The organism is Duganella sp. Root1480D1 (assembly GCF_001427305.1).
Lineage (GTDB): Bacteria > Pseudomonadota > Gammaproteobacteria > Burkholderiales > Burkholderiaceae_D > Rugamonas.
The window spans coordinates 400,149-456,340 of sequence record NZ_LMFZ01000023.1 but is presented as its reverse complement, the minus strand read 5'-3'; the positions used below and the strand labels follow the sequence as shown (position 1 = coordinate 456,340).

At 63.3% G+C, this 56,192-nt stretch carries 53 protein-coding genes and 1 tRNA gene (2 of these 54 cut by a window edge); 30 read left to right on the top strand and 24 right to left on the bottom strand.

The features are described 5' to 3' along the window. Nucleotides 1-1,314, top strand: partial view of an MBL fold metallo-hydrolase RNA specificity domain-containing protein gene (locus tag ASD58_RS20170; RefSeq protein WP_057262989.1) — the 3' portion only. Its footprint begins 51 nt before the window's first position; the window shows 1,314 of its 1,365 coding nt (coding positions 52-1,365); its start codon lies beyond the left edge, outside the window; its stop codon occupies nucleotides 1,312-1,314. A gap of 8 nt (nucleotides 1,315-1,322) precedes the next feature. Then, a complete protein-coding gene (locus ASD58_RS20165) occupies nucleotides 1,323-2,345 on the top strand; it encodes a sensor domain-containing diguanylate cyclase (RefSeq protein ID WP_057262988.1) in 1,023 nt (340 codons plus the stop codon). A gap of 3 nt (nucleotides 2,346-2,348) precedes the next feature. On the opposite strand, the gene ASD58_RS20160 is transcribed toward ASD58_RS20165, so the two are convergent. Genes ASD58_RS20160 through mrtJ form a run of 7 tightly spaced genes read right to left on the bottom strand, consistent with a single transcriptional unit; the run spans nucleotide 2,349 to nucleotide 10,160 of the window. After that, complete coding sequence (locus ASD58_RS20160) at nucleotides 2,349-3,095, bottom strand: carbonic anhydrase (protein WP_057262987.1); 747 nt, start codon at nucleotides 3,093-3,095, stop codon at nucleotides 2,349-2,351. Then, on the bottom strand, nucleotides 3,092-4,954 hold the full coding sequence (gene dsbD, locus ASD58_RS20155; protein WP_082565552.1) for a protein-disulfide reductase DsbD: 1,863 nt from the start codon (nucleotides 4,952-4,954) through the stop codon (nucleotides 3,092-3,094). The genes ASD58_RS20160 and dsbD overlap by 4 nt, the downstream gene beginning before the upstream one ends. 2 nt (nucleotides 4,955-4,956) lie before the next feature. Further along, nucleotides 4,957-5,844, bottom strand: coding sequence for an FAD:protein FMN transferase (locus tag ASD58_RS20150; RefSeq protein WP_229210035.1), 888 nt, complete (start codon nucleotides 5,842-5,844; stop codon nucleotides 4,957-4,959). Further along, on the bottom strand, nucleotides 5,841-6,986 hold the full coding sequence (locus ASD58_RS20145; protein WP_057262985.1) for a DUF3570 domain-containing protein: 1,146 nt from the start codon (nucleotides 6,984-6,986) through the stop codon (nucleotides 5,841-5,843). The genes ASD58_RS20150 and ASD58_RS20145 overlap by 4 nt, the downstream gene beginning before the upstream one ends. Nucleotides 6,987-6,997: 11 nt before the next feature. Further along, complete coding sequence (locus tag ASD58_RS20140; protein WP_057262984.1) at nucleotides 6,998-7,216, bottom strand: DUF4266 domain-containing protein; 219 nt, start codon at nucleotides 7,214-7,216, stop codon at nucleotides 6,998-7,000. After that, the gene (locus tag ASD58_RS20130; protein ID WP_082565550.1) at nucleotides 7,213-9,798 is read right to left on the bottom strand and encodes a choice-of-anchor D domain-containing protein; all 2,586 of its coding nucleotides are present in this window, start codon (nucleotides 9,796-9,798) and stop codon (nucleotides 7,213-7,215) included. The genes ASD58_RS20140 and ASD58_RS20130 overlap by 4 nt, the downstream gene beginning before the upstream one ends. Nucleotides 9,799-9,824: 26 nt before the next feature. Next, the gene (gene mrtJ, locus ASD58_RS20125; RefSeq protein WP_057262983.1) at nucleotides 9,825-10,160 is read right to left on the bottom strand and encodes a JDVT-CTERM system glutamic-type intramembrane protease; all 336 of its coding nucleotides are present in this window, start codon (nucleotides 10,158-10,160) and stop codon (nucleotides 9,825-9,827) included. 171 nt (nucleotides 10,161-10,331) lie between these two features. Between mrtJ and ASD58_RS20120 the strand changes: the two genes are divergently transcribed. From ASD58_RS20120 to ASD58_RS20095, 6 genes are all read left to right on the top strand, one after another. Beyond that, complete coding sequence (locus tag ASD58_RS20120; protein WP_229210034.1) at nucleotides 10,332-10,883, top strand: RNA polymerase sigma factor; 552 nt, start codon at nucleotides 10,332-10,334, stop codon at nucleotides 10,881-10,883. Then, complete coding sequence (locus tag ASD58_RS20115) at nucleotides 10,880-11,560, top strand: zf-HC2 domain-containing protein (RefSeq protein WP_057262981.1); 681 nt, start codon at nucleotides 10,880-10,882, stop codon at nucleotides 11,558-11,560. The genes ASD58_RS20120 and ASD58_RS20115 overlap by 4 nt, the downstream gene beginning before the upstream one ends. Nucleotides 11,561-11,568: 8 nt before the next feature. After that, nucleotides 11,569-12,843, top strand: coding sequence for a S8 family serine peptidase (locus ASD58_RS20110; protein ID WP_229210033.1), 1,275 nt, complete (start codon nucleotides 11,569-11,571; stop codon nucleotides 12,841-12,843). Further along, entirely contained in the window at nucleotides 12,801-13,526 is a 726-nt protein-coding gene (locus ASD58_RS20105; RefSeq protein ID WP_162253040.1) for a TorF family putative porin, read from the top strand. The genes ASD58_RS20110 and ASD58_RS20105 overlap by 43 nt, the downstream gene beginning before the upstream one ends. 62 nt (nucleotides 13,527-13,588) lie before the next feature. After that, on the top strand, nucleotides 13,589-15,088 hold the full coding sequence (locus ASD58_RS20100; protein WP_057262979.1) for a thymidine phosphorylase family protein: 1,500 nt from the start codon (nucleotides 13,589-13,591) through the stop codon (nucleotides 15,086-15,088). Beyond that, entirely contained in the window at nucleotides 15,085-15,669 is a 585-nt protein-coding gene (locus tag ASD58_RS20095) for an NAD(P)H-dependent oxidoreductase (RefSeq protein WP_057262978.1), read from the top strand. Before ASD58_RS20100 ends, ASD58_RS20095 begins: the two co-directional genes overlap by 4 nt. Nucleotides 15,670-15,671: 2 nt before the next feature. Here the strand turns inward: ASD58_RS20095 and ASD58_RS20090 are convergent, their stop codons facing one another. Then, entirely contained in the window at nucleotides 15,672-16,415 is a 744-nt protein-coding gene (locus ASD58_RS20090; RefSeq protein ID WP_057262977.1) for an ABC transporter substrate-binding protein, read from the bottom strand. A gap of 44 nt (nucleotides 16,416-16,459) precedes the next feature. On the opposite strand from ASD58_RS20090, the gene ASD58_RS20085 reads away from it, so the two are divergent. Continuing rightward, nucleotides 16,460-17,950 (top strand): AMP nucleosidase, encoded by a 1,491-nt coding sequence (locus tag ASD58_RS20085; protein ID WP_057262976.1) that lies wholly within the window; start codon nucleotides 16,460-16,462, stop codon nucleotides 17,948-17,950. 4 nt (nucleotides 17,951-17,954) lie between these two features. On the opposite strand, the gene ASD58_RS20080 is transcribed toward ASD58_RS20085, so the two are convergent. From ASD58_RS20080 to ASD58_RS32645, 3 genes are read right to left on the bottom strand one after another with little or no spacing between them, the layout of a single operon-like run. Then, on the bottom strand, nucleotides 17,955-18,497 hold the full coding sequence (locus tag ASD58_RS20080; RefSeq protein WP_057262975.1) for a CPBP family intramembrane glutamic endopeptidase: 543 nt from the start codon (nucleotides 18,495-18,497) through the stop codon (nucleotides 17,955-17,957). A gap of 8 nt (nucleotides 18,498-18,505) precedes the next feature. Beyond that, nucleotides 18,506-19,726, bottom strand: coding sequence for a murein L,D-transpeptidase family protein (locus ASD58_RS20075; protein WP_229210032.1), 1,221 nt, complete (start codon nucleotides 19,724-19,726; stop codon nucleotides 18,506-18,508). A 5-nt stretch (nucleotides 19,727-19,731) separates the two neighbouring features. After that, nucleotides 19,732-20,916 (bottom strand): tetratricopeptide repeat protein, encoded by a 1,185-nt coding sequence (locus ASD58_RS32645; protein ID WP_057262973.1) that lies wholly within the window; start codon nucleotides 20,914-20,916, stop codon nucleotides 19,732-19,734. 70 nt (nucleotides 20,917-20,986) lie between these two features. Between ASD58_RS32645 and ASD58_RS20065 the strand changes: the two genes are divergently transcribed. From ASD58_RS20065 to ASD58_RS20035, 7 genes are all read left to right on the top strand, one after another. After that, on the top strand, nucleotides 20,987-21,745 hold the full coding sequence (locus ASD58_RS20065) for a hypothetical protein (RefSeq protein ID WP_082565548.1): 759 nt from the start codon (nucleotides 20,987-20,989) through the stop codon (nucleotides 21,743-21,745). Between the two features lie 68 nt (nucleotides 21,746-21,813). Next, nucleotides 21,814-23,115, top strand: a complete 1,302-nt coding sequence (locus tag ASD58_RS20060) for a DUF3422 family protein (RefSeq protein ID WP_057262971.1) — start codon at nucleotides 21,814-21,816, stop codon at nucleotides 23,113-23,115. Next, on the top strand, nucleotides 23,112-24,251 hold the full coding sequence (locus ASD58_RS20055) for an esterase-like activity of phytase family protein (protein ID WP_057262970.1): 1,140 nt from the start codon (nucleotides 23,112-23,114) through the stop codon (nucleotides 24,249-24,251). The genes ASD58_RS20060 and ASD58_RS20055 overlap by 4 nt, the downstream gene beginning before the upstream one ends. A 99-nt stretch (nucleotides 24,252-24,350) precedes the next feature. After that, nucleotides 24,351-24,962, top strand: coding sequence for a glutathione S-transferase family protein (locus ASD58_RS20050; protein ID WP_057262969.1), 612 nt, complete (start codon nucleotides 24,351-24,353; stop codon nucleotides 24,960-24,962). Next, nucleotides 24,959-25,837 carry a pyridoxamine 5'-phosphate oxidase family protein gene (locus ASD58_RS20045; RefSeq protein WP_082565547.1) on the top strand — a complete coding sequence of 293 codons (879 nt, stop codon included), beginning with the start codon at nucleotides 24,959-24,961 and terminating at the stop codon, nucleotides 25,835-25,837. The genes ASD58_RS20050 and ASD58_RS20045 overlap by 4 nt, the downstream gene beginning before the upstream one ends. A gap of 106 nt (nucleotides 25,838-25,943) precedes the next feature. Beyond that, entirely contained in the window at nucleotides 25,944-29,108 is a 3,165-nt protein-coding gene (locus ASD58_RS20040; RefSeq protein ID WP_057262967.1) for an EAL domain-containing protein, read from the top strand. 168 nt (nucleotides 29,109-29,276) lie between these two features. Beyond that, nucleotides 29,277-31,664 carry a penicillin acylase family protein gene (locus ASD58_RS20035; protein ID WP_057262966.1) on the top strand — a complete coding sequence of 796 codons (2,388 nt, stop codon included), beginning with the start codon at nucleotides 29,277-29,279 and terminating at the stop codon, nucleotides 31,662-31,664. Here ASD58_RS20035 and ASD58_RS20030 read toward each other — a convergent pair. Further along, nucleotides 31,654-32,544, bottom strand: coding sequence for a dienelactone hydrolase family protein (locus ASD58_RS20030; RefSeq protein WP_057262965.1), 891 nt, complete (start codon nucleotides 32,542-32,544; stop codon nucleotides 31,654-31,656). The two genes, ASD58_RS20035 and ASD58_RS20030, sit on opposite strands and share 11 nt — an antisense overlap. A 100-nt stretch (nucleotides 32,545-32,644) precedes the next feature. Between ASD58_RS20030 and ASD58_RS20025 the strand changes: the two genes are divergently transcribed. After that, nucleotides 32,645-33,574, top strand: coding sequence for a sensor domain-containing diguanylate cyclase (locus ASD58_RS20025; RefSeq protein WP_200951636.1), 930 nt, complete (start codon nucleotides 32,645-32,647; stop codon nucleotides 33,572-33,574). A gap of 142 nt (nucleotides 33,575-33,716) precedes the next feature. On the opposite strand, the gene ASD58_RS20020 is transcribed toward ASD58_RS20025, so the two are convergent. The 3 genes from ASD58_RS20020 to ASD58_RS20010 all read right to left on the bottom strand — a co-directional run bounded on the left by ASD58_RS20020 (nucleotide 33,717) and on the right by ASD58_RS20010 (nucleotide 37,968). After that, entirely contained in the window at nucleotides 33,717-34,805 is a 1,089-nt protein-coding gene (locus ASD58_RS20020) for a T6SS immunity protein Tli4 family protein (RefSeq protein WP_057262963.1), read from the bottom strand. Next, entirely contained in the window at nucleotides 34,792-36,483 is a 1,692-nt protein-coding gene (locus ASD58_RS20015) for a triacylglycerol lipase (protein WP_057262962.1), read from the bottom strand. The genes ASD58_RS20020 and ASD58_RS20015 overlap by 14 nt, the downstream gene beginning before the upstream one ends. A gap of 318 nt (nucleotides 36,484-36,801) precedes the next feature. Next, nucleotides 36,802-37,968, bottom strand: coding sequence for an acyltransferase family protein (locus ASD58_RS20010; protein WP_156401380.1), 1,167 nt, complete (start codon nucleotides 37,966-37,968; stop codon nucleotides 36,802-36,804). A gap of 178 nt (nucleotides 37,969-38,146) precedes the next feature. On the opposite strand from ASD58_RS20010, the gene ASD58_RS20005 reads away from it, so the two are divergent. Next, nucleotides 38,147-39,763 (top strand): sigma-70 family RNA polymerase sigma factor, encoded by a 1,617-nt coding sequence (locus ASD58_RS20005; RefSeq protein WP_057262960.1) that lies wholly within the window; start codon nucleotides 38,147-38,149, stop codon nucleotides 39,761-39,763. Here the strand turns inward: ASD58_RS20005 and ASD58_RS30665 are convergent. Continuing rightward, the gene (locus tag ASD58_RS30665; protein ID WP_082565545.1) at nucleotides 39,710-40,732 is read right to left on the bottom strand and encodes a metallophosphoesterase; all 1,023 of its coding nucleotides are present in this window, start codon (nucleotides 40,730-40,732) and stop codon (nucleotides 39,710-39,712) included. The two genes, ASD58_RS20005 and ASD58_RS30665, sit on opposite strands and share 54 nt — an antisense overlap. Before the next feature lie 92 nt (nucleotides 40,733-40,824). Between ASD58_RS30665 and ASD58_RS30660 the strand changes: the two genes are divergently transcribed. After that, nucleotides 40,825-41,820, top strand: a complete 996-nt coding sequence (locus ASD58_RS30660; protein ID WP_162253039.1) for a LysR family transcriptional regulator — start codon at nucleotides 40,825-40,827, stop codon at nucleotides 41,818-41,820. Here ASD58_RS30660 and ASD58_RS19990 read toward each other — a convergent pair. From ASD58_RS19990 to ASD58_RS19975, 4 genes are all read right to left on the bottom strand, one after another. Beyond that, entirely contained in the window at nucleotides 41,701-42,408 is a 708-nt protein-coding gene (locus tag ASD58_RS19990; protein ID WP_057262957.1) for an SDR family oxidoreductase, read from the bottom strand. The two genes, ASD58_RS30660 and ASD58_RS19990, sit on opposite strands and share 120 nt — an antisense overlap. A 77-nt stretch (nucleotides 42,409-42,485) precedes the next feature. Next, complete coding sequence (locus tag ASD58_RS19985) at nucleotides 42,486-43,220, bottom strand: LytTR family DNA-binding domain-containing protein (protein ID WP_057262956.1); 735 nt, start codon at nucleotides 43,218-43,220, stop codon at nucleotides 42,486-42,488. Beyond that, complete coding sequence (locus ASD58_RS19980; RefSeq protein WP_057262955.1) at nucleotides 43,208-44,272, bottom strand: sensor histidine kinase; 1,065 nt, start codon at nucleotides 44,270-44,272, stop codon at nucleotides 43,208-43,210. The genes ASD58_RS19985 and ASD58_RS19980 overlap by 13 nt, the downstream gene beginning before the upstream one ends. After that, nucleotides 44,269-45,915 (bottom strand): Na+/H+ antiporter, encoded by a 1,647-nt coding sequence (locus ASD58_RS19975; RefSeq protein ID WP_057262954.1) that lies wholly within the window; start codon nucleotides 45,913-45,915, stop codon nucleotides 44,269-44,271. Before ASD58_RS19975 ends, ASD58_RS19980 begins: the two co-directional genes overlap by 4 nt. Before the next feature lie 77 nt (nucleotides 45,916-45,992). Between ASD58_RS19975 and ASD58_RS19970 the strand changes: the two genes are divergently transcribed. Beyond that, a tRNA-Gly gene (locus tag ASD58_RS19970) sits at nucleotides 45,993-46,068 on the top strand. 142 nt (nucleotides 46,069-46,210) lie between these two features. Continuing rightward, entirely contained in the window at nucleotides 46,211-47,164 is a 954-nt protein-coding gene (locus tag ASD58_RS19965; protein ID WP_057262953.1) for a chemotaxis protein, read from the top strand. 7 nt (nucleotides 47,165-47,171) lie between these two features. Here ASD58_RS19965 and fghA read toward each other — a convergent pair whose 3' ends face one another. Continuing rightward, nucleotides 47,172-48,017: an S-formylglutathione hydrolase gene (gene fghA / locus ASD58_RS19960; protein ID WP_057262952.1), complete on the bottom strand. Its 846-nt coding sequence runs from the start codon at nucleotides 48,015-48,017 to the stop codon at nucleotides 47,172-47,174. Nucleotides 48,018-48,091: 74 nt separating this feature from the next. Here fghA and ASD58_RS19955 point away from each other — a divergent pair, with 74 nt between their 5' ends. The 7 genes from ASD58_RS19955 (at nucleotide 48,092) to ASD58_RS19925 (ending at nucleotide 52,706) form a co-directional block, all read left to right on the top strand. Further along, a complete protein-coding gene (locus ASD58_RS19955; protein ID WP_057262951.1) occupies nucleotides 48,092-49,276 on the top strand; it encodes a cation:proton antiporter in 1,185 nt (394 codons plus the stop codon). 1 nt (nucleotide 49,277) lies between these two features. Continuing rightward, entirely contained in the window at nucleotides 49,278-50,396 is a 1,119-nt protein-coding gene (locus ASD58_RS19950) for a YbdK family carboxylate-amine ligase (protein WP_057262950.1), read from the top strand. Beyond that, on the top strand, nucleotides 50,396-50,800 hold the full coding sequence (locus ASD58_RS19945; RefSeq protein ID WP_057262949.1) for a hypothetical protein: 405 nt from the start codon (nucleotides 50,396-50,398) through the stop codon (nucleotides 50,798-50,800). Before ASD58_RS19950 ends, ASD58_RS19945 begins: the two co-directional genes overlap by 1 nt. Further along, nucleotides 50,781-51,143, top strand: a complete 363-nt coding sequence (locus tag ASD58_RS19940) for a hypothetical protein (protein ID WP_057262948.1) — start codon at nucleotides 50,781-50,783, stop codon at nucleotides 51,141-51,143. Before ASD58_RS19945 ends, ASD58_RS19940 begins: the two co-directional genes overlap by 20 nt. Nucleotides 51,144-51,238: 95 nt before the next feature. After that, on the top strand, nucleotides 51,239-51,553 hold the full coding sequence (locus ASD58_RS19935; RefSeq protein ID WP_057262947.1) for a hypothetical protein: 315 nt from the start codon (nucleotides 51,239-51,241) through the stop codon (nucleotides 51,551-51,553). A gap of 3 nt (nucleotides 51,554-51,556) precedes the next feature. Then, nucleotides 51,557-52,255, top strand: coding sequence for a phytanoyl-CoA dioxygenase family protein (locus ASD58_RS30655; RefSeq protein WP_082565543.1), 699 nt, complete (start codon nucleotides 51,557-51,559; stop codon nucleotides 52,253-52,255). Next, complete coding sequence (locus ASD58_RS19925) at nucleotides 52,230-52,706, top strand: hypothetical protein (RefSeq protein ID WP_057262945.1); 477 nt, start codon at nucleotides 52,230-52,232, stop codon at nucleotides 52,704-52,706. Before ASD58_RS30655 ends, ASD58_RS19925 begins: the two co-directional genes overlap by 26 nt. Before the next feature lie 31 nt (nucleotides 52,707-52,737). Here the strand turns inward: ASD58_RS19925 and ASD58_RS19920 are convergent, their stop codons facing one another. The 3 genes from ASD58_RS19920 to ASD58_RS19910 are packed head-to-tail and all read right to left on the bottom strand — an operon-like array spanning nucleotide 52,738 to nucleotide 54,777. Next, nucleotides 52,738-53,691, bottom strand: a complete 954-nt coding sequence (locus tag ASD58_RS19920) for a gamma-glutamyl-gamma-aminobutyrate hydrolase family protein (RefSeq protein ID WP_057262944.1) — start codon at nucleotides 53,689-53,691, stop codon at nucleotides 52,738-52,740. A 54-nt stretch (nucleotides 53,692-53,745) separates the two neighbouring features. After that, nucleotides 53,746-54,387 (bottom strand): phosphoribosyltransferase, encoded by a 642-nt coding sequence (locus tag ASD58_RS19915; protein ID WP_057262943.1) that lies wholly within the window; start codon nucleotides 54,385-54,387, stop codon nucleotides 53,746-53,748. Nucleotides 54,388-54,441: 54 nt separating this feature from the next. Continuing rightward, nucleotides 54,442-54,777 carry a flagellar basal body protein gene (locus tag ASD58_RS19910; RefSeq protein WP_057262942.1) on the bottom strand — a complete coding sequence of 112 codons (336 nt, stop codon included), beginning with the start codon at nucleotides 54,775-54,777 and terminating at the stop codon, nucleotides 54,442-54,444. Between the two features lie 113 nt (nucleotides 54,778-54,890). Here ASD58_RS19910 and ASD58_RS19905 point away from each other — a divergent pair, with 113 nt between their 5' ends. Continuing rightward, nucleotides 54,891-55,448 carry a TetR/AcrR family transcriptional regulator gene (locus ASD58_RS19905; RefSeq protein WP_057262941.1) on the top strand — a complete coding sequence of 186 codons (558 nt, stop codon included), beginning with the start codon at nucleotides 54,891-54,893 and terminating at the stop codon, nucleotides 55,446-55,448. Between the two features lie 201 nt (nucleotides 55,449-55,649). Next, nucleotides 55,650-56,192, top strand: partial view of a CocE/NonD family hydrolase gene (locus ASD58_RS19900; RefSeq protein WP_156401392.1) — the 5' portion only. Its footprint extends 495 nt past the window's final position; only the first 543 of its 1,038 coding nucleotides appear in the window; it begins with the start codon at nucleotides 55,650-55,652; its stop codon lies beyond the right edge, outside the window.

Here is a 56,192-nt window from a genome sequence, read left to right as displayed (position 1 = left end):
TACCTGTTGCGCCATGGCGACGAACAGGTACTGGTAGATTGCGGCCTGTTCCAGGGCTACAAGCAGCTCCGCCTGCGCAACTGGGAAGCGTTCCCGGTGCCGCCGGATGCCATCAGCAGCGTGCTGCTGACCCATGCACACCTCGATCACAGCGGCTTCCTGCCGGTACTGGTCAGCGCCGGATTCCGCGGCAAGGTGTACTGCACGGAGGCGACGCGCGACTTGTGCCACATCCTGCTGCCCGATAGCGGCCGCTTGCTGGAAGAGGAAGCGCTGTATGCGAATCGCCACAATTTCTCCAAGCACAAGCCGGCCTTGCCGCTGTACTCGGAGGCCGATGCGCTGCGTGCGCTGGAGCATCTGGAAGTGGTGCCGGTCGGCCATGAGTTTTCGCCGGCACCCGGCATGATGGCGCGCTTCCAGTTGGCGGGGCATATCCTGGGCGCGGCTTCGGTATCGGTGCGCTGCGGCGGCCGCACCGTGATGTTCTCCGGCGACGTGGGACGGCCAAACGACCCGATCATGCGGCCACCGACCGTGCTGGGTAAATGCGATTACCTGGTGGTGGAATCGACTTACGGCGACCGCCGCCACGACGCGTCCGACCCGAGCGGAAAGCTGGCCGACGTCATCAGCAAGACTGCAGCGCGCGGTGGCGTGACCGTGATCCCGTCATTCGCCGTGGGTCGCGCGCAGGAACTGCTGTATGAAATCTGGAAGCTCAAGGAGGCCGGTGCCATCCCGGCTGCCTTGCCGGTTTACCTGAACAGCCCGATGGCCGTGGATGCGACGCGGCTCTATATCAAGCACCAGGGCCAGCACCGGCTGGACGAACGCAGTTGCCACGCCCTGGGCCATGTGGCGCACATCGTCAACAGCGTGGAAGAATCGATGGCGCTGAACCGGCGCCAGACACCCATGGTCATCATCGCCGCCAGCGGCATGGCTACCGGTGGCCGCGTGCTGCACCACCTGAAGGCCTTTGCCGGCGATTCGCGCAATACCATCCTGTTTGCCGGCTTCCAGGCGGCAGGCACGCGCGGCGCGCGCATGCTGGCCGGTGAAACTTCGGTCAAGATCCACGGCGAGTATTACCCGGTGCGGGCGAGGGTTGAGCTGATCGGCAACTTGTCGGCCCACGCCGACGCCGACGAAATCCTGGGCTGGCTGTCGCATTCCTCCGCCACGCCGCGCCAGGTGTTCGTCACCCATGGCGAACCGGCTGCGGCCGATGCGCTGCGCCTGCGCATTTCGGAACAGCTTCAATGGCCGTGCCGGGTGCCGGACTATCTGGAAGAGGTAGTGCTGGAGTAGGGGATGCCATGGCGGCCTTGCTGGAAATCTCGCTCGCCGCCATATGCGGCGCACTGTTGGCCGCAGCGCTGACGGCATGGCTAATGTTTCGCCATGTGGCGGGCATTTCCCGCTTGCTGCGCCAGCGCATGCGCAGCGCCGCGGCCCGCGAACACCTGGTGGCCAAGGTCTTCGACGCAACTTCCGAAGGTATATTGGTGGTCAACCGCGACATGCGCATCGTTGAGGCCAATCGCGCCTTTGCCGCAATGAGCGGCTATGCGCGCCATGAACTGGTGGGCCAGCACCCGCGCATCATGCAGTCCGGCAGGCAGGACGCGGATTTCTACAAGACCATGTGGCAAGGCTTGCTGGGCACCGGCCAGTGGCAGGGCAAGGTGTGGGACAAGCGCTCCGACGGCACGCTGTTCGCGGCCCATTTGACGCTGAGCGCCGTGCGCGACGAATACGGCAAGGTTCAGCACTATTTCGGCCTGTTCACCGACATCACGGACGAATGCACGCGCCAGGAGGAGATCGAAAAGATGGCCTTCATGGACCCGCTCACGCGGCTGCCGAACCGGCGTTTGATGGAAGACCGCCTGCAGCAGGCACTGGCGTTCGCCGCGCGCACCGAAAAGCTGGTGGCCGTTTGCGTGATGGACCTGGATGGCTTCAAGAACGTGAATGACACCTTCGGCCACGAGGCGGGCGATGCGGTACTGGTGGAAGTGGCAGGGCGCTTGCAACAAGTGGTGCGGGCCAACGATACCGTGGCGCGGCTGGGCGGCGACGAATTCGTGCTGCTGCTGGCGGGCCTGAACGACGTCGGTGAGGCGGACGAAATCCTGGAGCGCGCATTGGCTGCGGTGCGCGCGCCAGTGCGGCTGGCAGGTGAACAGCCGGCTTTTGTATCGGCCAGCATCGGGCTGGCCGTCTTTCCATACGATGCACAACTGGCGGAAGACCTGCTGCGGCGCAGCGATGCGGCCATGTACGCCGCCAAGCGGCAGGGACGCGATCGCTGCAAGCGGGCGCAGGCCCGCTGCTGAACTTTACAGGCTTTCCTGCACGGTGCGGCCGTTCAGCGGCTGGGTCGGACGGGCATTGTGCTTGTAGATGTGGGCGAAGCGTTTCAACTGCGCGTCCGACATTTCAACCGGCGTTTTCAGCACGAACCAGTTGACCTCCTCGCTGCAAGGCGGGGTGGTCAGCGATCCGGCAAAGTTGTAATAGCCTTGCGCGGCTGGCAGCAGTTTGCCGATATCGATGTTCACGCCGGCCACTTCCTGTGCTTCGCCTTTTTCCTTTGGCAGGGCGTCCCACAGGGTTTGCACCAGCGGGTTGTCAGCGCCTTTGCGGAACAGCACAGCTACCACCGCGAGCTTGCCTTCCTCGTTCCGGTGCACCAGGTGGGCCACCATTGGATAGCTGCGGCCATTGATTTTTTCTTCGCTTGGCTTGTGGAAGTGGAATTGCAGCAGTTCGTAGCGCTTGCCGTCGATGGTGATACTGCTGCCTGCGGCGTAGTTCACCTGGATGGTATGGCCGTTGTCGAGGATCTTCAGCGGCGACGGGCTGTAGGAAAATTCCAGCGGCGGCAACTTGGCTTTGGCGGTCTTGCGGATATCGATCGGCGACTGGTTGTGTCCCAGCGTGCAGGTGCTGAAGTCCTGTTCCAGCTTGGCCCAGTTCTGCGGGCCGGTGACGCCTTCATAGCTCCAGTGTGCAGGCTTGTCTGCGGCGAAGGCCGCTGCCGGCAACAGGGCGGCGCAGAGCAGGGAGGTGAGGGTGCGTTTCACTGAGTGGTCCTTTCAGGGTTGCTGGCCGCAAGTTCCATGCGGCGCAGGAATTTTTCGGGTGGTTGGTAGCCGATTATGCGCGCTTGAGGGACTTCATTTCCGCTAGCGTCGAACATGACGATGCCGGGCGGGCCGAACAGGCTGAAGCGCTTCATCAGGGCGCGGTCTTCCTCGCTGTTGGCTGTGACGTCGGCCTGCAGCAGGTGCATGTCCTGCATGGCTGCCTGCACGCGCGTGTCGCTGAAGGTGAGTCGCTCCATCTCCTTGCATGACACGCACCAGTCGGCGTAGAAGTCCAGCATGACAGGTTTCCTTGCACTGGCCAGTGCCTGGTCAAGGTCGGCTACAGTGCGGACGCGGGTGAAGCGGGGTTCGGCATTTTGTGCCTGGCCCGTGCCCGCGGCGGCAATAGTAGCACCGTTCCCGCCGCCGCGCAGGTGTGCCAGCGGCTGCAGCACATCGCGTCCAGAGCTGGCCGCGCCGACCAGTTCGAACAGGCCGCCGAGCAGCATCAGCACGCCGAGCGCTTTCGTTGCATAGGCGCCTGCACCGGCGCCTTGCGGAACCGCTTCTCCTACACGCAGGAACGCCGCGCACAGGATGGCAAAGGCCCCCCACAGTGCCATGCTGGCGGTGACCGGCAACACCGGGTTGACCATCCAGATTGCAACGGCGATCAGCAGCAAACCGAAGACTTTCTTCACGTGGTTCATCCAGGCGCCGGCGCGCGGCAGCAGGCTGCCAGCCGACAAGCCGGTCAGCAGCAGGGGAACGCTCATGCCGCAGGCCATTGCGAACAGGGCACCGGCGCCGACCAGGGCGTTGCCGGTCTGGCTGATGTACAGCAGCGCTCCGGCCAGCGGCCCCGCCACGCATGGTCCGACGATCAGTGCCGATACTGCCCCCATGGTGAATACTGCTGCCAGGCGGCCGCCGGACAGATTGCCGCTTGCGTTGCTCAGGCGGGTCTGCAGGGCGCTTGGCAACTGGAGCTGGTAGACGTCGAACATCGACAGGGCCAGCGCGACCAGCAGCGCGCCGAAGGTGACCAGGACCCACGGCTTCTGCAGCGCACCGGCCAGGCCTTCGCCCGCCAGGCCCGCTGCAACGCCAAGCGAGGTATAGACCAGGGCCATGCCCAGGCTGTACGCGGCCGCCAGCAACAGCCCGCGCTTGCGCGTCACCTGCGCTTCGCCGACGATGATGGAGGACAGGATGGGTACCATCGGCAGCACGCAAGGGGTGAACGACAGCAGCAGCCCGAACACGAGGAACGCTGCGCCGATGCGCCACGCGCTGCCGCTTTGCAGCGTGCGCTGCGCCAGCGACGTGTCATCCTCCGCCACCACCGCCGGCGCGGCCGAAGCGCCGCCGGTCGCCGCCGCGCTGCCGGCCGTCGCGGACTGTGCGGCCGAAGCGTCGGGCAGCGCTACCAGCAGGCCGGGATGCGCCGGGTCGATGCTGTAGCGTCGCTCAACCGGCGGATAGCACAGGCCCGCATCCGCACACCCCTGGTACCCGACAACCAGGGAAGCGCCCGCGCGCCCTTGCCAAGGCAACTGCAACGCCAGCTCCCCGGCATAAGTCTCCATCTCCTTGCCAAAATTCTCGTCATACTTGCGCTTCCCGCTTGGCAGGAGCACCGGCAACACCGCTCCATCGCTGCGCAAGACAATGCGATCGCGATAAAGATGATACTCGGGTGCGATCGTCCAGTGCAGCGCTAGCTGCCCATCCGCCCGCAATTCCGCACGCAAGTCAAACGCCCGTTCCGGCGCCAGGAAATCATCGGCCAGGGCGGGCCCGCCCATCACAGAAGCCAGCAGCAGCGCCGCCAGCCATTGAATCAGGAACTTCATATTCATCTCCGAAAAATTCGCCCTTCCTGGTCGATAGCCAGGAAGGACAAGCCAGACTGCTCCAGGAAATCCAGTCCGTCGCGCTCCAGCAGCATGGCCGTCGTACTGCAACTGCCGGCGGCAATGGCCATCGGCGACACCACGCTCACCGAGCGCCAATACGACACCGGCATGCCATTGCGCGGATCGAGGATGTGGCAATAACGCCGCCCATCCGCCTCGAAATAGCGCTCATAATCGCCGCTGGTCGCCAGTGCTCCCCGGCTGAAAGGCACGCTGGCAACCGTGGCCTGCGTGTCGCGCGGATGCTGGATGCCGATGCTCCATTCCCCGCCATCGGGCCGCGGCCCCAGGAAACGCATATCGCCCCCCAGGTTCACGTAGCCGTGCTGCACACCTTGCGCGGTCAGGATCTCCGCCGCGCGGTCGACCGCATACTCTTTGCCAAAGCCACCGAAATCCAGTTCCATGCCGGCGTGCGAAAGCATCACGCTGCCGCCTTCCCGCCGCACCTGCGGCCAGCCCACCAGCGGCAGCAGCCGCTCCAGCGACCGCGGCGAAGGCGCGGTACCCATGCGGAAGTCCCACACCTTGCGCAGCACGCCGGAGGTGATGTCGAAGCGTCCGCCGCTGCTGCGATACACGGCATCGGCATAGTCCAGCAGCGCCAGGGTCTCGTCATCGCAGTCGACCGCGGAAATGCCGGCCGCCGCATTGATCCGGCTCACAATGCTGTCGGCGCGATAGCGCGAGTACTTGGCTTCGATCCGCCGCACTTCCTCCAGCGCGGGATCTGCCAGCGCCCGCGCTTCGGCGCCCGAAGCGGCGGCCAGGCGGATCTCGCAGCGGCTGGCCATCGCCTGGAAGTCGATCGTGTAAATCGGGCTCACCACTGCCGCGTCACTCCAAGCTGCAGGCTGACCGCCCGCATCGGCGCCAGCCCCTGGCTGCCGTTGCCAAACAGGCGCCAGGCACCGCGCTGTTCGTAGCGCTCGACCTTGAAGTCGACGGCCCAGTCCCGGTTGAGCTGTTTCGCCAGCTTCACGCCCAGCGTGAGCGCGCCAAAGCCGGACAGGCGCTGGTCGGCGGAACTGGCTTGCGAACTGCCGAACACATAACCGGGCGGGAAGGGCGCGCCAAGCTGGCTGTCGTACACTGGGTCGAAATAGAAGTCTGCCGCGCGCTGCGTATACAGTCGCACCGCAGGCGTGACTGTCCAGCCCTCGCCCAGTCCCTGTACCCATTCCGCAGCCAGCGTATGGGCGCTGATGCCGTAGCTGTCGCGGTAGTAGCGATAACTGAGCCTGCTGGTCGCCCGCATTTCGACGAAACGGTGGTTCCACTGCAGCAGGGCGGTGTCCTGCCGCCGCGAATCGGGCCGGTTGTCGGCCAGCTTGTACGGGTCGGAGTAATAGCCATGCCCTTGCGTATGGGTCAGCGTAAGCTGGCCGATATCGACCGGCGTCAGTACCCGCGTCACCCCCGCCAGCACGCTGACGGTCTGGCGTCCGGCATCCTGCACGATATGGTTGACCGGATTGATGCTGTCGTCCGAGCCGCCAAGGCCGAAGTTCCAGGTGGTGTTCTTGTCCTCGCTGGCAAGGGAAGTCTGCAGCGACAGCGCGCGTGACACGTAGTCATGCTCGGTCGAATAGGCCGCCGATACGCTGACGGTACCGCGCGGCAGGTAGCGCGTGACAGTCACATCGCCAGCCTTGCGCAAGTCGTCCATGTGCGAAGCGCCGGAGACCGCGGTGTGGTAGCGCGGCGAGGCGCCCGATACGTCGTCCACCGTCGCGCTGGCGGCCACCGTCCATTCGCCGGCGATCGGCGCCAGCACCGACACAGCCGGAGCATGCACGCGGACCCGGTCCAGGCCAGGCTGGTCTTCCTTGTAATAAAGGTACTTGACACCGATACTGCCCCGTTCCGGAGGCGTTTCGGCATGCACGCTGCCCATCCCCGGCAGCAGCATCGCTGCCGCCAGCAAGGCCTGGCCGACCGGCATGCCGTTCTGTGGTTTGTTATCCATGGTAATCCTTGTCAGTTGCAGCCGCAGCCGCCGCCACCCACGGCGCTGCCGCCGGAAGCCGCTTCCTTGCTGGCGTAGATATGTTCATTGAAGCGTGTCTCCAGGCCGTCGCCTTGCATCAGCATGTCGGTGCGTGCCAGTTCGCCTTTCTCCCAAGGCTGCACCGGCTTCAGGGCGCAGCCGGACAGGCCGGCCAGCACGGCGCAGAGCATCAACAGGCGCGCGCTCATTGACGTACTCCCAGCGCAGTCTTGATGCGCGCCTCCAGCACGGTGCGGTCGGCCGGCCGGAAGCCGCTGTGCTCATACAGCACTTTCCCGTCCGGGCCAATCAGCACGCTGCTTGGCATGCCCTTGACGCCATAATTACGCGGCGCCGTGCCGTTCGGGTCGAACGCGATCGCGAAGCTGGCTGGCGTCGCGTTGAGGAAGTTGCGCGCATCGTCGGTCTTGGCATCGACATTGATGCCGATCACCTGCAATCCCTGTCCGCCGTAGCGGGCCTGCATCTCGTTCATCCATGGGAAGGATTGGCGGCATGGGCCGCACCACGAGGCCCAGAAATCGATGTACACCAGCTTGCCCTGGTAGTGTTCCAGCTTGACCGTGCCGCTTGGCCCGCTCAACGAAAAGGCAGGCGCGGCCTGGCCCGGTTCCAGCGCCATGGCCTGGCCCGCCACTGCCAGCGCGGCCGCTGCCGCCAGCACCTGCGCCTGGCGGCGGCGCCACAGCAGCACACCTGCAGCCAGGACCACGAGCACGGCCAGCATCGGGTCATTACCGCCGCTGATCGAGGAGCAACCGCCACCGCCACGGTTCTGTGCCGCGCCGGCAGGCGCCGCATCGGTCGCGCCCTGGCCGCTGAGGGCGACCTGCCAGTTTGCGCCGTTTGCCTGCAGGGTCGCGCTGCCGGTGGCGCTGCCAGCCGCAGTCGGGCTAAAGCGCACCGGCAGTTCGCAGGAAGCGCCGGCTTGCAGTGTCAGTGGGAAGGGGCCGCAGGCGTTGCTTTCGCCGCTCGCCACAGCGAACGGGCCGCTGAAGCTTACGCCGTTCAGCACCAGCGCTGCGGCGCCGGTATTCGACAGCACGAAGCGCTTGATTAAACCCGTGCCGCCTGCCGCGGCATTGCCATAGTCGAAGGCTTGCGGGCTCACGCCAAGGGCAGGCACCGGTGCCGGGACCGCGCTGGCATTGCCGTTCAACCGCACGCTGAACTGGGCGCCGCCATCGGTGACCAGCAGCATGTCGGCATTGCGCGCGCCGGCCGCGGTTGGCTTGAAGGTGGCGTCAATCGTGCAGCTTGCGCCTGGACTCAGCGTGGCATCGGCAGCGCAGCTGCCGGCCAGCGCAAAGTCGCCCGGATTGCTGCCGCCCAGCACCAGCGAGGCAATCTTCAAGGCTCCGGTGCCGCTATTGGAGAATGTATTGCGTTGCGCGGCCGATTGCTGCCCCACCTGGGTATCGGCGAGGGCCACGGGGCCAGGGTTGCTCAATGCAGGACGCGCCACCGGCGACGTGGTGCCGGAACCGGTGACCGCTACCGACAGGTCGGCGGCATTGGAGCGTACCAGCAAGGTGCCGGTCACGGTGCCTGCCGCAGCCGGAGCGAATGCCAGTGGGACCGTGCAGCTCGCGCCGACGGCCAGGCTGCTGCCGCAATCGCCGCCGCCGGCGAGCGAGATGCCCTGTGCGCCGCTGACGGCAATGCTGCTGAAGGCCAGCGCCACATTGCCGCGGTTATTCAGCGTGACTTGCTGCGCGAGCGGCGCGGCGCCGATGGTCCACAGGCCGAAGGCAACAGCGCTCGGGTTGGCGCTGATGGCCGGTGCCTGGGCAGCGGCATTGCCGGAAAGACCGACCGCGACGTTCGCATTGCTGGCGTTCGATGCGAGATTCAGGCTGGCGCTGAAGGCACCTGCCGCAGTCGGCAAGGCTTGCACCACAACGGTGCAGTTGGCGCCGGCCGCCACTGCTGTGCCGGTCGCGCAGCTGCCGCCCAGGGTGAAGTAGCTGGCCTGGGCGCCGCTTACGCTGATCGAAGAAAAGTTCAGGGCCGCCTGGCCGCTGTTGGTCAGGGTCAGGGTGCGCTGCGACGGGGCATTGGTCAGCAGTGCGCCAAAATCCAGCGCGCTGGCCGACAGCGACAGCGTGGCCTGGGCCACGGCATTGCCGGTGCCGGACAGCGTCACGCTGCTGGAGCCGCCGGTGGCGTTATGGTTGATGGTCAGCGCTCCGCTGCGGGTGCCGCTGGCTGTGGGATGGAACACCAGTTGCACGGTGCAGTTGGCGCCGGCCGCCAGGGATGAGCCGGAGGCGCAGCTGCCGCCTGTGACCCGGAAGTCGCCGCCATTGCTGCCGCCGACGGCGATACTGCCGATGTTCAGCGCCGCCGAGCCGGTGTTGGACAGCGTGGTGGCCAGCGCCCCGCTGTCCTGGCCGACGGTGGCGCCGCCGAAGGACAGTGTGGAAGGGGCCACGGACGCCGCCGGCGCCGCGGTCACGTTCGGATTGCCGATGAAGGCCGCCATGTCGGCGATCTCCGCCGAGCTGAACTTGCCGTTGTAGAGGGAGCCCATGCCGCCCTTGTTGGCGGCGAAAGCGGAGCTGATCACTGACGGATTATTGGCTGCCGCCAGGACGTTGTTGACGTTATTGGCCGGCGAGGCGCCGTGGCAGGCGGCGCAACTGGTGCCGCCGGACGTGGGGCCGTTCAGGTAAAGGCTCTTGCCGTTCAGGGCATCGGCAGCCTGCGCGAAATGCGCAGCCTGCGCCAGGCCCAATGCCAGCAAAGCCCAAGGTCGGTGATGTTTCATTGCTGCTCCCGTGGTTGGTGAGTTGTTCAAGCACACATCGACAGGGCCCAGGCATTGCATGCGCCATGCAGCAGGGCGCACAGCCGCCAGTCGCGCCAGCGCTGGTAAGCCAGGCCGAACGCCAGGCCCGGGCCGAACACCAGCGCTGCCGCCAGCGGCCCGCTGCCCAGGTGCAGCGCGCTGAAGGCCGCCGCACTGGCCGGCACCGCCACCCAGGCGCTAACGCGCGGCAGCAGCCAGGCATGCAGCCCGGCGCGCACCACCCATTCCTCCAGCAAAGGCGCCAGCACCAGCAGACGCAGCACGGCAGCCAGGTCGGGCGAGAGCAGGGCGGGGCCGCAGACGGCAGTTTGAGCGAACACAGGTACTGAACATTCTGTCAATGTTGTTACGGTCAATACCGGCGCAGGCGGAAATGGTTCAAAATCAGGTGGGAAAATATTTTTGAAGTTTCTTTGAACCTTTCTCCTCCGGCTGGGTATTCACAGGCGTAAAAAGGAGAAAAGTGCATGCGGTTTGGCAGGAGGACGGGAGTGACAGGCGATGTCGACGACGGTGAGCTGATACGGCTGGTAGGGGGCGGCGATCGCCTGGCCTTCCAGTCCCTGTATCGCGCCTACTTTCCGCGCCTGGCCCGTTTTCTCGACCGCATGACGCGCAACGTGCCGCTGCTGGAGGAAATCGTCAACGACACCATGCTGGTGGTGTGGCAGAAGGCCTCCAGCTACGACGGCAGCAGCAAGGTGTCGACCTGGATCTTCGGCATCGCCTACCGGCAGGCCCTGAAAGCCCTGCGCGGGCTGGACGAACCGTTGGAGGAAGCGCCGGATGTCGCCGGTGAAGAATGGCACGAACCCGAGCACGCCCTGGCTGCGCTCCAGTTGCAGCGCGGGGTCGGCCGCGCGCTGGACGCCTTGCCGCTGGAGCAGCGCGCCGTGGTCTGCCTGACTTATTATCACGGCATGGCTTACCAGGAGATCGCCGAAACCATCGGCTGCCCGGTAAATACCGTGAAGACGCGCATGTTCCATGCACGCCTGCGGTTGAAGGACATGTTGTCCGACCATTTGGAAGAAATACGATGAACATGCAAGACCCATCGAACATTGCGGAACACCAGGACATGCAGGCGTTGCTGCCCTGGTATGCCGCCGGCTCGCTGGCCGACGGCGAGGCTGGACGCGTGCAGCGGCATTTGCGCGACTGCCCCGAATGCCGCGCCGAACTGGCCTGGCAGCGCCGCCTGATCGAAACGGCAGCCCCGTTGCCGGCCGCATTGGACCAGGAACGCGCCCTGGCGCGCCTGATGTCGCGGCTGGACGAGGCGCCGCCCCCTTTGGCCCAGCCCGCCGCCCAGCCATCCCCCGTTGTGCAGGCGCCGTCCCGCTTTGCCAGTGCCTTGCTGGACTGGCTGCGCGGGCCCGGCGACTGGAAGGGCTGGGCCATCGCGGCACAGGCATTGGCGATCGTGGTACTGGCAGCCAATATGCTGCCGGCCGGCGCACCGCCTGTGTACAAGGCGCTCGGCAGCGCGCCCGCAGCCACGCCCGACGTGCTCGTGGTGTTCAAGCCCGATGCCAGTGTGCAGGACGTGCAGCGCCTGCTGAAAACATCCGGCGCACACCTGGTTGGCGGACCGACCGCCACCGGCGCCTGGCTGCTCGATGTCGAACCCGCGCAGCGCAGCGCGGTGTTGGCGGCCCTGCGCTCCGATCCCGCAGTTGCGTTGGCCGAGGCACTGGCAGCGGAGGGCAAGCAGTGAAGGGTTGGATGGCATTGATCGCCTGCATGCTATGGGCGTGTTGCGGACTGGCTGGCGCCGCACAAGGGGCGCAAACCACGCCGGCGGCCGCCATTCCCGCCACCGCAGCCGGTGCGGACATCCTCGTCATGCTGCACCTGCCGGCGCCCCATTTCCGGGCCGACGGCTACAGCGGGGCCAGTTATCGCGACGATGCCGGCCGCCAGGCGCGCCAACGCATTGCCGCGGCACTGGCGCGCGAGCATGGCTTGCAAATGATGGAAGACTGGCCGATGCCGGCGCTGAACGTCGATTGCTATCGCATGCGGCTTGCCGCTGGCCGCGATCCGGCTGCGGTGCTGGCCGCGCTGACGCGTGACAGCCGCGTCGCCTGGGCGCAGGCCATCCAGGAATTCAGCGCGCAGGGCGGGGCTGCCGGCACGTCCGGCAGCCCGGGCGACCCGTTGTACCGAGTGCAGCCGGCGGCAGCGCCATGGCAACTGGAACAGGTGCGCAAGTCCACCACCGGCCGCAATGTGCTGGTGGCGGTGATCGACAGCGGCGTCGAAGCCGGCCATCCCGACCTGGCGGGCCAGGTGGCGGTGCAGGAAAATTTCGTCGACGGCCAGGCCTATATAGCCGAAGAACATGGCACGGCGGTGGCGGGCGTCATCGCCGCGCGCGCCGACAACGGCATCGGCATCGCCGGCATTGCGCCGGAAGCTCGCCTGATGGCACTGCGCGCCTGCTGGCAAGCCGACAGCGCCACGCGCTGCAACAGCTTCACGCTGGCCAAAGCCCTCAACTACGCCTTGCTGCACAATGCGCAAGTGATCAACATGAGCCTGTCCGGCCCCCAGGATCGCCTGCTGCAGCAACTGGTCGGCGTGGCGCAGGCGCGCGGCGTCCGCGTGGTGGGCGCAATCGACCCTGGGCGCGGCGACGGCGGCTTTCCGGCCAACAGCCCGGGCGTGTTCGCTGTCGCTGCCGACGACGCGCCGCGCCATAATGCCCAATGCCTGCTTGCACCAGGGCGCGACGTGCCGACCACCATGCCTGGCGCCCGCTGGGGCATGGTCTCCGGCTCGTCCTACGCGGCCGCACATGTCAGCGGCATGCTTGCCCTGCTCGGCGAACTGAAGCCGCAGCTGAACGGCGAGCGCCTCCATGAAGGCATCGTGCGCAGCAGCGGCCCCGCACCGTTGACGGGGATAGATCTTTGCGCCACCATCATGCGCATTACCGGTAAATGTTCCTGCGCATGCCCCAACCCTTCCACCGACAACCTGGCGCGTTCGCCCTGACAGGGCTGGCCTGCATCTTTGCAGCGAGTGCCCAGGCACAAGTGAGCGGCAGCGCCGGCATCGTCTCGGACTACATGTACCGCGGCATCTCCCTCAGTTCAGGCAAGCCGGCGGCGCGGCTCTCGCTCGATATCGACGGCGCCGCTGGCTGGTTTGCCGGTGGCCAGGTGGTCAGCGGCCAGCTGGCGCCGCAATCGCACCGCAACGCACAGTGGCTGGGTTATGGCGGGTACGCCCAGCGCCTGCAATCCGGCCTCTCATGGGAAGCGGGCGTTTCGGCCTATGCCTTCCACGGCGCACCGGACTGGAACTTCCGCGAAGTGTTTGCCGGCCTGTCCTTTGAAAACTATTCGGCGCGCCTGCATTATTCCCCCGACTACCTCGGCTTCCGCGAGCGCACGCTATATGCTGAACTCAATGGCGGCGGATCGCTGGGGCCTGCCTGGCGCTACTTCTGGCGCGGCGGCTACCTGGCCGCGCCCGGGAATGCGGAAAGCAACCGCGCGGAAGGGCGTTTAGGCATCGGGACAGCTTTCGAAGGCTGGCAAATGCAGCTCTCCCTGGATACGGTCCGTTTGCGCAACCAGGGCGCTGGCGCCAGCGGCGGCTATGGCAGCCGCGCCAGCTCCCCGTCCAGCAGGATGCACAGCAAACTGGTTCTCGGGCTGGCGCGCAGCTTCTGAAATTGATCCAGGTCATTCCGGGTACCGGGTGGATCGCTTAGGCTGGGCGAAAGGAGTGGACCATGGGATATGCATTACGTGCCAGGCGGCTTGGCATCGACACCTACCAGCAACCGGTGGCTTATATGCGGCGCGACTGCAAGGTGTGCCGCGCCGAAGGCTTTGAAGCGCAATCGCGCATTGAATTGCAATGCGGCGCGCAAAGCGTCGTCGCAACGCTGAACGTGGTCGATGGCGACCTGCTGGACGAGCAGGATATCGGCCTGTCCGAGGCGGCCTGGGAAGCGCTGGCTGCGACGCCTGGCATCCCGGTCAGCGTGCGCCACCCGGCGCCACTGGCTTCCTTCGCCGCTGTGCGCGGCAAGATCCACGGCCGGCCGCTGGACGATGCGGCGGCGCAGGCCATCATTACCGATATTGCCGGCGGCCGCTATCCGGACATCCACCTTTCCAGCTTCATCACGGCCTGCTCGGGCAATCGCCTCGACCTGGCGGAAACCATCGCCCTGACGCGCGTCATGGCTGCGGCAGGCCAGCGCATGCACTGGACGCCCCAGGTGGTGGTGGACAAGCACTGCGTCGGCGGCCTGCCCGGCAACCGCACCACGCTGCTGGTGGTGCCGATTGTTGCAGCTTGCGGCATGACCATGCCCAAGACTTCTTCGCGCGCCATCACGTCGCCGGCCGGCACGGCCGATACCATGGAAACGCTGGCGCCGGTAGCCATCGGCATAGACGCCATGCGCCGCGTGGTGCAGCAGGAGGGCGCTTGCATCGTATGGGGCGGCAGCGTGACCCTGAGCCCGGCCGACGACGTGCTGATTCGCGTCGAACGACCGCTGGAACTCGATAGCGATGGCTTGCTGGTTGCCTCGGTACTGTCGAAAAAGCTGGCGGCCGGCGCCAGCCACGTGCTGATCGACATTCCGGTCGGCCGTACCGCCAAGGTGCGCTCCGAACAGGCCGCAAGCCAGCTTGCCGGGCGCCTGGAAGGCGCCGGCCGAGCGCTGGGCCTGGCGGTGCAATGCATCCTCAGCGACGGCAGCCAGCCGGTCGGCGCCGGCATCGGCCCGGCGCTGGAAGCGATGGACGTGCTGGCGGTGCTGCAAGGCGCGCCCAACGCGCCGCAGGACTTGCGCCAGCGCGCCCTGGCACTTGCCGCCGGCGTACTGGAACTGGGCGGCCGCGCCGCACCCGGCGAAGGCATGGCGCTGGCCGCGCAAACCCTGGACTCGGGCGCCGCCTGGGCCAAGTTCCAGGCCATCTGCGCCGCGCAGGGCGGCATGCGCCAGCCTCCGGTTGCTGCCTGCACCCACGTGCTGGATGCGCGCCATGCCGGCCGCGTGGTGGCCGTCGACAACCGCAAGCTTGCCACGCTGGCCAAGCTGGCCGGTGCGCCGCGCGCCGCAGCCGCCGGCGTGCGCTTCCTTGCGCCGCTTGGCAGCAGGCTCGAAGTGGGTCAGCCAATCCTGTCGATTCATGCCGACACGCCGGGCGAACTGGCTTATGCGCTGGAATACGCCGAAGCCCAAAGCAACCTGGTCACGGTGGAGGACGCATGAGCAAGATCCTCGTGATCCAGGGCCATCCCGACCCGGCCGGCGGGCATCTGTGCCATGCCCTGGCCGAGGCCTATGCCGGCGCTGCCCGTGCAGCCGGCCACCAGGTGGAGGTGGTCACGCCGGCCATGCTGGAATTTCCCTTGCTGGCCAATGCCCATGAATGGGAGCAGGGCGACGTGCCGCCGGCGCTGGCCCCGGCCCAGCGCTGCATCGCCGGTGCGCAGCATATCGCGATCTTCTATCCGCTCTGGCTGGGCGACATGCCGGCTCGCCTGAAAGCCTTCCTGGAACAGGTGGCGCGCCCCGGTTTTGCACTGGACAGCAAGGCCAGGAACCCTCTGCACGCGGGCCTGCTGGCCGGCCGCAGCGCACGCGTGGTGGTGACGATGGGGATGCCGGCGCTGTTCTATCGCTGGTACTTCTGCGCCCACAGCCTGAAATCGCTGGAGCGCAATATTCTGAACTTCGTCGGCATTGCGCCGGTGCGCAAGACGCTGGTCGGCGGCGCCGGCAAGATGGATGCGGTGGCGGTGGCGGCCTGGCGCCAGCGCATGCAGGTGCTCGGCGCCAAGGGAATATAAAGCTAGCGGCGCGGCGTATCGTTGCGCGCCAGGATGGCGCGGTTCAGGCGGTCCATCGTCTCAGGCGGCACGTCCCGGCTGCAGACGATATGGCGTTTCAGGCCGGGCGGCATGTCGGCGACATCGATCAGTACCAGCGATTGCAGTTCAGGGAACTTGAGGCGCAGGTAGTTCCAGTCTTCGCGATCGACAAACAGGTAATCGGCGCGGCCGAATGCCACCATGCGGAACATGGCCGAGGTTTCCACGGTGCGCCGCATGATGCGGTTCTTGCTGCTGGCGATCAGGGCATCGAGTTCCGGACCATAGGAAACGCCATCGATCACGCCCAGCGTCAGCGATTTATCCGAAAGCAGGGCTTTCAGGTTCTGGTGGGACCTGATGCGGTCCGCCACCGCCGGCACGGCCAGCACGGCATGCGGCAGGTCGGCATGCACCGGCAGCGAATATTGCGCAACGGCTTCGCGCTCGGGCAGGCGGTACCAACTGATCGAACAGTAATTCGGGGTGCCGTGGTTGAAATTGGCCCAGATGCGTTTTTGCGGCTCGTTGACGAACACCGCAGGCACGCCGGCTGCTGCAAATACCTGCTTGGCGCGTTCCAGCATGAAGCCTTTCGCGACCTTGTTCTCGTCAAAGTAATAGTAAGGTGGTTTCTCGCGCCAGGCTACGGTTAACGGCGCATCTGCCAGCGCATTTGCCGTGCCGCCTGCCGCAATCAATCCGATTAAATATTTCTGCCACATGCTGCCATTATAATAGGACGAAGCCCGCAGAAAGGAGTAGCACGATGTTCAGCCGTCCCCACGTAGCACCCCGCATGTTTGACGATCCTTCCGCAGCACTGGCCCAGGTCCGGGCAATTTATGACGATAGTATCCGCTTCCTGCGCGAATCGCTGCAGCGCTTTGTCGAAGGCGAAACGCCGACCGAGCGCGTGCGGGCCTGCTACCCGTATGTCCGGGTGCAGACAGAAACCGTGGCGCGCGCCGATTCGCGCCTGTCCTACGGCTTTGTCGCCGGCCCCGGCGCCTTCGAAACAACCCTGACGCGCCCCGACCTGTTTGAAGGCTATTACACCGAACAATTCCGGCTGCTGTTGAAAAACCACGGCCAGCAGCAGATGCAGATCGAAGTAGGGCTCAGCTCGCAGCCGATTCCCATCCACTTTTCCTTCGCTGAGCACGACCACATCGAGGGCAGCCTGAGCGCCGAGCGCCGCCTGCTGATGCGCGACGTCTTCGACCTGCCCAACCTGGCGGCCATGGACGACGGCATCGCCAACGGCACATTCGAGGCTGCACCCGGCGAGGCGCAGCCCTTGTCGCTGTTCACCGCGCCGCGCGTCGACTATTCGCTGCAGCGCCTGCGCCATTACACCGGCACCTCGCCCGAGCATTTCCAGAACTTCGTCATGTTCACGAACTACCAGTTCTACATCGACGAATTCGTGCGCCTGGGCCATGAGCTGATGGCCAGCCCCGACAGCGACGGCTATGTAGCCTTTGTCGAACCGGGCAATATCGTCACGCGCCGCGTCGGCCACGCCATGCAGCCGGGCGACGACCTGGGCGCCGCGCCGCCACGCCTGCCGCAGATGCCGGGCTACCACCTGGTGCGCGCCGACGGCAGCGGCATCAGCATGGTGAATATCGGCGTCGGCCCGGCCAACGCCAAGACCGCCACCGACCACATCGCGGTACTGCGCCCGCATGCCTGGCTGATGCTGGGCCACTGCGCCGGCCTGCGCAATACGCAGCAGCTGGGCGACTATGTGCTGGCCCACGGCTATGTGCGTGAAGACCACGTGCTGGACGAGGATTTGCCGCTGTGGGTGCCGATTCCGGCCCTGGCCGAAGTGCAGGTGGCGATCGAATCGGCGGTGGCGGAAGTCACTCGGTTGGGCGGCCATGACCTGAAGCGCGTGCTGCGCACCGGTACCGTGGCCAGTACCGACAACCGCAATTGGGAGCTGCTGCCGCAGCGCACCCCTGAGCGCCGCTTCAGCCAGAGCAGGGCGGTGGCGCTGGACATGGAAAGTGCCACCATTGCCGCCAACGGCTTCCGCTTCCGCGTCCCTTACGGCACGCTGCTGTGCGTCAGCGACAAGCCGCTGCATGGCGAGATCAAGCTGCCAGGCATGGCCAACCAGTTCTACCGCGACCGCGTCGACCAGCACCTGCGCATCGGCATCCGCGCGCTTGAATTGCTGCGCGGCCTAGGTTCGGACAAGCTGCATAGCCGCAAACTGCGCAGTTTCGCCGAGGTGGCCTTCCAGTAAAGGGTTAACGCATGGCCAGCCGGCGAACCAGGCACAGGCCAATGATGTCGACGATGGCATGGGCGATCATCACGCATAGCAAGCCGGCGTACTCGAAGGCGAAGCCGAGCAGCACGCCCATGCCGAACACGCCGCTGGCTTGCCACAGGGCCGCCCGGTCGAAGCGGCGGAAGTCGTAGGCGCCGGCGTGCACCAGCAGGAACAGCAGGCTGGCGCCCCAGATCCCGGCCAGCGGCTGCAGCGCGGCACGGAACAGCAGTTCTTCCGATACGCCGGCGGCGAGCGATATCCATAAGGGATTCCAGCCACTGAGGTCGAGCCGCGCGTAGCTGGCGGCAGTGCGCTGCACGGCTTCGGAATCTGGCTTGCGCAGCGTGGTCAGGGCTGAAGTGCCGCCCGCAAGCAGCCCGATGGCAATGCCCGCCAGGCCTTGCTGCCACCACGGCCAGCCGGCCTGCAGCAATGCGGCGAGCGGCGCCTGCCGGAGCAGCAGGATGGCAATGGCGATGCCCGCCAGTGCGGCGCAACTGAGAAGTTGCGTGCGCAAGGGGATCTTCAGATCATGCTTTCGAAGATGATCTTCCACTCGCTGCCTTCACGCGCCCAGTATTGGCGCTTGCGCTGGGTGGAGCGGTTCTTGCCGATCTTCGACTCGAGGGTAAAGGTGCTGACCAGCATGTCGTCGCGGCTTGGGTAGCGGAAGATGGTCACTTCGCTGAGCGACACGCTGAGTCCAGCCACGCTGGCCAAGGGGCGCATGTCCTTCTCATACCAGGTCTTCAGGTCTTCGCCATTGGCCGACTTGAACTTGCCCGAATAGTTCTTCAGCAGGCGCTTGCTGTCGGCGCTGACCAGGTCGGCGCGCCAGGATTCGACCAGGCGGTTCGCGGTGAAGCGTTCGTTATCCCATTTGGCCTTGCTGATGAATTCCTGGTGGTCGGCAATCACCACCGGGGTCTTGCCGATGTCGACCGTGCCTTCCAGCTTGCGCAAATCGTCATTGGTCAGCACCACGCAGCCATCGGAGGCGAGGGGCGGGCGACTGTAATTATCGGCTGGCGTGCCATGCAGGAAGATGCCGCCGCCGCTGCGGCCATTCAGCCGGTCCCACTCGTTGGGGTAATTGATGCGCAGTGCGCTGGCGCCGTAAAAGTCGGGCAGCTTGGGGCCGGATACGCGGCCGGTAATGTAGTACACGCCGAGCGGGGTTTTCTGGTCGCCTTCGCGGAACTTGTCGACGCCCAGCTTGCCCTGGCTGACGTAGTAATCGGTCACCAGTTTCAGCTCGCCGTTGTTGTGCTGGTAAACGTACAGGCGCGATTGGGTGGCGTCGACCACCAGCACATGGCGCATGTCGGCGCGAAGCTGTAGTACGGAGCGCGGCGCCAGCTCCGGGCCGGGACGCGCCACCAGGGTTTGCAGGCGCACGCGCGCTTCATCGCGCAAGTCTTTCAGCTTGTCGGCCGGGCCGCTGGCGCCGGCGCCGAGCTGGCCCACCGGCTTGGTGTGCATCAGCAGCAGGTCGCCGCGGATCAGGTGGCCAACGCGGAAATTCGGGTAGGCCTGCACCAGGGCATCGGCCTTGGCCATTGCTTCCTGAAGCTGGCTGGCGCGCAGGTCCTGGTAAATCTCGAGCAGCATGATTTCCGCATCCTTGCGCGCGCGCGGGGCTTCGGCCGGATGAATGGACTTGGCCATGCCGGTACCGGCTGGCGTCAGCAGGGCGCATGCTGCCAGCAGCGCTGCAGCGGCGCTGGCACTTGCTCGCTTCGACATCTCCATCAGCCCCCCGACTGCTCTTGCTTGATCAGCCAATTCTTGCCTTGCTTCTCCAGCACCAGGGTCTTGCGTCCGGTGGTGCTGAGGCGGTCCGACACATACTTCTGGCGGAATTTCACGGTCGCGGTATTGCCATTGACCGTCACTTGCGGCGCCTCGACGGACACCTTGATATGGCCTTTGCCCTCGATGCGGGCGGTACGGTCGGCTTCCCAGGCTTTGCGGTTCTGGCCTTTCGGCGTCTGGAAATTGCTGCCGTAGGCGTTCAGGTAGCCTTTCATGTCCTGTGCGCTCCAGGCTTTAGCCCAGTTCTCGACAGCCCTGACGACATCGGTGCCATCGGCATCTTCTTTCCGGGCCTGCTCGGCTTTGGGCGCCGCCTTTGCCAATTGTACCGCCGGCGCTGGAGCCGGGGCCGCCGCCGGCGGAACCGTCGGGATTGGCTTGGCCTGTGCCAGGACCGGCGCGGGCGCCGGTGCTGGAAGCGGGACAGGTTTTGCAGCCGCCGGAGGCAACCTGGCCGGAGCGGGGGCAGGGGCCGGAACCGGGGCAGGCGCCGCCTGCGCGATGACCGGGGCCGGCGCCGAGGACGGCGCGGCGGTCTTGGCAGGTGCCGGCGCCGACGCTGCAGCGATTGCCGCCAGCGGTGACGCGGCCTCGCCGCCCTTCGGCGTCAGCGTCCGCACCATTGCCAGCTTGGCCTTCTGCGGTGGCTGCTGGTTCGGATCGGCCAGTTGCATGGCTTTGTCATAAGACTGGCTGGCCAGCTTTGCGTAGACATCGCCCAGGTTTTCGTGGGCGGTGGCATACGCTGGATTGGTGCGGATCGCCCGTTCCAACGCAACGCGGGCCTTATCGTAATTGCCGGCCGATGCATGCAGCACGGCCAGGTTGTTATAAGGCTCAGGTAATTCCGGATAATCTTCCGTCAGTTTTTGGAAAACATTAATTGCATCGGCAGTTTTGCCCTGTTCGGACAATATCATCCCTTTAATAAATCGCAATTGTGCATCCCTTGGCCGTTGCGATAATGCAACATCAACCTTGGCCAAAGCGGCTGGCAATTGCCCTCCGCGCATCATTTTATTGATATCTGCGACCTCATCGGCCTGCGCGGAAAAACACGCAATTAATAGCGCGGCCCCTAGCGCAAGGGCTGTACGAGAGGAAATTTGCAATGCCTGCATTTATTTATTTTGCCGACGGGAAATAAACACCCATTTTATCAAATCCCGGGTGGCTGAATATACTTAGAAGATGGAACTAAGTATTACGCAGGAGGACGCGGGACATACGGCAGAGGGTTTGCCGCTGTTCATTTTTGCGCTTTCCAACCGTCACGGGATGGAGGTGCGGATCAGCACGCTGGGCGGTGCAATTGCCGGGCTCCACGCACCCGACCGGAATGGCCGGCTCGCCAACGTCGTGCACGGCGAAGCGCCGGATTGCGGCATCCATTTGCTTCCCGCGCCGGGACGTGCCTTGCACCGCCTGCCCTGGCACGCAGTGCCGCTGTTGGAGGACGCCAGCGTCGGCCTGCGCCTGGTCAGTCCCGGTCCGCACGCCGTGGTGGCGACCTATATCCTGGACGAAGCGAGCTGCCTCACGCTGCATTGCCAGGCGCCAGCAGCCGCAGCGGCGACGATTTGCCTGCGCGCGGCGTTCAATATCGCCGGCGAAGGCGAGGTGCCGGGCCAATTGCTGCAGGTGAGCGCGGCGCGCGTGGTGCCGGCCGGCGAGCACGCGCAGGATGTCGCCGGCACGCCATGGGATTGCCGCTCGGCGCGCCCGCTGGCCGACCTGCCGGGACAAGCGCGCTACCTGCTGGACAAGGGCAACGGCGTTGATCCCGCGCTGCGCCTGCTCGACCCGGCCAGCGGGCGCTTACTGGAGTTCACAAGCGATGGCGCCAGCCTGCGGCTGGGGACCGGTGACCCGCCGGCATACCTGTGGCTGGAGCCAATCGTGGCAGCGGCCGGTGGCTCCGTCACCTTGCGCTTCGGCGCCCAGCCCTAGGCCAGCCGCCGGGCTTATGGTAAATACAATGTTAATATTTGGTCTCCGCCATCACCGAGCCCAGTCCAATGAGTATCGTGTTTTCCAGCCTGAACCACGCGCAGCGCGTGCCCCTCGCTGCCGAAATCCACTCGCGTCCCTTCCTGAAACTGGATGCGCCGACTCTGCTGACCCATTTCGCCATCATGGGCGAACAGGAGCAGCAGGAGTTGCTGGCGGAGCTGTGTGGCCATTTCGGCGTGGCGCCGCCGGCGGCAGGCGGTAAATACTTTACCCACGACTTTGGCCGCTTTCGCCTGAAGTGGGAGCTGCACACGGAATTCGCCACCTTCACTTTCGCTGAAACCGTGGCCAGCATGCCGCTGCCGGAAGACGCCTTCACCAATATGCCTTCGCGCCACCTGCCTGAGCAATGGCTGTTGCGCCTGCAGGGCAGGGTGCTGGTGGCGGCGCACGTGCTGCTTGGGCGTCCGGGCGGCATGCAACGTGCGTTCGCGGAGAGCCTTCAGCGCCTGTTCCAGGGTGCCCCGCTGGCAGGCAGCCAGGTGATGAATGGCGGCGAAATGTGGACCGACTTTGCCATCCACGCCGACGGTTTCAGCCGCTTCGTGATCTGCGACGCCGGCATGCATGAACAGCAGTCGGGCCGCCTGGTGCAGCGCGTGCTGGAAATCGAAACCTACCGCATGATGGCCTTGCTAGGCCTGCCGGCCGCGCAAAACGCCACGCCGGAATTGAACGAAGTGGAGGCTGAACTGGCCACGCTGGCCGGCGCCCTGGTCGAAGCCGACGGCAAGGTCGACGACGGCTCCACCGAACAGGCGCTGCTCGACCGCATTACCCACCTCGCGGCGCGCATTGAAAAGGTTTCGGCCGATACCAGCTACCGCTTCGCCGCGGCCAAGGCGTATTTCGGCCTGGTCAACGCCCGCATCGACGAATTGCGCGAGCTGCGCATCGAAGGCACGCCCACCGTGGAAGAGTTCATGGAGCGCCGCCTGGCGCCCGCCATGAAGACATGCGAAGCCGTGGCCGCGCGCCAGCAGGCGCTGGCCGGACGTATCGCCAACTGCAACGATTTGCTGCGCACCCGCGTCGGCATCGTGCAGGAAGCGCAGAACCGCAAGATCCTGCAGTCGATGAATGCGCGCGCCGCGCAACAGCTTCGCCTGCAGCAAGCGGTGGAAGGCTTGTCGGTGGCGGCGATCTCGTATTACGTGGTGGGCCTGATCGGCTATACCGCCAAGGGCGCCAAGGTCCTCGGCGTCGGCATCAATCCCGAACTGCTGATGGGTGTGATGGTGCCGGTAGTGGCAGCCGGCATGTGGCTCGGTTTGCGCAGCATGCACAAGCGCCTGCACCACGCATGATGCGCGTCGTTCGTTGCCTTGCCTCGCTGGCAATGGGGGCGGCTTTGGCCGCCTGTGCTCCAGCCGCCCGCCTTGCACCTGCTTCCACGGCATCTTCAGTCAGCGCGCTGCGCTTCATTGGCGAACAGCGCGTACCGCACCAGGCCATGTTCCAGGACACCATGCTGGGCGGTTTCTCCGGCCTCGATTACGATGCGGCCCGCGGCCGCTGGGTGGTCGAAAGCGACGACCGGTGTACGCACAACCCCGCGCGCTATTACGAAGCCGAACTGGATTTCGACGCTACTTCATTCCGGGCGGTACGCTTTACCGGCATGCATTACTTCCTGAACGCCGACGGCAAGAACTTTGTCGCCACCGCCGGGGGCTGTACGCGCGCCGACGTGGAATCGATCCGCATCGATCCGTTGGACGGCAGCATGTGGTATTCGAGCGAAGGGGACCGGCGCTACAGCCTCGATCCCTTCATCCGCCATGCTACCCGCGAGGGCGCGTTGCTGGTCGAATTGCCGTTGCCGGAGAACTTCAAGGTGCACAAGGACGAAGAACGCGGCTCGCGCTACAACGCTACCTTCGAAGGGTTGGCCTTCGCGCCGGGTGGTGGCAGCCTGTGGGCCTCCATCGAATGGCCGCTGTATGAAGATGGCCCGATCCCGACCCCGCAGCACGGCGCCGTGGTGCGCATGACGCAGTTCCAGCGCGACGGCCAGGTGCTGCGCCAGTTCGCCTATCCGCTGGACGCTATTCCGGCTGAACCGGGGCCGGGCAAGGATGCCGAAAACGGCGTGTCCGAAATCCTCGCGCTGCCCGATGGCGAACTGCTGGTGCTGGAACGCGCCACGGTACAAAGCGCCGATGGCATCCATACCAATTACGTGCGGCTGTACGCCAGCGATGCACGCGAGGCGAGCGATGTGAAGTCTTTGCCCGGCCTGGCCGGTGCGCAATTCACGCCGGCACGCAAGCGGCTGGTGCTGGACTTCCGCGCGCTCGGCCTGCCGCGCATCGACAACCTGGAAGCCATGGCCTTCGGCCCGCGCCTGCCAAACGGCCACGCCACCCTGCTGTTTGCCAGCGACGACAACTTTGGCAAGAGCCAGGTCACGCAATTCCTGCTGTTCGAAGTGCTGCCCTGAGCATTGTTCCGATTAATGGAATAGTCAATTGTTGTTGGCGGTGATTCTCATCATCGTCAACATGGATCAAACTTTCATCATTACTTGAAAGGAGATCCAATGAAGCTGTACTACCACCCAATTTCCGGCCACGCCCACCGCGCCCACCTGTTCCTGTCCCTGCTGGGCCTGGACTTCGAGCTGGTCGAAGTCGACCTGATGAAGTCCGAGCAAAAGACCGAGGCCTTCCTCCAGCTGAACCCTTTCGGCCAGGTGCCGGTGCTGGAGGATGACGGCGTGGTGATCGCCGACTCCAACGCCATCCTGGTCTACCTCGCCACGCGCTATGGCAACGCCAACTGGCTGCCGCAAGACCCGGTCGGCGCCGCCGGGGTGCAGCGCTGGCTATCGGTTGCTGCCGGTGAAATTGCCAGCGGCCCGGCTACCGCCCGCATCATCAAGCTGTTCAAGAAGCCGATCGACCCGGCCGACGCCATCGCTCGTGCCCACCGCATCCTGGGCCTGGTCGAAGGCAGCCTGGCCGGCAAGGAGTGGATCGCCGCCGGCTGGCCGACCATTGCCGATATCGCGTTGTATAGCTATATCGCGCGTGCACCCGAGGGCAATGTCGACCTGGCGGACTACGCCAACGTGAAAGCCTGGCTGGCCCGCGTTGAAAACCTGCCGCGCTTCCAGCCCTTCATCAAATCACCGGTCGGGCTGGCAGCATGAACGCGCCCTGGCACGCCGGCGAAATCGCGATCCAGTCCACTATTGGCGCGGTAGAACGCATGGACGAAATCGGCCGCAAGGTGATCCGCAATTACATGCCGGACCAGCACCGCGACTTTTTCGCCCAATTGCCGTTCGCCGTGTTCGGCAGCGTCGATGCCGAAGGACGGCCGTGGGCCACGCTGCGTGCCGGGGAAGAAGGCTTCATGCATGCGCCGGATCCGCAGCGCTTGCAGCTCCTGCTGCCGGCGGAGCACGACGACCCGGCGCAGGCCGGCCTGCGCGATGGGGCGGCAGTCGGCATGCTCGGCATCGAATTGCATACGCGCCGCCGCAACCGCTTGAATGGCCGGCTGCGCGCACTCGGTGGCGAGCAGTTTGAAATCGCGGTAGCCGAATCGTTCGGCAATTGCCCGAAGTACATTCACGAACGGGACTATCGTTTCGAGCGGATGCCGGACGAGCCGTCGGGCTTGCCGCCACGCAACTTGCCGCAACTCGATGCACTGGCGCGCGATCTGATCGGGCGTTCCGGAACTTTTTTTGTCGCGACGTATTTTGTCGACGGCGAGGAAATGCGTGTGGACGTGTCGCACCGCGGCGGGCCGCCAGGCTTTGTCCAGATCAGCAGCACAGGGAGCCTGCTGGTGCCAGACTATGAAGGCAATCGCTTCTTTGCGACTCTCGGTAACATACTGCTGAATGGCAGGGCAGGCCTGGTGTTTCCGGATTTTGAGAGCGGCGGTCTGTTACAGATGAGCGGAACGGCGCGCGTTGTCTTGGACGGAACGGAAAGGCACTGGGAATTCCAGCCGCAGCAGCTTGTGTGGCGGGAAGATGCATTGCCGCTCAGATGGGCGCTGCTAGCAAAATAGTTCTGCTACCATCGGTCGCATGGATAGGGCTTCTCTCGCTTCGCCCGGAAGGACCAGGCTGGATGCATTCACCGCGGTGTATGAACACAGCCCCAACTTGGCTTTTATGATGGATGCCGATGGCACTTTGCTTGCCGCGAACGCCCATGCGCGACGGTTGGCAGAGGAGCTCGGCTCCGGGGAGAAGGCGTTCGGCTTGTTCCGCAGCTGGGCCGCCGCCGAACTGCGCGACGATGCCATTCCCGAGGCCAAGCAGCGCGGCGTGTGGCGCGGCGAGCTGGCATTGTGCGAGAAGGATGGCGACGGTGCCCCGGTTTCGCTGGCGCTGGAATACTACGCCGGGCATGGCGCCCAGCCCGAATGCTTCCGCTGCATCGTCACCCCGCTGCCCGAGGCCGATTCCTATGGTTCGCGGCTGCGCTTCAAGCGCCTGTTCGACCATCACCCGCATGCCATGTGGGTGTACGACGTGGCCACCCTGCGTTTCCTGGTGGTGAATCGCGCGGCGGTGGCGATTTACGGCTACAGCGAGGAAGAATTCCTCGAGATGACGATCGAGGACATCCGCCCCGACCACGAGCTGGAGCGTCTGCATGACGACCTGGAGACTTCACCGCAGGCCGCGGCGCAGCAATCCGGCGCCTGGACCCATCGCTGCAAGGATGGCCGCCTGATCCAGGTCGAGATCTCCTCGCATCCTTTGCTGATGGCAGGGCATAAGGCACGCTTCGTGTTCGCCCACGACGTGACCCGGCGCCTGCGGGTCGAAAAGGCCCTGCATGAATCGCAGGAGATGACGCAACTGGTGGTCGACCATATCCCGCACCAGATCTTCTGGAAGGACCTGGACTTGCGGTACCGCGGCTGCAATGACGTGTTCCTGCGAGCGGCCGGCCTGTCGTCGCAGGAAGCGGTCGTGGGCAAGAGCGATTTCGATTTCCCCTGGTCGCATAACGCGGAGCGCATCCGCGCCGACGATGCCAAGATCATCCACAGTGGTGTGCCTGAGCTGAATCGCGAAGACCACCTGTTGTTCGCCGACGGCAGCGTGCACTGGTTCCTGATCAACAAGCTGCCCCTGCACGACCAGGCTGGCAAGACCATCGGCCTGCTCGGCACCATCGAGGATGTGTCGGAGCGCAAGCAGGTCGAGCTGATGCTGCAGTTACATAACCGCGCGCTGGAATCGAGCGTGAATGCAATTGCCATCACCGCTATCCATGACGGCAGCGATACCATCGAATACGCCAACCAGGCGCTGGCCGAGCTGACCGGCGATGCGGCCGGCGAACTGGCCGGCCGCAGCCTTGAGCAATTGCTGGCCGACCGGGATGATGCGGCGGCCCAAGCCGCCCTGCATGCGGCGGTGCATGGCCAAAGCGATGTGCAGCTCATGCTGCGCGGCCGCCACCGCGATGGCCGCAGCTGGTGGGCGCAATTGCACGTGGCGCCCGTTGGCGGCAGCGAAGGCCAGCACACGCACCGGGTCTGCGTGCTGACCGACATGACCTCCACCATGGATTACCAGGCGCAGCTCGAGCACCAGGCCAGCCACGATGCACTGACCGGCCTGCCCAACCGCAACCTGTGCGGCGACCGCCTGGCGCAAGCGATCAGCTATGCGCAGCGCTATGGCCACACGGTGTGGGTAGCTTTCCTCGACCTGGACAACTTCAAGCTGGTCAACGACAACCAGGGCCACGGGGCCGGCGACGAACTGCTGCGCACCGTGGCTGGCCGCCTGCGCTCCAGCGTGCGCGACACCGACACCGTGGCGCGCATGGGCGGCGATGAATTCGTGCTGGTGCTGCTCGATAGCCACGATGCGACGCCATCGCAAGCCATGCTGAGCAAGATTATCGACAGCGTGTCGGCGCCGATGCAGCTGGCGGGGCAGGAGCATACGGTGACCTGCAGCATGGGCGTGGCGCTGTACCCGGCCGACAGCACCGATCCGCAGCTCCTGATGCGCTATGCCGACATTGCCATGTACCGCGCCAAGGAGAGCGGCCGCAACCAGGTGCAGTTCTACGAGCCTGCCATGCATGCGCGCATCGTGGAGCGGGCCGCCATTGAAAACGAACTGCGCGGCGCCCTGGCGCGCGGTGAAATGTTCCTGGTCTACCAGCCCAAGATGAATGTAGCCAGCGGCGAAATCTCCGGCGTCGAAGCTCTGCTGCGCTGGCGCCATCCGACCATGGGCCTGATCCCTCCGGGGCGCTTCATTGGCGTGGCCGAAGAAACGGGCCTGATCGTGGCGCTGGGGCGCTGGGTGATCAACGCCGCCTGCGCGCAGAACAAGGCCTGGCAGGACGCCGGGCTGCGGCCGTTACGGGTGGCAGTGAATGTTTCGGCACGCCAGTTCCGCGACAAGAACCTGGCTGACGAGGTGGTGGAGGCGCTGCGCAGCACCGGCCTGCAGGCCCAATACCTCGAACTGGAGCTGACCGAGAGCATGATGATGCAGAACGCCGATGAGGCGGTGGTCGCCGTGCAGCGCCTGAAGAAGGTCGGGGTGGGGATCTCGATCGACGACTTTGGCACCGGTTATTCCAGCCTGGCCTACCTCAAGCTATTCCCCATCGACTACCTGAAAATCGACCAGTCCTTCGTGCGCGACATGCTGGGCGACCCCACGGTGGCGGCCATCGTGCGCTCGGTGATTTCGCTGGGCCACAGCCTCGACTTCCGCATCATTGCCGAAGGCGTGGAGACGGAAGGGCAACTGGCCTATCTGCAGCGCTATAACTGTGATGAAGCCCAGGGCTACCACCTCAGCCAACCGATTATGCCGGAGGCTTTCGCCGCCTTGCTGAAGCAGGAGCAATCGCGCCAGCCGGCGCTGCGGGCGGCGGAGGACCGCAAGGGCACTTTGCTGCTGCTCGATGACGAGCCGAATGTGCTGTCGTCCCTGATGCGGCTATTGCGGCGCGATGGCTACAGGATCCTGGCGGCGCACAATGCACAGGAAGCGTTCTCCATGTTGGCCACCCATGAAGTGCAGGTGGTGGTCAGCGACCAGCGCATGCCGGACATGAACGGCACCGAGTTCCTGAGCCGGGTGCGCAAGCTGTACCCGGGCACGGTGCGCATCATCCTGTCCGGCTATGCCGAACTGGAGTCCGTGCTGAACGCCATCAACCGCGGTGAGATTTACCGCTTCTATACCAAGCCTTGGGACGACCAGGCACTGCGCGACAATATCCGCGAAGCCTTCCGCTACCATGCCTTGACGCATGGCGGCGACGGCCACGCGCCAACCGGCACCTAGCTGGCCGAAAGCGCCGCGAATGCGCCCAGCCGGGCCCCTTCGCAGGTTTGGCCCAGGCCAATGACCGCCTTGAACCAGCCCACTGTAGCACGGTTAAACAATTTCCCTGCCGTTCCATTTGGATTTCTGGCAAGATTTGAAGCAACAATATAACAATGGGGTTTGCCGATGGCGAAGTTATGGCTGAAACGTCTTGTCCTCGCAATATTGGTGCTGCTGCTGGTCCTGGTGCTGGGGCTCTGGTTCTTCTTGCGTGGCAGCCTGGCCCAGCTCGATGGCCGGCGCACTGCCGCCGGACTTGCCGGCAACGTGACGGTGACCCGCGACGACAAGGGCGTTCCTTCCATCTCCGGCGGCGACCGCAACGACGTGGCCTACGCGACCGGCTTCGTACATGCCCAGGACCGCTTCTTCCAGATGGACCTGCTGCGCCGCATGCCGGCCGGCGAACTGTCCGAACTGTTTGGCGACAAGGCGCTGGCGACGGACCGCATCAACCGCCTGCACCGCTTCCGTGCCCGCGCTACGCAGGCGATCGAGGCCATGCCGGCGCCCGACCGCCAACTGCTGGAGCGCTACACGGCAGGCGTCAACGATGGCTTGAATGCGCTTGGCAATCGTCCTTTCGAATATGGCCTGGTGGGCGCCGGCCCGCGCGCCTGGGCGCTGGAAGACTCCTTCCTGGTGGCCTGGGCAATGTATATCGACCTGCAAGTGACGGGCATCGGCCGCGAGTTGGCCCGTGGCTGGCTGAAGGAGCACGCCAACGCCGAGCAACTGGCTTTCCTGCTGCCGGCCAGCACCCAATGGGATGCGCCGCTGGATGCCGCCAGCCCGCCGCCGCCGGATGCGCCGATCCCGGCGCGCGCGCCGGACTGGTGGGGCAAGGGCGTGGCCCAGGAACCCGCCACGCTGGCCGCTGCGGCTTTCGTCGATGGCGTAGGCAGCAATAACTGGGCAGTGTCCGGCAAGCGCAGCAGCACCGGCGGTGCCATTGTGTCGGACGATATGCACCTGGGAATCAAGCTGGCCAACACCTGGTATCGACTGTTGCTGCAAGTGCCGGCACAACATGGCAGCACGCGCCGCGTCGTCGGCGTCAGCATTCCGGGTGTGCCGGCCGTGGTGGCGGGCAGCAATGGCAATGTGGCCTGGGGCTTCACCAACAGTTATGGCGACTACGTCGACCTGGTGGAAGTCGGTTCGGCCAAGGACCGCCCCGGCCAGGCCAAGCTGCCGGGCGGCTGGGAAACGCCGGTGGTACATGACGAGACCATCCTGGTCAAAGGCCAGCCGGCCGTCACCATGCAAGTGCGCGAGACCTCGCTGGGCCCGATCATGCAGTCCGGCGGCCGCGAATATGCGGTGCACTGGGTGGCGCACGATGTGAAAGCCGTCAACCTGGCGATCCGCCATATGGAAGAAGTGGACAGCGTCGCCGAAGCGCTGGCGCTGGCGCCGAAAGTCGGCATGCCGGCGCAAAACCTGGTGGCGGGCGACAGCAATGGCAATATCGGCTGGACCATTGTCGGCCCGCTGCCGCAGCGGCCTGCCACGCCGGTCGATTCCAGCTACCCGCTGTCGGCCAACGGCAGCACGCGCGGCTGGCAAGGCTTGCTGCCGGCCGCCGCCTATCCTTCGGTGCGCAATCCGGAGAATGGCCAGCTGGTGACAGCCAACAGCCGCCAGCTGTTGGGCGCAGACTCCGTCAAGCTGGGCGACGGCGGTTTCGATTTGGGCGCGCGCACCAGGCAGGCGCGCGATGCGCTGTCCGCCTTGGGCGACAAGACCGACGAGAAGGGCGTCTACAGTGTGACGCTGGACGACCGGGCACTGTTCATCGCCCAATGGCGCGAGCGCGCGCTGGCCGTGCTGGATGCCGAAGCGGTGAAAGGCAAGCCGCAGCGCACCGAGCTGGCGCGCCTGTTGAAAGACAACTGGAATGGCCATGCCAGCGTGGATTCGGTGTCCTACCGCGCCAGCCGTGCCTTTATGTGGTCGCTGTATGAGCTGCTGTATGGCGGCGCCAATATCGAGCTGGCCAAGTTGAACAAGGATGCCAATATGCGCGCCGCATCCAGCCGCTGGCCGGTGGTGCTGGGGCGCCTGCTGGACGAACAGCCGGGCGGCTGGCTGCCGCAGGGTTACGCAAACTGGAAGGCGCTGCAACTTGCCGCGCTGGACCGTACCATCGAACACCTGACGGCGGGCGGCAAGCCGCTGGCTTCCGCCACCTGGGGCGTGCGCAACACCGCCACGATTGCGCACCCGATAGCCGGCGCGATGCCGATGCTGAAGAAGTGGCTTAGCGTGCCACCCGACCAGCTTCCGGGCGACAGCAATATGCCGCGCGTGGCGGGGCCGGCGTTCGGCCAGTCCGAGCGCATGACGGTGTCGCCGGGGCGCGAGGAGCAGGGCCTGTTCAATATGCCGGGCGGCCAGAGCGGCCACCCCTTGTCGCCATTCTTCCTTGCCGGCCATGCCGATTGGGTAGCCGGCAAGGCCACGCCGCTGCTGCCCGGAGCAGCGGCATATACGCTGACGTTTACGAAGTAGCGAGGTGCTGGCGCAGGAAGTCCACCGTGCGCTGCCAGGCCAGCTTGGCAGCGGCTTCGTCGTAGCGCGGCGTGGTGTCGTTATTGAAGCCGTGCTCGACGCCGGGGTAGACGAAGTGCTCGTAGCGGGTACCGGCCGCCTTCAACGCCGCTTCGTAAGCTGGCCAGCCAGCCAGAATGCGGGCATCGTTGCCGGCGTCGTGGACCAGCAATGGGGCCTTGATCTTCGGCACATCGGCGGCTGGAGGCTGGGCGCCGTAGAAGGGAACTGCTGCTGCCAGCCCCGGCACCATGGTGGCCAGGTAGTTGGCCATGCCGCCGCCATAGCAGAAGCCCACCACGCCGACCTTGCCATTGGCCGCCGGATGCGCCTTGAGGATTTGCTCGGCAGCCAGGAAGTCGGCGCGGGTCTTGGCCTGGTCGAGCTTGGCAAACAGTTCGCGCGCCTTGTCTTCGTCGCCGGGATAGCCGCCCAGCGGGAACAGGGCATCCGGGGCAAAAACCAGGAAACCGTCCAGCGCCAGGCGCCGCGTGATGTCCTCGATATGCGGATTCAGGCCGCGGTTCTCATGCACCACCAGCACGGCAGGCAGCTTGCCCTTGGCTGCGGCCGGCTGCACCAGGTAGCCACGCAGCTTGCCGTAGCCTTGCGGCGACGGATATTCAAGGTAGCCGGCCTTGAGGCGCTTGTCGTCGGCCGCCACCAGCGGGGCGGCGAAGCTGGGCGCCAGGGTGGCCAGCAGGCTGGCGCCGGTAGCGCCGGCCACTGCATGGCGCGTGGCCGAGGCAATGAAATCGCGGCGGCTCAACTGGCCGTGCACATATTTGTCGAACAGCTCCAATACTTCCGGTTCAAAATCCTTGGCGGTCAGGCGGGTCATCTGTCGATCTCCAGGTAAATTAGCGCTGTCAAGTCTACTCCGACCGGTGCATAATGACATTTCGACTCCGAGCCGGAACCAGCTATTGATGAGGCAAGCAATGATGAACGATTTTGCGGCCGCTTCCAAGGCCACCATGCAATTCCTTCGGCAGCGCCTGGGCTTCAAATTGTGGATGGTCACTCGTACCGACGGGAAAGACTGGATCGTGCTGTTCGCCGACGACCATGGCTATGGCGTCAAGGCAGGCCAGGTTTATAGTTGGGCGGAAACCTTGTGTTCACGCATGGTGGAAGGCCAGGGGCCGCACATTGCGCCCGATGTGGCAAGCGAGCCGGCCTATGCACAGGCCCCGATCACCGACAAGATCACCGTAGGCGCCTATGTGGGCGTACCGCTGCGGCGGGCCGACGGCACCCTGTTCGGCACCCTGTGCGCCATCGATCCCGAGCCGCAACCGGAGCGCATCCGCGAAGACAAGGACATGGTGGTACTGATGGGCGAGCTGCTGGGCGGCTTGCTGGAAGCAGAACTGGCCAGCACCGAAGCGGCGCGCAAGGCTGAGCGGATGGACGTGGACATTACCCGCGATGAACTGACCGGCCTGTATAACCGTCGCGGCTGGGACATGCTGATGGTGCGCGAGGATGAGCGTTGCCGCCGTTATGGCCACCCGGCCTGCGTGGTGTCGATCGACCTGGATGACCTCAGGTTTTATAACGATACCCAGGGTTATGCCTCGGGCGATGCCTTGCTGATCCGTTGCAGCAAGGCCCTGAAGGAAGTCACGCGTGGTTCGGACGTGGTGGCGCGCATGGGCGGCGACGAGTTTGCGATGCTGATGGTCGAATGCGATTATTTCGACGCCCAGGCCATGCTGCTGCGGGTGCAGGAAACGCTGGCCGGCTACGACGTGCGGGCCTCGATCGGCATGGCGATGCGCAAGCCCGGCATCGACCTGGAGGAAGCCCTCGCGATTGCCGATGCCGAGATGTACCGCGCCAAGCGCTCACGCAAGGTGCTGAACTGATCCTTCCGTTGCGGCGGACATAGCGCGAAATTGCCGCCACTGGCCAAATTCCAGCGGAGCAGGCAGACATCATGGCCCAGATCGACTTGGAACGCTTGCATGGCATGGTTGACGTTGACTTTGACATCGGCACAGAAAGTCATCATTTTCTGGCATGTCCCCCTGACGTCGGCCTTGGCCTGAGGGACGAAGTTATCTTGTCCCACAAGTAAATTGCCTCGTCATCAGTAATGCTGGTTTGCATGCCGCCAACCTTGTTGTTCTTCACCCCGGTGTCGAGTTCAATATCCAAGGCCGGTACCATAGGATTTCCGGATTCCCCGTGGGAGAAATATGCAAACTCATGCGAATCGTGCACTTGGCCAATCGCTGGCTTCCTTGCCAGATATTCCGAGCCCGACCATTGACCGATTTTCCGCTCTCCACGGCGAAACACTTTCACTCGGTCATACCAACTTCCTGCCCCAGATCGTCTGGCATCTTTCTCCGCCTCATTGGCCCGAGCTTCCAGCGAGTCACCTTCAACCTTGAGGAACTTCTTAGTCATTTCGAGGGAAAGATGGACGTCTGGGTATTTGCGAAGCCTAACACCCAACGAAACAGCCTCGTAAATTGGCGTCCCCGGCTCGTTGATGAATGCTCCCTCAAGGCACACGCCCGGTACTGTCGGAACTTCGTCGTCGCGTCGAGGCTGTAAAAGAGGCGCAACGGCATTGAGCTGGGCGATTGACTCGCGGTAGTCGTCGCCATACGCCATTGTGCTCTGGACGTATAGACTATGCCCTACCATCTGGATGGATTCAATGGAGTAGAAGGAACCGATACCCTTGCTTGCACCGAAGACTATTCTTTGGTTATTAACGGCGCCGTTGATGACTTTTCCGAACATCGAATCAGGCTTTATCAATGGGCCGCGTGCACGAGGAAAATCGTTTAGTGTAATTTCCTTCAACCGCCCTGCGATAACTTCGTCAAAATCGCTTACCGCATTCGACCGCAGCTCAATGAGATAAGGCAATCTAGCGGGGCCGAAGATGACCTCAGATTCCGCTGGGACATCGAGTACGAATCTCCCAATACAAATGGTCTTTGTGGTTTCGAACAATTCGGTCATTCTATTGGTCGGCGAGGATTTCATCGCGTTTCCCTTCTTCTCAATGGAAAGCAAAGTCGAAATGGCGACCAACGAGGCTAAAAGCATCGAGCGACCAAGCGCTTTACTTGTCGTCATTTACCCACCACATCTTCCCGGCTATCTTTATAACGCAATACAGCGTGCTGTTCAGCGCGAGTTGATTCTTGTAGCTCTCCTGGTGCTCATAACCAGTCTGGCGAAATACGCCTTTCAAACCGCCTATTAATAGTTGATGTTCTGCCGAACGTAGAGGCACCGTCTGGTCGCCAGCACCGTGGGATGGACCAAGCTTTATCTTGGTATCGAGATGGCGACCCTCCAACGTTTCTCTAGCCTTGAGTCCACCCTGATCGTCGTCCTCCATGATCCTAAGCTCGCGCCAGCGCCGACCAACGTAATCACGACTAATTTCCCAAACGACGGACTCCCACGATGGTTGGCTCGGGTCAGCGCCGTAATGCCCATATGTGCGCGGGTGATAGAAGTCTCCAAGCAGCTCGTGGAAATCGCGCGCTTCATTAAGAAAACCGCATGCTCTTTTGAAGGTGGCGTCGGCTTGTTCGGCAGGGTTCAACCACTCTTCGCGCAATAGTCCGTACCAATGATCGCGTAGTTTGTAAATTTCTTCGTAGGGGTCACCGTGCTTCGGAAGTGAGTCAAACAATATTCCGTTATGGCGGATTTGCAGCCAGCCGTTTCCATATGCACTGCAAGGAAGAAGCTGAAGGCCCCCTGGCGAATTTCCTAACACCGCCGTTACTTCGCTGCCCTTGTTGCCGATGATTTTTGGAACTGGGTCAAGGCCCGCCTTCTTCTCCTCAAATCCGCATCGCATGCGCTTGTATGCGGCGGGAGCACCCACCGCCGGAAGCACCCCATGAACAACGCCAAGAATCTTGTCGCTCATATTGCCGATTTTTGGATGAGCCAACGCACGCGCAACCAGCCCTCCCATAGAGTGGGTGAGAATGATTACCTTCTCGCAAAGGAACCCGCACCGTTGATAGTCCTCAATAAGTTTCTCGATACGGGTACTTATAGTCTTGGCCGAATCGTAATTGGATTGGAGCCAGTTGTATCCCATCGCATGGACTGGGAGGTACTGTCCGTTAAGGGCTTTACGAATGTCTTCCTCCGACAGGGCTCGCAGCCTTGGCTCTGGATGCGCCTGCCATACAGTTGGATCGATTCCTGCCAATTCGCTCAAGTGACTCGAATCGTATTGACTATTTAGCCGTTCTTCGAGGGTTTCAAGCAATTGCCTGTAGCTAGAGAAGAATACTTCTCCCCATCCACGATGGCGGGCCCTTTCTTCAATAGATAAGCGATGACAGCCGTGAAGGGGGTCGCCTATCAATCGCGGTGACCCCGATTCGTAAGGCAGGGTAACGTCAATGTCCACTACTTTGCTGTTGCGTTGGTCGGAAGTCTCGTCGGCATTGCCAGTGGAGTTATGGTCAGGGTCGTAAGTATCAACTTCAGTAGTGGCTTGATCCAACAAACGCTGCCTTCTGCTTGGGCCGCTGCACAATAAGGAACCGACCTCTTTTACTTTATCCGGGCGCCAGACCGCGTTATTGGACAGTTTCAATTCTTTTTGTCGTTGGCTGCTTACCCGAAGATTCGATCCCATAATTCCGGGCAAAAATACCACTGGGATAATGCGCCTTGGCGGAACCCTCATCACTTGGGGAGTCTTGTCTTCTCGCGGCGTAGCGAACCCAGTGGCTTTAGTCCCGCTTAGGTTGAACTCGACTGAAAGTTGCGTCGCCATGATCTCACCCTTAGTCCATGCGGCTTATGCTCACGCACTTTTTCGATAGCATCGAACTCGCCGGCGGTAGCCAGCGCCGTCAGCAGGTGCTGCAATCTCCAAACGATGCAGATGTCTATCGTTGCACGTGTAACCTCTGCCGACGTTGATCTTCGGCAAAAGGCAGTCGACTTAAACTCGCTTCCCCTAAGTACTATCGCGGGCATTCGAGCATTTCGAAGCAAAGTTGAAACGCCGGTTATCGCTCTAGGTTGCCATCGATAGCCCTGTGCCGTGCGTTTAAGTTAAAAGACGTGACATGCAAGAGCTAGGGCACGGCTAGCAAATAATCGCTTTCGACTCTTGTTCCATTTTGAGCTGCGAACCGCTGCCGCTTAGACCGAACAGTGGCTGCAGCAGCGGCACGCGGCGCACGACTTCGAATACGCCAAAGCTGATGGCAAGCGTCAGCACCACGATCAGCGCGCCTTCCGTCACCGGCGGCAGGCTGGCCGCGCGGAAAGCCATGGCCAGGCAGACGATCAGGGTCTGGTGCAGGATATAGACCGGGAACACGGCTTGCGTCAGGTAGCGGCGCTTGGCGCTGTCGAAGTTCAGGTGGCGGTGGCCGAAACCGCACACGGCGGCGATGCCGCTCCACTGGCAAAGGGCGTACACGGTGCGCGCCAGCGGCAGCCAATCCTTAAACGTGTCGCCCGTTGCATAAAAGAAGATGATGGAAGCCCAGCTCGCGAGGAAGAAGCCCAGCGCGGCAAAGCGGACGCTTTCCAGGCGCTGCCAGAATTCGCCGCGGCGGGCCATGGCGGCTCCCAGCAGGAAATAAGGCAGGCTCATCGCGTGGTTATGCCAGTCGGACGTCAGGTTATGGGTGTGTGGCCAGTGAGGAAGCAGGAGGATGCGGCCGGCTGCCAGGAAGGCCGCCGGCAGCACGAACAGCTTCCAGCCAGGCAGGTGGCGCAGCATCCAGGCCCCCATGGCCTGGATGCGCAGGCTGCCGATGGCGGCCAGCAGCAGTGTGTAGATCCACAAATAGGGCAGGAACCAAAGGTGGTTCCAGGTCGGCAGGTCGAGGCAGCCATTACGGTCGCAGAAGCCGTGGTAGGCGCGCACGTAAAGCTGCATGAAGTCGATATAGCTGCCCTGGTAGGCGACGTCCGATACCACTTCAAAGTAGGATTGGGGCGGTACGATGAAAAACATACCGAAAATGAGCGGAACCAGCAGGCGTTTGCTGCGCTCCTTGGCCAGGCCCTTGCCGCCCAGCTTGTCGAGCAGGAAGGCGGCGGCCGCGCCGCCGATCAGGAATAGCAGGCACATGCGCCAGGGCGAAGACAGCAGCATCAGGGGCTCGATGGCGTCGCTGGGGTGGGGCGCTTTGACGTGCCAGTCCCAGGTCACGTAATACATGCCGGTGTGGTACAGCACGAGCAGGAAGAATGCGCCGATGCGCAGCCAGTCGAGGAAATACAGGCGTTGGTTTTGCATGATGGTTTGTCAAGCTGGGTTGGTAATGAATCCAGCTTACGGACACCGAACTTGCCAGGCCAGCAATAAGTGGCGAACAGCATTTGGCCGGGGCGAACGTATTTATTGACGCAGATTTCAACCAGTTGGCCAGCGCCGTGCAATATCACTGTATTGAGTGCCCCGATTGGAGATATTGATGAGTGCGTTGGCGTCCCCCAAGGAATTCCTCGAGTACGAGCCTCTGCTGTGGCGCGTGCTGAGCAAGCTGGTAAGAGATGGCTATCACATCCAGCCCCACGACGCGCGTGACCTGATCCATGACTTCTTCCTTGAATGGGATGCTCTCAACAGCCGCTTTGACGCGGCCAAGGGCGATTTCGCCCCCTACCTCGCCACCGCTTTTTACCGCTTTGGCCGACGCCGGCAGTTGAAACTGCACCGGCTGCGTTCGCGTGCCGTCGATATCGAAGAATGCCTCGACTTGGCCGCGGCCGACCCTTTGCCGCCGGAGGCAGCCGAAATGAAGCAGCAGATCGCCCAGCTCAAGGCGGCTATCGGGCAATTGCCCGTGGCCGAGCAGGCCCTGCTGGCTGATTTCCTGTCTGACTATGCGCCGGGCGAGCGCGAACTCGCAGAGAAACACCACCTCACGCGCTATCGCTTGCGCGACCAACTGGCTGCAACGGTGAGCCGGGTCGCGTTGCAATTGTTAGAGGCTCGGCCGCATTCGACCGATGCCGACATCGCTCACCGGGTTTGGGTAATGGACCAGACGCCACGCACCGTGGCCGCCGAACTCGGAATGTCAACCGAACAGGTGAACCAGGCCAAGGCACGCTTTGCGCAAGCACTGCTGAATTCAGTACGCCGTACCGGGCAGCCTGATCGCCAGGGGAGAAAAATCATGCCGGAACTCGATATACTCAGGAAAGCACTCAACGCATTTGACGATCGCGTCGCACTGGAGAACTTGCGCACGCATGCGCAGCAGATCCGCCTGGCGCTGGAACAGGAAGACTTGTTGCTCGATGACCGTGAATGCGCCGCACTGGCCGAACGTCCAGAATGGCTTGCAACCGTGTATGCAGCGTTGAGCAGCGGTGAATCGGCGAATGCCGAAATCGACGAACTCCAGCCCTCGGTTGCCGCCTTGCTCTATGCCGAGCAACAGGTGATCGCGGATGCCTGGTCCGCGTTGCTTGAGAAACTCGATGAAATGCGTCCACCGTCCGGGCAAGGCGAATGGGAGCTTGCGCTCATGGGCGGCGCCAAGCTGCCGCCTGACCTGCAGCCCCATTTGCGCGAGCATCACGCATCCTGCAGAAGTGGCGATCCTGCCGGCGAACGCCTGTTGAAATACGGCCTGACACCCGGCATGGTGTTCGAGGCTTTGCATGAAATGGAATTGCTGTTCAATCGCGCCCTGCGTCGCGCCGGAGACGGAGCGATAGCCCGCAAAAACGCGGACCCTGACATCGTCGTCAAGCAAAAAGGCAAGAGCGTAGCGATCAGCCGCGCCCTATTGAACGGAAGTGTTGCTGGCACGCTTGACCTGGAACTGGAGCAGGCGCCGGTGCTTGTGCGTAGCCTGTTTTGCATGCTGCAAGCTTCGCCTCTCCTGGTTGGCGGATATTATTATCTGGGCGCGAATACGTTTTCCAAATTGCCGCAAACGGCGCGCCCGGAAGGGTTTCTTAAGAAGGACGCACTGGTGCAGCGCTGGTGCGCCAACCAGCGCGACCTCGCACACGGGTCGACGTTATTGCAGCGTGAACTCGCGCGGGGGATGAGCGCTAGCGAAGCCCATTGCTGAACGATGGTAAGTCGTCGTAACCCAATCGAGCCGGCCATCCGTATCGAAGATTCGATGGAGCATCAGTGCATTCGGCTCGAGGTTGACGCTGTCAGGTTTGCGCAGCCTGACTCTCCATTTGCGGGGCACAGCGTCAAATTGTGTCGTTGAACCCGCCCCGCATTCCCAGCATTCCCTGGCGCCGGCATAGTGGCGCCGCACTGCGGTTTTGTGCGTGTGGCCGCACAGGATCACGGCAATTTCGTGCTGTTGCAGGAAGTGATCCAGGGCGTACTTTGTAGCGTGGGACATGGCCAGGCTGAAACCCGTCCATGTCCGTGCGTGGTGGATGATCATTACGCGGACTTCACGTATCTTGCGCGGTTCAAGCATGGCGTCAAGTAGTTGTAATTGCGAGCAGAAGCTTCCTCGCGCGTAGGAGCGCTGGATGGAATTGGGGCGCACGTCGGCATCCGAATCAAGTTCAATCAAGGTCAGCTCATGGCCGTGATTTCCTAGCGGGAGGCTGCGCGTGGCGGGCAGCGAGCGAATGAAGTAGTGGTAAAAGTTGGAAGGCGTTGCGCCAATCGGCACCGATATGCCAGCCCAGTGATCGTGATTCCCGGGAATTGTGATGACTTTTCCAGCGGCATGCAGGCCTACATAATCGCCGTTGGGTGGAAGGATGTCGATTTCGCTCTCGAAAAACCGGCGCGCCAGCGCAAGTTCATGTGCATCGCCGTTGCGACTCAGGTCGCCCGTGACCAGAATCTGGAATTTTTCGTCGCTCGCGCGCAAGTCCTCAACGAACTCGGCAAGGGCACGCAAGGCTGTGGCGTGGTGCCCGAGGAGTCCATCGAATATCGGAAAATTATCCAGCCCGAATTGTACCGCCGGGCTGATGGTGGCATCGCCTGTGTTTGGATCAAGGCTACCGATATGCAGGTCGGAGATGTGCAGCAAAGTTGCAAGCAGTTTTTGTTTTGGCATGATGGTCTCCCTGGTTAGTCCGCTATGGACAGGCAGACCTACCAAAAGTTCAAACGATTTTTTTTTGCGGGATCTCGGCGATAATGCGCAGCATGCAGCTCAAACATCTACGAACTTTCCTGGCGGTGGCGTCCACGCTCAGCTTCACCAAGGCTGGGCAGAAGGTCCATCTCGCGCAGTCCAGCGTGACCGAGCAGATCCAGGCGCTTGAAGCGGACTTGGGCGTGGCGCTGTTCGAACGCTCGCAGCGCAGGCTGGCGCTCACCGACGCGGGCGGAAAACTGGTCGAGTATGCCGAGTCCATGCTGGCGCTGGCAGCAGATGCCAAGGCTGCCGTGGCTGGCTGCGCGGCGTTGCGGGGCAAGCTGTCGCTTGGGGCGCTGGAAACCTTGTGTGCGCATTGGCTGGCGCCGATACTGGCCGGTTTCCAGGCCGAGCATCCCGGCCTGCAACTTGATTTGCAGGTGGCTGGCACTGGCGCGCTGCGCGAAGCAGTGAAGGATGGCTCGCTGGACCTGTGTTTTTCGTTCACGCAGCCGCCCCATGATAGCGGCCTGCACAGCGAATGCGTCGGTTCTGACGAACTGGTCCTGCTGGTGCCGGCCGGCCACCCACTTGGCGGGTTTGCCAGCGTTGGAGCAGAACATGTTGCGGCCGAACGCTTTCTGGTGACCGCGCAGGGATGTGCCTATCGTGCCATGTTTGACAGCGCTTTTTCTGCCGCCGGGCACCAGTTGCCGCAAGTGGCTGGCGAATACGGCAGCCTGGGCGCGATCGTGAGCATGGTCCGCGCCGGCTTCGGTTGTGCCTTGATGCCGCGCCTGGCGGTTGCTGGGCTGGACGCTGGAATCGCCGCATTGCCGTGGCAAGGAGGCGGTGGTCGCATTGGCATCCATATGAGCTGGCGGCCAAGGCAACTGCCGCTTGCCTTGCGCCAGTTCCAGGATACGCTCCGGCAGCGCGCAGCGCTACACGAGCCGGTGCCCGCCGTCGACGTGCAACACACTGCCGGTGGTGAAGCGGTTTCGCATGAGGAAGCAGATGGCGTCGGCTATGTCGTCCACATGGCCGACACGGCCAAGCGGTAGTTTCTTTGCCATGCCTTCCAGCATGCCGGCTTTGGCGTCACCAGCGACAAACTCCCAGATCGGCGAATCAACCCAGCCGGGTGATACGGCGTTGACGCGGAGCGGCGCCAGTTCTATCGCCAGGGCGTAGGTGAGCGAGTTGAGGCCGCCATTTATTGCGGCCACCACCGAGCCGCGCGCCGCTGGACGGCAGTAGGCGATGCCGGAAGTAAAGGTAATGCTGCCGGAGGCGGACAGGAAGGGGGCGCCATACTTGGCCAGCAGGAGCGGGCCTAGCAGCTTGGAATCCATCGCCTTGCGCATGACTGCGACGTCGGTGTCCGGCAATAGCTGGTAGGCGCCGCCAATGTCTGCAGCGGTGCAGGCGATGTGATCAAACCGGCCGCATTGCGCGAACAGGCTGGCGACCTGATCTTCTTGCGTGATGTCTGCCGCAACAGTCGTGAGCTGTGGCAGTTTCTCCTGGGCGTCTGCCAGCTTTTCCGTCGATCTGCCGACAATCGTCACCACGCAACCTTCGCGCAGCAGGCGCTCGGCAAGCGCCAATCCCATGCCGGAGCTGCCGCCGGCGATCAATACCCGTTCCATGATTTCCTCCTCGGTTGTGGACGGCGCCATTGTCGCGGCGCGCGGAGTGAAACGGAAACGGGAATTGGCGATGCCAGTTATCGGGATTGCCGATGGGCGAGGGCTTCCAGGATGGCGGCCTTGAAGTTGCGGCCGAGGGGAACCAGGGTACCGTTGTGCAGGACCAGTTGGCCCTCCTGGTCGATCTTGTCGACCAGGGAGAGCCGGACGGCTGCGCGGCGGTGGCAGCGAAGGAATTGGCTGCCCAGGCTCTCCAGCAGGTCGGTCAGGGTCTGACGCAGCAGGGGCGCGCCTTGCGGCGTGTGCAGTGCGACATAGTTGTCGGCGGTTTCGAGCCATTGGATGTCGGCCACTGCCACCACGCGGGTGCCGCCGCGCTCGCTGACCAGCAATTGTTGCAGCGGCAGGCCATGGGCTGCAAGGCCGCCTGGGGCGGGTTGCGCCTGGGCGGCGCGGCTGGCCAGGCGTTCGCGCAGCCGTTGCATGGCGCGCTGCAGGCGCGCGGCGTCGAAGGGCTTCAGCAGGTAGTCGATGGCGTTGGCATCGAAAGCCGGCACGGCGTATTCGTCGAAAGCGGTGGCGAACACCACCAGCGGTGCTGGCTGGGGCAGGGAGGCGGCTACTTCCAGGCCGCTGACTTCCGGCATCTGTACGTCGAGGAAGATGGCATCGGGGGCGAAGCTGGCGACTTTCTCCAGCGCTTCCACGCCATCGCGCGCTTCGTCGATTGCTGCCACGCCTGCCTCCTGCTCCAGCATGCGGCGCAGCTTGTCGCGTGCCGGGCGTTCGTCGTCAACGATCAGGACACGCATGGCAGCCTCATCTCCGCCCGTACTCCGGCCGGCTCAAGCTGCATCAGCCGGAACGTTGCCTGCGCGCCATGCAGCGCCTGCAGCCGTTCCCGCAAGTTGCGCACGCCGATACCTCCAGCGTCGCCCGTGCCGCCAATGTTGGCGTCGCCGGCACCTTCGGCCAGCCGTCCCGCATCGTCGCTGATTGCGAGCAGCAATACCCCGCCATCACGTTGCGCGCTGATGGCGATCTTCGTTACCCCGCGCCGCCGCTCGACGGTGTGCTTGAACACGTTTTCCAGCAAAGGCTGCATGCTCATCACGGGCACCAGGCAGTCGCCGCAGGCCGCATCAATCTGCCATTCGATCTGCACGCGATCGGCAAAGCGTTCTTCCATCAGCCTTGCGTAACCACGCAGCAGCCGCAATTCGGTCAATAGCGGCGCCTGCTGCTGGCCGCTGATATCCAGTGTCGCACGCAGCACGTCGGCCAACTGCACCAGCGTGGTATCCGCGCGTTCGACGTCGGTGTGCATCAGCGAAGAGATCGTGTTCAGTGCATTGAACAGGAAATGCGGCTGCATCTGCTGCGTAAGCTGGTGCAATTGGGCCGTGCGCAACTGGGCGTTGGCTTGCTCCGCCGCACGGTACGACAATACGCCAAAGGTAATCAGGGTGAAGATAATGATGAAGACCGAGATCTTCACGTTCTCGTACAGGAAAGTCTCGCCCCAGGGCTCGTGCCGGTATTCGGCGCCAAGCAGGGCATAGACGCCATGCCGGATGCCGAATGCCAGCGGCGTGAAAAGGATCCACCACACCGGTAGCCAAAGGGCCTGCCGCGCGAACCAGCGCGAAGGCGTTGCCAACAGGACGTCATGGCGGCGGGTACAAAGCCGCTGCAGCGCAAGCAGCAGGGAGGCCACTGCCATCGACGACGACTCCCACAGGATAGGCTGCCACAGCGGCCCGTGGTCGTCTTGGCGCAGGAAGTCCTGCACCGCGGTAGTCACCATCAAGGCCCAGAACAGCAGCCAGGCGCTAACCAGTGAAAGCGTGGCGCGCCGGTTCATTTCTTCTGGTGGCGTGCTTCGACGAGGTCAATCTCGCGCACCAGCTTGCGTGCCGTTTCGTCGGAAATGTGATGGTGGCGCGCCAGCTCGAAGATGGCCTGGCGTTCGGCCGCCATGGCCGCCAGGCGCAGCTCGCGCTCGGCGCGGTCCAGTTTGCGGAAGTGTTCCTTGTTCTGGTCTTCCGCCGACCAGGCCACGTTCAGGCGGTATTCATACAGCGCGATCACGCGCGCCGCGGCTTGCGGCAGCACGTCCGGATGGTGGGCGTCGGCCAGCGCCAGTTCGGCGCGCTCGATGGCGGCAATGGCGGCCGATGCTGCCTGGCGCCGCGCCATGTCTTCCTGCTGGCGCTCCGCCGGCTCCTCGGGGAAACGCATGCCGCCTAACAGGCGTGGCAAGCCGATGCTGGCGGCCAGCAGGGAAATCAGGATCACCGAGCTGGCAAGCAGGATGGTCAGGTCGCGTGCCGGGAACGGATCGCCGTTCGGCAGGAACAGCGGCAAGGTCAGCACGCCTGCCAGGGTGATCGCACCACGCGCACCCGCCAAGGCGGTCGCCAGCAACAGGCGCCAGTGCGGCTTGCCGCCTTGCGCCGCGGTGGCGCGGCGGCTGCGGCGATACAGAGTCACGCGCAGGGTCGCCCACACCCATACGAAGCGCAGTGCAATCAGGCCGAAGCTGATGGTGAAGGCATACAGCACCAGCCACCATGAGTTGATGTGGCCGCTTTGCTCCAGCGATTCGCTGGCGCCGCGCAGGATGTCGGGCAGCTGCTCGCCGAGCAGCACGAACATCACGCCGTTCAGCGTGAACTGCACCGTGTCCCACACGGCGGTACGCTGGATGCGGGTGGCGGCCAGCGCCTGGCCGCCCAGCTCCACATAACTCATGGTGATGCCGGCCGCCACGGCGGCCAGGATGCCCGAGGCGTGCAGGCGCTCTGCGACCAGGTAGGCGCCAAAGGGAATCAGCAGGCTGACCAGGATAGGCGAACCAGCCGGCTCGCCATAGCGCATGGTGAGCCGGCCTTGCAGCCAGGCGATGGCCAGGGTTACCGCCACGCCGGTGGCAATGCCGGCGGCCGCCAGCCAGACAAAGGTCAGCGATGCGGTGGTCAGCGAGAAGGTGCCGGTCAAGGCGGCAGCCACGGCGAAGCGGAAGCACACCAGGCCACTGGCATCGTTCAGCAAGGCTTCGCCTTCCAGAATGTGCATCAGGCGTTTCGGGATCGGCGCACGCGAAGCGATGGAGCCGACCGCAATCGGATCGGTTGGCGACAGGATGGCCGCCAGCGCGAACGCCACCGGCAATGGCATGGCGGGAATCATCCAGTGGATCAGGTAGCCGGCGCCAAGCACGGTGAAGATCACCAGGCCGAGCGCCAATTCCAGGATCACGACGCGGTCACGGAACAGGCCCGTGTTGGGGATGCGCCAGCCATCGAGGAACAGCAGCGGCGGGATGAACAGAAGGAAGAACATTTCCGGGTCGAGCTGGATGCCATGGCCGGACCACGCGGCAATGCCGGCGCCAAGGCCGATCTGCACCAGGGGGAGGGGAATGCCGGCCGGCAGCATCCGCTTCATGTAGGCGCTGGCGATGACGGCCAGCAGCATTGCCAAAACTATCTCGATAGAATCCATGCGGCCATTATAGGAGGATGATAAACGAAAAAGAACTTGTCACTCAGGACAGTGGCTGTCATAATAACGCCTCCTCTGCGGGAATAGCTCAGTTGGTAGAGCGCAACCTTGCCAAGGTTGAGGTCGAGAGTTCGAGACTCTTTTCCCGCTCCAGAATTCTTGAAAGGACGCCAACGCGCGTCCTTTTTTTGTTGTTTCTGCCCCTCATCGCTCCCGGATGTCAAAAAAAGGCCGGTATACTGCCGAAACATTCCATACCAAAGGGAATGCCATTTAAAGCAGATTGGAGCGATCGATGAATTCCGTTCAACAAGAAGTTGACGAGCGTAGTAACCTCACAAACTCCAACAAGTTCGAGCTGCTGTTGTTCCGCCTGGGCGTCGATGGCACCAGCGGCAATTCCGAGCTATACGGCATCAACGTCTTCAAGATCCGCGAGATCGTCGCGATGCCGACCGTGACTGCAGTCGCGGGTTCGGAGCCGCACATGCTGGGCGTGGTCAACCTGCGCGGACAGATCATTCCTGTGATGGACCTGCCGGGCATCGTCGGCGTGAAGCCGAAGACTGGCCTGAACATCATGCTGGTGACTGAATTCGCGCGCACCACCCAGGCCTTTGCCGTTGAATCGGTGGACGAGATCGTGCGCCTGGACTGGAGCCAGGTTCTGAGCGCGGAAGGCAGTCATGGTGGCGGCATGGTCACCTCCATCGCGCGTGTCGATGGCGACGTGCAGAACACCCGCCTGGCACAGGTGCTGGACGTGGAAACCATCCTGCGCAACCTGACCCCGAGCGACGGCAAGGACATCGATGAAACCGCAGTGGGCCGCCTGCCGCTGAAGCCTGGCACCTTCATCCTGGCCGCCGACGATTCAGTCGTGGCCCGTAACCTGATCGAGCGCGGCCTGGAAGCCATGCATGCGCCGTTCGTGATGATGAAGACCGGTAAGGAAGCCTGGGATAAGCTGAATCACATCGCCGAAGGCTGCAAGGCCGAAGGCATCCCGGTGGAAGACCGCGTGGCCCTGGTGCTGACCGACCTGGAAATGCCGGAGATGGATGGCTTTACGCTGACCCGCCTTGTGAAGCAGGATGCACGCTTCTCCAGGATCCCGGTGGTGATCCACTCTTCGCTGTCGGGCAAGACCAACGAAGACCACGTGAAAGGCGTCGGCGCCGACGCTTACGTGGCCAAATTCGTGGCGGAAGAACTGGCGGAGACCATCCGCAAGGTGCTGACGAAGTAAATTCGCTTCAAAGCTCTTTCAACTGGCGGCTATGCATCTTCACATGGTCGCCAATGAAGCTCGAAATAAAGTAGTAGCCATGATCGTAGCCCGCATGCCGGCGCAGCTCCAAAGGTTGTCCGGCGGCGCGGCACGCATCCTCGAACACTCCCGGATATAACTGCTCCTCAAGGAACTTGTCGGCCAGGCCCTGGTCGATCAGGATGCCATGGGGGAAGGGCGCTTCGTCCTGCACGGCCATCAGCGCGCTGGCGTCGTGCTGCAGCCAGGTCTCCTTATCCGGTCCCAGGTAGCCGGCGAAAGCCTTCTGTCCCCATGGGCAGCGTACCGGTGCGGCAATCGGCGCGAAGGCCGAGACACTGCGGAACAGGTCCGGCCTGCGCAGGGCAAGCGTCAACGCACCATGCCCGCCCATCGAATGGCCGAAGATGCCGATGCGTTTTGCATCGACCGGCAATTCATCGATCACCAGTCGGCGCAGCTCGTGGATGTAGCTCTCCATGCAGTAATGCTGCGACCACGGCGCTTGCGTCGCATCGAGGTAAAAGCCTGCGCCCTCGCCGATGTCCCAGCTCGCCGTTTCGCCTTCAATGCCGGCGCCGCGCGGACTGGTGTCCGGCGCGATGAGGATCAGGCCTTCACGCGCAGCATGCTGCTGCGCGCCGGCCTTGATGGCAAAGGTCTCCTCGGTGCAGGTAAGCCCCGCGAGATAGAACAGCGCGGGCAATGGCCCTTGCGCTGCCTGCGGAGGAATGAAGATGGAGAAGCGCATTGGCAAGCCAATCGCTTCCGACTCATGGCGGTAGAAGCGCTGCACTCCACCATGGCAAACGTGTTCGCTGATCATGTCCATGCATGGCATTGTAACGGAGATAAGTGTGACGTGTTTTTCACAAATGCAATATAGTACGGCTCGGAGGTACGTTTATGACCGATTTGTTAGTCATCTCTGACGAACTCGCATGGCCTTGCGCCATGTTGCTTGCCTGGCTTGCTGGCGAGTTCGTTCATCGTTGGACCAATCTGCCGCGCATCAGTGTGTACGGCCTGGTGGGTTTCCTGCTTGCACAGGCCATGCCCGATCTTCTTGTGCCGGATGGCAGCAGCCAGGTAGCCCTGCTCGCCAATATCGCTTTCGGCCTTATCCTGTTTGAATTTGGTTACCGTATCAACCTGCGCTGGCTGCGCGTCAATCCCTGGATTGCCGTCAGTGGCCTTGCAGAATCCGCGCTTACATTCGGCGCAGTGTTCCTGATCGCTTACTGGCAAGGGATGCCGCCGTTGACGGCGCTGCTGCTTGCTTCCTTGGCGATGTCGAGTTCGCCGGCTGGCGTGCTGCGCGTGATTAATGAGGAGCGCAGCTCGGGCCAGGTGACTGAGCGCTTGCTGCACCTGGTGGCAATGAACTGTGTGCTGGCGCTGTTTGTGTTCAAGGTGGTGGTGGGCTTCTGGGTGTTCCAGACATCAGGCAGCCTGACGCAAGCTGTGTCGCGCAGCGTGATCGAGTTGCTTGCTTCGGCCGTGCTCGGCGCGGTGGCAGGCATGCTGGTGCCAGCGCTGTTGCGCAGCCTCGGTACGTTGGCGCGCGACGGTACCGTGGCCTTTGCCATGGTGGTCGTGCTGCTGGTGTCGATCACGCAGGCGGCCGACTTGTCGCCGGTGCTGGCGACGCTGACGTTCGGCCTGATGGCGCGCCATCGCCGCGTGACCTTCACGCGCACGCAGCGTAATTTCGGCGCGATCGGCGAACTGTTGACGGTGCTGCTGTTCGTGTTCGCAGTGTCCACGCTTGACTGGCAGCGCGTGGTGTTCGGCGCTTCGCTGGGGGCCTTGCTGTTGCTGGTGCGCTTTGCCACCAAGACCATTGCCGTTGCCTTGTTATCCCACGTGGCGGGCATTTCGTGGCGCAAGGGGGCGTTGATCGGGGTGGCATTGTCGCCGATGTCGGTGTTCGCCATCCTGCTGCTTGAACAGACGCGCTACATGGGCATTGTGCTGGTCGATGAGCTGGCCGCGCTGGCTGCCATGACGCTGTTCATGGAAGTGCTGGGGCCTGTCATCACGCAGCGCGCGCTGATCCGAGCGCGCGAAACGGCGAAAGAGGAGGGCTGATATGCCGTTGGAAGAATTCAAATCGTCGCAACCTTTGACGATGGGCGTCGAGCTCGAACTGCAGTTGGTCAGCCTGTCCGACTTCGACTTGACCGCATCGAGCCCGGACTTGCTGCACCTGCTGGAGCGCAAGCCGTTCCCCGGCCACGTAACGCCGGAGATCACCGAGAGCATGATCGAGATTAACAGCGACGTGCACACCAGGCACGGCGAGCTGCTGGCCCAGTTGCGCGAAACGCGTGATACGCTGGTGCGGGCGGCCGACACGCTGAACATCGGCATCTGCGGCGGCGGCACGCATCCGTTCCAGCGCTGGTCGGAGCGCAAGATCTTTTCCAAGCCGCGCTTCAAGGAAGTATCGGCACTGTATGGCTACCTGGCCAAGCAGTTCACCATTTTCGGCCAGCACGTGCACATCGGCTGCGCCAGCGGCGACGACGCGCTGTACCTGCTGCATTCCTTGAGCCGCTATGTGCCGCACTTCATCGCGCTGTCGGCATCGTCGCCCTATGTGCAAGGCAATGACACCTTGTTCAATTCGGCGCGCCTGAATAGCGTGTTCGCCTTTCCCATGAGCGGACGTGCGCCGTTCATCCTGAAGTGGGACGAGTTCGAACATAGCTTCTTCTCGAAGATGGAACACACGGGCGTGATCAAGTCGATGAAGGACTTTTACTGGGACATCCGCCCCAAGCCTGAATACGGCACCATCGAGCTGCGCGTCTGCGACACACCGTTGACGGTGGAGCGTGCAGCAGCCTTGGCCTGCTACCTGCAAGCCCTGTGCTCCTACCTGTTGGAACGCAAGGAGGCCCCGCCGGCGGAAGACGACTACCTGGTCTACAACTACAACCGCTTCCAGGCCTGCCGTTTCGGGCTGGATGGCACGGTCGTGCATCCCAAGACCTACGAAAGCCTGTCCCTGCGCGAAGACATCCTGACCACGTTGCGACGCATGGACTTGCACGCCGAAGCCCTCGGCGGCAGCGCCGCGCTGAACCACCTGATGCAGGTGACACATATGGGCAGCGATGCGCACTACCTGCGGGCGGAATTCGATTCCTCCGGCAGTGTGGAAGGTGTGGTGGACGCGGCGATCGCGAAATTCAGGGGGAATTGATGCGGGCTGCCATTTTTGCTGCCAGCCTGCTGGCGGCCTTGCTACCCGCTGCCGCCATGGCTTGTCAATGCAGCGACCCGGCGTTGGCGGAGGCGGTGGCTGGCTCGAAATACGTCTACATCGGGACGGTGATGAGCGGCCGCATGGTGAAAGGCGGGTCTTCGTACATCGAATCGGTTATTCAGGCCCATCGTATCGCCAAGGGCGAAATCCAGGCTGGCAACCGTACTGTGGCGACAGGCATAAACAGTTGCAGCACGCCGCTGGCGGTTGGACATACTTATATGGTGTTTGAGAGCGAAGGCGGTTATGTGAACGCGATGTGCACGGGTACAGCGATCATCCACCGTTCCAAGGAAGATGAATTCATGCGCAAGGTAAAAGATGTTTCGAACGAGCGCTAAGCTCCTGCTTGCCGCCGGCCTTTATTCGCTGGCCTGCCTGGCTCAATCGGCGCCGGTAGCGAATTATCCCGCCTTCCTGCTTGAGGCCAGGGCGATCCCGACGCAGTATTCGGAGGAGGCCGTCGATTTTGAGATCGTGGTGGAAACGGGTGCCGCAGGGGATCAGAAGACACTTCGCATGTCCGGGCAGGATGGAATGAAAATCCTGCTTTGGCCAGGGAACTATTATCGCGTCATGGAATATGGTGGCGATAGTGCCAGCCTGGAGTTCCTCTCTCCGCAGGAAGAGCAGGACCTGCTTATGAAGCAGTCGAAAAAGAAGCGCAAGCGCGCGGCGCGATGATTCCGAAATCGGGCATTTAAGGGCGCCTGTTCGGGGCATTGGCGACCGCCAGGTCCGCAGTATAATCAGGCACTTCCAGTTAATTCTAATAGCTCATGAGCGATAACAGTGTCCTGGGGATTTACACCTTCGAAGGGATTTTCGAAGGCAAGCCGGTGTATGAATACGCGCACCCGAAAGAGCATGCGCTGCACAAGTGCATGCTGTTCCTGTTGCAGGAGGGTGCCGAGGCTCTCTGGGATTCCGCGATTATCGAGGCCAGCAAGTTCGGGTTCGAGGAAGTGGCCATGGATGCTTTCAGCATCTTGCAAACTGAAATGCTGGAGCAGAAGCCTTTTATCGACCTGCATCCCCATATCGAAGAATCGCTGACACTGGGCAGCTCGCTGGTGTTCTACGAAAAACCTTGAAGCGTGGATGCCGTCGCTGATTTTGCGCGGCACGGGTTTGCGGTCATTCCGGGCGTCGCCGACGCCGGGCAGTGCGCCTGGTATGCCGCGCAAACCGGTGCCCACGGCTCGGCCGGCACGCGGACCTTGCTGTCGCAGTCCTGGTGTGCCGAGCTTGCGGATTCCCTCGTTTCTTCACCTGCGCTGCGGGCCCTGCTGCCGGCCGGCCATGTCGCCGTCCAATGCACCTTCTTTGAAAAGTCCGGCTCGGTGAATTGGCTGGTGCCGGTGCACCAGGACCTGAGTATCCCTGTGCACCAGCGCATCGAAAATCCTTCCCTGCGCGGCTGGTCGCGCAAGGAAGATGGCTGGCATGTGCAGCCACACCGGGATATGCTGGAGCAGTTGGTCGCGGTGCGGCTGCATCTCGATCCATGCGGCGCGGACGACGGGCCGGTGTATCTGGTGCCCGGATCGCACCTGCAGGGTGCCATTTCGCCGCGGGATGCAGTGGCGATGCGGCAGGGCGAGCAAGCCTGCCTCGTGCAGGCGGGCGACGTTCTGCTGATGCGTCCCCTGGTTTTGCATCGTTCCTCAAAAGCAACAGGCAACAGCCGTCGCCGGGTTTTGCACTTCCTCTTTGGTCCTGCTGGGCTACCACATGGATTAGAATGGCCAAAGCGGGGAGGGTGGCATTATGAAACTGATCATCACAATTCTTAGCCTGGCGATCAGCCAGGCCTCGCTGGCGGGGACAAACTCATTGCCGGCGGCTGACGAAGCTGCCGCATTCAAGGCAGCCGGGTTCAAACAACACGGAAAACAGTGGAAGTCCTGTAAGGATTCGGGCGCCAGCTACGTCCCAGGGGCCATTGAAAAAGTCCAGGACATGAACGGCGACGGGCTTCCTGAAGCCATCATCAGTGAGGGCGGAACGGGGTGCTATGGCGACACTGGCGTGGCTTACACCTTGGTCAGCAAACAGGCTGATGGCGGCTGGAAGGTGATCACGCACGGCATCGGCATCCTGACTGTATTGTCCAGCAAGGGCAAAGACGGCTGGCCCGACATCGAGATCGGCGGTCCCGGCTTCTGCTTCCCGATCGAGCGCTGGAATGGCAGCGCCTACAAGCAATACCAACTGCAATACGATGGGAAACCCTGCAAGCGCTGACACTTGAGTGCTTGCGGCAGATGCACGCTTATTAGAAGCGCGTTTCCCGGGCGGCGCGCAGGAAGCTGTCGAGGATGCCGGTGCAATCGAGCAGTTCCACGCCGCCGGCGCGGTGGAATTCCGGGTGCCATTGCAGTCCCATGACGAAGGGCGCCCGGGTGTAGCGGATCGCCTCGATCATATTGTCCGGATAGGACAGCGCTTCCACCTGCATATCCTTGCCGAGTGACTTCACCGCCTGGTGGTGGATGGAATTCACCAGCGCGCGCTGCGGCCCCCTCACCATTGTGGGCAGCGAGGAGCCGGGCGGGAAGGTGATCTCGTGGCGGTGCCGGTCGTAGTCGTTCGACACGTGGGCATGGGCGTCCGGCACATCGGTCTCGATATCCTGGTACAGGGTGCCGCCGAAGGCGACATTCAAGAGCTGGCAACCGCGGCAGATGCCCATCACCGGCTTGCCCGCTTCCACGAATTCATGCAGCAGTTCCAGCTCGTACATATCGCGCGCCCGGTCGCCGTTCCATTCAGGCTTGGTCGGCGTTTCGGCGTAGCTTTGGGGCGATACGTCGGCGCCGCCTTGCAGCACCAGGCCGTCCAGGTGCTTGGCATAGTCGCGCAGGCGGATATTGGAAGGATGCAGCAGGCCGGAAGTATTCACGGTCGGGATCATGAACACCAGCACATCGCGCGACATGACCCACTGCGCCACCGACTCTTCGAGGTACTGCAGGTTCTTGCTGCGCAACCCCGTGGCGCCGGGCTCGGGATGGTAGATGCGGGCTGAAACCCCAATGTGCAAAGGCCGCTGGATGATATGCCGCGTGGCCGCGGCAGCCCAGCGCTTGTAGCGGGCCACGATCACGCGCCCCCACAGCGTGAAGATGGTTTCGCCGGGATCGAGGTAGCGCGGCGCATCGCCGGCACGACGCCGCTGTCCGCGGTCGCCTTCGCGGCGGTCATGCTTGCGGGGATCGTGTTCGGTCATCCGTTGGCTGCCTCCTCAGCGCCAGTGTCGCACACGCGGCAATTCAAAGTCGCACTACTCGCTGGTCAGCAGTTCGAGGACTTCTTCTTCCGATACTTGCGGGAAGCTGCGGTAATGACGGCTGACGGACATGAAGTTCATCGGTGCAGCCAGGTAGACAATGCCATCGGCCAATGGAGCAATCACTTCCAGGGAATCGGGCGCGGCGACCGGGACGGCAGCAATCAACTGCCTGGGCTTGCGCGCGCGCGTGGAGCGCAAGGCAGCCGCCATGGTGGAGCCGGTGGCCAGGCCGTCATCGACGATTACCACAGTGCGGCCTTCGGGATTGGCCGGCGGCCGCCTGCTGCCGTAGGAAGCGCGGCGGCGCCGCATCAATTCGAGCTGTTCGTGAGTTTGCAGCTCGACCCATTCCATACTGGTGCGCGTGCGGTTGAAGTAGGGCGCCAGTTCTCGGTTGCCATGCTCGTCGACGGCGCCGACTGCCAGTTCGGGATCAATGGCGGAGGGGATTTTCCGTACCAGCACTACATCGAGCTCGCCATCGAGGCGGTCGGCAATGATGCGCCCCATCGGCACGGCGCCGCGTGGAATGGCCAGGATCAGGGGATGGCTGCCGCGCAGGTGCGCCAGCTTTTCGGCCAGCAGCTCGGCGGCTTGCTTGCGGTCCTGAAGGGGGAGTTCGAAGTCGTCCATGCTAGCCTCCGCCATGCTGCACATACGACAGCATAGCGCGGGAAGGCGTCGGCGTTAAGCCTTGATATCCAGCAGAGTGCCGATTCGCTCGTCCGCCGCCTTGATTACTTTGGCAGACAGGTCGAAATTGGCCTTGTAGACCAGGGAATTGGTGATGGAACTGGCCGGGTCGGTGCCCGACGGCGCTCCGCCCGCATTGGCGGCCGCCGACAGGTCGCGTGCGGCGGTGGAAATGGTGACGCTGGTCCCGCCCGGCGTTTCCTGGAACGTGGCTTGCTGCGGCTGGAAGTTCTGCGTCGCCATATTGGCAACGTTATGGCCTTCCACATCCAGTGCGCGCTGGTTTGCTTGAAGGCCGGACAGGCCGGCCTGGAGTGCGGAGATCGTCATGGCGCCAGTTTACATGATTCCACATGGGAATTATCGTTCTTGCCCAAAAAATGAGCAGTCGGTGCAACACGTGGTATGATGACGATCGCAATGATTGATGCGGGAGGCTGGCCATGAAGATCACCAAGGAAAAAGCAGCGGAAAACCGGCAGGTGCTGGTTGAGACGGCTGCGCGGCTGTTCCGGGGGAAGGGGATCGATGGGGTCGGCGTGGCGGAAATCAGCAAGGCCGCCGGCCTGACCCATGGTGCCCTGTACGCTCATTTCCCCTCGAAGGATGCGCTGGCGGCGGAAGCCATGAATTTCAGCACCCGTTCCGCCTATGGCAAGGTGACCGAGCATCCTGTCACGCTGCCGCAACTGGTCGATTACTACCTGGCGCCCGAGCAGCGCGACAACCTGGCGGAAGGCTGCCCTTTGGCAGCTGCCGCCAGCGAAGTGGCGCGCCAGGATGCTTCCGTGGGCGCCGGCTATACCGCCGGCTTCCGCCAGATGGTGGAGTACATCGGCAGCCAGTTGCCGGCCGGGGAAGGCCAGCGCAAACAGGCAATTGCCATCATGGCAGCGCTGGTGGGCGGCATCTCAGTGTCGCGAAATGTCTACAAAACAGACCCCAAACTAGCCGATGAAGTGCTGGAATCCGTGCGTTCCATGCTCTTGAAGCTGAGTTAATTGCTACGTTTAACGTTTTGGGATTGCTTTCCTGAACCGTGCGCATAAGAATCTGGGTTATTGCCCAAACGCACTGTTCTGGAGAGCATCATAAATTCCCTGTTTGCACGTGTCGCCGCCATCCTGCTGGCCTGTGCAAGCCTGCCACTCGCGCAGGCGGGGGAAGCTGCGCTCGACGTGCGCCTGAATGAGCAAATCATCATGGTACCGGCGGGCCGCGCCCAGAGCGTGCAGTTGGAGACCACTGTTTTCCGTCCTCCCGGCCCGGGACCGTTCCCGCTGCTGATCGTCAACCATGGCAAGGCGCCGGGCAATCCCAAGCTGCAGGCCCGCGACCGTTTCATTTACCTGGCAACGGCTTTCGTGCGGCGCGGCTATGCGGTGATGGTGCCGATGCGCACCGGCTTTGCCAATTCGACCGGCAAATTTGTCGAATATGGCTGCAATATGACGGCCAATGGCTATGAGCAGGCGGGCGATATCGCCGACGTGGTGCGTTTCGCCCGCACCCAGCCATGGGTCGACAATGAGCATATCGTGCTGGCCGGCCAGTCCTTTGGCGGTTTGGCGAGCATGGCCGCGGCCACCCAGGATTTGCCGGGTGTGCGCGGCATCATGAATTTTGCGGGCGGCCTGAAGGTGCACGGCGACTTATGCAACTGGCAGGGCGCCCTGGTGAAGGCGTTTGGCGAGTATGGCCGTCGCAACAAGCTGCCAAGCATGTGGTTGTACGGCGCAAATGAC

Coding starts and splice junctions, on each gene's coding strand:
- ASD58_RS20165 (WP_057262988.1), top strand. CDS start 1,323: ATGGCGGCCTTGCTGGAAATCTCGCTCGCCGCCATATGCGGCGCACTG.
- dsbD (WP_082565552.1), bottom strand. CDS start 4,954: ATGAAGTTCCTGATTCAATGGCTGGCGGCGCTGCTGCTGGCTTCTGTG.
- ASD58_RS20145 (WP_057262985.1), bottom strand. CDS start 6,986: ATGGATAACAAACCACAGAACGGCATGCCGGTCGGCCAGGCCTTGCTG.
- ASD58_RS20140 (WP_057262984.1), bottom strand. CDS start 7,216: ATGAGCGCGCGCCTGTTGATGCTCTGCGCCGTGCTGGCCGGCCTGTCC.
- ASD58_RS20130 (WP_082565550.1), bottom strand. CDS start 9,798: ATGAAACATCACCGACCTTGGGCTTTGCTGGCATTGGGCCTGGCGCAG.
- ASD58_RS20115 (WP_057262981.1), top strand. CDS start 10,880: ATGAACATGCAAGACCCATCGAACATTGCGGAACACCAGGACATGCAG.
- ASD58_RS20110 (WP_229210033.1), top strand. CDS start 11,569: ATGGCATTGATCGCCTGCATGCTATGGGCGTGTTGCGGACTGGCTGGC.
- ASD58_RS20105 (WP_162253040.1), top strand. CDS start 12,801: ATGCCCCAACCCTTCCACCGACAACCTGGCGCGTTCGCCCTGACAGGG.
- ASD58_RS20100 (WP_057262979.1), top strand. CDS start 13,589: ATGGGATATGCATTACGTGCCAGGCGGCTTGGCATCGACACCTACCAG.
- ASD58_RS20095 (WP_057262978.1), top strand. CDS start 15,085: ATGAGCAAGATCCTCGTGATCCAGGGCCATCCCGACCCGGCCGGCGGG.
- ASD58_RS20090 (WP_057262977.1), bottom strand. CDS start 16,415: ATGTGGCAGAAATATTTAATCGGATTGATTGCGGCAGGCGGCACGGCA.
- ASD58_RS20085 (WP_057262976.1), top strand. CDS start 16,460: ATGTTCAGCCGTCCCCACGTAGCACCCCGCATGTTTGACGATCCTTCC.
- ASD58_RS20075 (WP_229210032.1), bottom strand. CDS start 19,726: ATGTCGAAGCGAGCAAGTGCCAGCGCCGCTGCAGCGCTGCTGGCAGCA.
- ASD58_RS32645 (WP_057262973.1), bottom strand. CDS start 20,916: ATGCAGGCATTGCAAATTTCCTCTCGTACAGCCCTTGCGCTAGGGGCC.
- ASD58_RS20065 (WP_082565548.1), top strand. CDS start 20,987: ATGGAACTAAGTATTACGCAGGAGGACGCGGGACATACGGCAGAGGGT.
- ASD58_RS20060 (WP_057262971.1), top strand. CDS start 21,814: ATGAGTATCGTGTTTTCCAGCCTGAACCACGCGCAGCGCGTGCCCCTC.
- ASD58_RS20055 (WP_057262970.1), top strand. CDS start 23,112: ATGATGCGCGTCGTTCGTTGCCTTGCCTCGCTGGCAATGGGGGCGGCT.
- ASD58_RS20050 (WP_057262969.1), top strand. CDS start 24,351: ATGAAGCTGTACTACCACCCAATTTCCGGCCACGCCCACCGCGCCCAC.
- ASD58_RS20045 (WP_082565547.1), top strand. CDS start 24,959: ATGAACGCGCCCTGGCACGCCGGCGAAATCGCGATCCAGTCCACTATT.
- ASD58_RS20040 (WP_057262967.1), top strand. CDS start 25,944: ATGATGGATGCCGATGGCACTTTGCTTGCCGCGAACGCCCATGCGCGA.
- ASD58_RS20035 (WP_057262966.1), top strand. CDS start 29,277: ATGGCGAAGTTATGGCTGAAACGTCTTGTCCTCGCAATATTGGTGCTG.
- ASD58_RS20030 (WP_057262965.1), bottom strand. CDS start 32,544: ATGACCCGCCTGACCGCCAAGGATTTTGAACCGGAAGTATTGGAGCTG.
- ASD58_RS20025 (WP_200951636.1), top strand. CDS start 32,645: ATGATGAACGATTTTGCGGCCGCTTCCAAGGCCACCATGCAATTCCTT.
- ASD58_RS20020 (WP_057262963.1), bottom strand. CDS start 34,805: ATGACGACAAGTAAAGCGCTTGGTCGCTCGATGCTTTTAGCCTCGTTG.
- ASD58_RS20015 (WP_057262962.1), bottom strand. CDS start 36,483: ATGGCGACGCAACTTTCAGTCGAGTTCAACCTAAGCGGGACTAAAGCC.
- ASD58_RS20010 (WP_156401380.1), bottom strand. CDS start 37,968: ATGCAAAACCAACGCCTGTATTTCCTCGACTGGCTGCGCATCGGCGCA.
- ASD58_RS20005 (WP_057262960.1), top strand. CDS start 38,147: ATGAGTGCGTTGGCGTCCCCCAAGGAATTCCTCGAGTACGAGCCTCTG.
- ASD58_RS30665 (WP_082565545.1), bottom strand. CDS start 40,732: ATGCCAAAACAAAAACTGCTTGCAACTTTGCTGCACATCTCCGACCTG.
- ASD58_RS30660 (WP_162253039.1), top strand. CDS start 40,825: ATGCAGCTCAAACATCTACGAACTTTCCTGGCGGTGGCGTCCACGCTC.
- ASD58_RS19990 (WP_057262957.1), bottom strand. CDS start 42,408: ATGGAACGGGTATTGATCGCCGGCGGCAGCTCCGGCATGGGATTGGCG.
- ASD58_RS19985 (WP_057262956.1), bottom strand. CDS start 43,220: ATGCGTGTCCTGATCGTTGACGACGAACGCCCGGCACGCGACAAGCTG.
- ASD58_RS19980 (WP_057262955.1), bottom strand. CDS start 44,272: ATGAACCGGCGCGCCACGCTTTCACTGGTTAGCGCCTGGCTGCTGTTC.
- ASD58_RS19975 (WP_057262954.1), bottom strand. CDS start 45,915: ATGGATTCTATCGAGATAGTTTTGGCAATGCTGCTGGCCGTCATCGCC.
- ASD58_RS19965 (WP_057262953.1), top strand. CDS start 46,211: ATGAATTCCGTTCAACAAGAAGTTGACGAGCGTAGTAACCTCACAAAC.
- fghA (WP_057262952.1), bottom strand. CDS start 48,017: ATGGACATGATCAGCGAACACGTTTGCCATGGTGGAGTGCAGCGCTTC.
- ASD58_RS19955 (WP_057262951.1), top strand. CDS start 48,092: ATGACCGATTTGTTAGTCATCTCTGACGAACTCGCATGGCCTTGCGCC.
- ASD58_RS19950 (WP_057262950.1), top strand. CDS start 49,278: ATGCCGTTGGAAGAATTCAAATCGTCGCAACCTTTGACGATGGGCGTC.
- ASD58_RS19945 (WP_057262949.1), top strand. CDS start 50,396: ATGCGGGCTGCCATTTTTGCTGCCAGCCTGCTGGCGGCCTTGCTACCC.
- ASD58_RS19940 (WP_057262948.1), top strand. CDS start 50,781: ATGTTTCGAACGAGCGCTAAGCTCCTGCTTGCCGCCGGCCTTTATTCG.
- ASD58_RS19935 (WP_057262947.1), top strand. CDS start 51,239: ATGAGCGATAACAGTGTCCTGGGGATTTACACCTTCGAAGGGATTTTC.
- ASD58_RS19925 (WP_057262945.1), top strand. CDS start 52,230: ATGAAACTGATCATCACAATTCTTAGCCTGGCGATCAGCCAGGCCTCG.
- ASD58_RS19920 (WP_057262944.1), bottom strand. CDS start 53,691: ATGACCGAACACGATCCCCGCAAGCATGACCGCCGCGAAGGCGACCGC.
- ASD58_RS19915 (WP_057262943.1), bottom strand. CDS start 54,387: ATGGACGACTTCGAACTCCCCCTTCAGGACCGCAAGCAAGCCGCCGAG.
- ASD58_RS19910 (WP_057262942.1), bottom strand. CDS start 54,777: ATGACGATCTCCGCACTCCAGGCCGGCCTGTCCGGCCTTCAAGCAAAC.
- ASD58_RS19905 (WP_057262941.1), top strand. CDS start 54,891: ATGAAGATCACCAAGGAAAAAGCAGCGGAAAACCGGCAGGTGCTGGTT.